Source organism: Motilibacter rhizosphaerae (assembly GCF_004216915.1).
Classification (GTDB): Bacteria; Actinomycetota; Actinomycetes; order Motilibacterales; family Motilibacteraceae; genus Motilibacter; species Motilibacter rhizosphaerae.
Genome location: NZ_SGXD01000001.1, coordinates 339,699 through 396,148, shown reverse-complemented (window position 1 = coordinate 396,148; position 56,450 = coordinate 339,699). Strand labels below are relative to the sequence as shown.

At 74.2% G+C, this 56,450-nt stretch carries 54 protein-coding genes (1 of these 54 only partly in view); 41 read left to right on the top strand and 13 right to left on the bottom strand.

The annotated features are described in order from the left end of the window. Nucleotides 1–93 precede the first annotated feature (93 nt). A complete protein-coding gene (locus EV189_RS01825) occupies nt 94–495 on the top strand; it encodes a hypothetical protein (protein ID WP_130491239.1) in 402 nt (133 codons plus the stop codon). Between the two features lie 20 nt (nt 496–515). After that, nucleotides 516–665, top strand: a complete 150-nt coding sequence (locus tag EV189_RS19955; protein ID WP_165400075.1) for a hypothetical protein — start codon at nt 516–518, stop codon at nt 663–665. A gap of 52 nt (nt 666–717) precedes the next feature. On the opposite strand, the gene EV189_RS01815 is transcribed toward EV189_RS19955, so the two are convergent. After that, nucleotides 718–1,428 (bottom strand): hypothetical protein, encoded by a 711-nt coding sequence (locus EV189_RS01815; protein WP_130491237.1) that lies wholly within the window; start codon nt 1,426–1,428, stop codon nt 718–720. An 850-nt stretch (nt 1,429–2,278) separates the two neighbouring features. On the opposite strand from EV189_RS01815, the gene EV189_RS01810 reads away from it, so the two are divergent. The 5 genes from EV189_RS01810 to EV189_RS01790 are packed head-to-tail and all read left to right on the top strand — an operon-like array spanning nt 2,279 to nt 8,271. Next, nucleotides 2,279–2,560 carry a hypothetical protein gene (locus EV189_RS01810; protein WP_130491236.1) on the top strand — a complete coding sequence of 94 codons (282 nt, stop codon included), beginning with the start codon at nt 2,279–2,281 and terminating at the stop codon, nt 2,558–2,560. Beyond that, nucleotides 2,557–3,273, top strand: a complete 717-nt coding sequence (locus tag EV189_RS01805) for a TnsA-like heteromeric transposase endonuclease subunit (protein WP_130491235.1) — start codon at nt 2,557–2,559, stop codon at nt 3,271–3,273. The genes EV189_RS01810 and EV189_RS01805 overlap by 4 nt, the downstream gene beginning before the upstream one ends. Next, nucleotides 3,270–5,486: a helix-turn-helix domain-containing protein gene (locus tag EV189_RS01800; RefSeq protein ID WP_130491234.1), complete on the top strand. Its 2,217-nt coding sequence runs from the start codon at nt 3,270–3,272 to the stop codon at nt 5,484–5,486. Before EV189_RS01805 ends, EV189_RS01800 begins: the two co-directional genes overlap by 4 nt. Next, complete coding sequence (locus EV189_RS01795) at nt 5,483–6,565, top strand: ATP-binding protein (protein WP_130491233.1); 1,083 nt, start codon at nt 5,483–5,485, stop codon at nt 6,563–6,565. The genes EV189_RS01800 and EV189_RS01795 overlap by 4 nt, the downstream gene beginning before the upstream one ends. Next, nucleotides 6,562–8,271 carry a TniQ family protein gene (locus EV189_RS01790; protein ID WP_165400074.1) on the top strand — a complete coding sequence of 570 codons (1,710 nt, stop codon included), beginning with the start codon at nt 6,562–6,564 and terminating at the stop codon, nt 8,269–8,271. The genes EV189_RS01795 and EV189_RS01790 overlap by 4 nt, the downstream gene beginning before the upstream one ends. A 748-nt stretch (nt 8,272–9,019) precedes the next feature. Here EV189_RS01790 and EV189_RS01785 read toward each other — a convergent pair. Next, nucleotides 9,020–10,021 carry a glycoside hydrolase family 5 protein gene (locus EV189_RS01785; protein ID WP_231115976.1) on the bottom strand — a complete coding sequence of 334 codons (1,002 nt, stop codon included), beginning with the start codon at nt 10,019–10,021 and terminating at the stop codon, nt 9,020–9,022. Between the two features lie 281 nt (nt 10,022–10,302). Here EV189_RS01785 and EV189_RS01780 point away from each other — a divergent pair, with 281 nt between their 5' ends. Further along, nucleotides 10,303–11,691, top strand: a complete 1,389-nt coding sequence (locus EV189_RS01780; protein WP_130491901.1) for a ricin-type beta-trefoil lectin domain protein — start codon at nt 10,303–10,305, stop codon at nt 11,689–11,691. Nucleotides 11,692–11,771: 80 nt separating this feature from the next. Here EV189_RS01780 and EV189_RS01775 read toward each other — a convergent pair whose 3' ends face one another. After that, nucleotides 11,772–13,541 carry a glycoside hydrolase family 35 protein gene (locus EV189_RS01775; RefSeq protein ID WP_231115974.1) on the bottom strand — a complete coding sequence of 590 codons (1,770 nt, stop codon included), beginning with the start codon at nt 13,539–13,541 and terminating at the stop codon, nt 11,772–11,774. 70 nt (nt 13,542–13,611) lie between these two features. On the opposite strand from EV189_RS01775, the gene EV189_RS01770 reads away from it, so the two are divergent. The 5 genes from EV189_RS01770 (at nt 13,612) to EV189_RS20900 (ending at nt 18,251) form a co-directional block, all read left to right on the top strand. Next, nucleotides 13,612–14,538, top strand: a complete 927-nt coding sequence (locus EV189_RS01770; protein ID WP_130491230.1) for a carbohydrate ABC transporter permease — start codon at nt 13,612–13,614, stop codon at nt 14,536–14,538. Beyond that, nucleotides 14,535–15,416 carry a carbohydrate ABC transporter permease gene (locus EV189_RS01765; RefSeq protein WP_130491229.1) on the top strand — a complete coding sequence of 294 codons (882 nt, stop codon included), beginning with the start codon at nt 14,535–14,537 and terminating at the stop codon, nt 15,414–15,416. Before EV189_RS01770 ends, EV189_RS01765 begins: the two co-directional genes overlap by 4 nt. 45 nt (nt 15,417–15,461) lie before the next feature. After that, nucleotides 15,462–16,838 carry an ABC transporter substrate-binding protein gene (locus EV189_RS01760; protein WP_130491228.1) on the top strand — a complete coding sequence of 459 codons (1,377 nt, stop codon included), beginning with the start codon at nt 15,462–15,464 and terminating at the stop codon, nt 16,836–16,838. Nucleotides 16,839–16,995: 157 nt separating this feature from the next. Next, entirely contained in the window at nt 16,996–17,988 is a 993-nt protein-coding gene (locus EV189_RS01755) for a LacI family DNA-binding transcriptional regulator (RefSeq protein WP_130491900.1), read from the top strand. A gap of 50 nt (nt 17,989–18,038) precedes the next feature. After that, nucleotides 18,039–18,251, top strand: coding sequence for a DeoR family transcriptional regulator (locus EV189_RS20900; protein WP_165400073.1), 213 nt, complete (start codon nt 18,039–18,041; stop codon nt 18,249–18,251). 7 nt (nt 18,252–18,258) lie between these two features. Here the strand turns inward: EV189_RS20900 and EV189_RS01745 are convergent, their stop codons facing one another. Then, entirely contained in the window at nt 18,259–19,434 is a 1,176-nt protein-coding gene (locus tag EV189_RS01745) for an epoxide hydrolase family protein (protein WP_130491226.1), read from the bottom strand. A 111-nt stretch (nt 19,435–19,545) separates the two neighbouring features. Here EV189_RS01745 and EV189_RS01740 point away from each other — a divergent pair, with 111 nt between their 5' ends. Both EV189_RS01740 and EV189_RS01735 read left to right on the top strand, forming a co-directional pair. Further along, nucleotides 19,546–20,145, top strand: coding sequence for a TetR/AcrR family transcriptional regulator (locus EV189_RS01740; protein ID WP_231115971.1), 600 nt, complete (start codon nt 19,546–19,548; stop codon nt 20,143–20,145). Between the two features lie 58 nt (nt 20,146–20,203). Next, a complete protein-coding gene (locus tag EV189_RS01735) occupies nt 20,204–20,575 on the top strand; it encodes a VOC family protein (protein ID WP_130491224.1) in 372 nt (123 codons plus the stop codon). A gap of 1 nt (nt 20,576) precedes the next feature. Here EV189_RS01735 and EV189_RS01730 read toward each other — a convergent pair whose 3' ends face one another. After that, a complete protein-coding gene (locus EV189_RS01730) occupies nt 20,577–20,969 on the bottom strand; it encodes a hypothetical protein (protein WP_130491223.1) in 393 nt (130 codons plus the stop codon). Between the two features lie 168 nt (nt 20,970–21,137). Here EV189_RS01730 and EV189_RS01725 point away from each other — a divergent pair, with 168 nt between their 5' ends. After that, nucleotides 21,138–21,776, top strand: coding sequence for a response regulator transcription factor (locus EV189_RS01725; RefSeq protein ID WP_231115970.1), 639 nt, complete (start codon nt 21,138–21,140; stop codon nt 21,774–21,776). 1 nt (nt 21,777) lies between these two features. After that, entirely contained in the window at nt 21,778–23,523 is a 1,746-nt protein-coding gene (locus EV189_RS01720) for a sensor histidine kinase (RefSeq protein WP_130491221.1), read from the top strand. Here the strand turns inward: EV189_RS01720 and EV189_RS01715 are convergent. After that, nucleotides 23,520–24,356 carry a DUF2127 domain-containing protein gene (locus EV189_RS01715; RefSeq protein ID WP_130491220.1) on the bottom strand — a complete coding sequence of 279 codons (837 nt, stop codon included), beginning with the start codon at nt 24,354–24,356 and terminating at the stop codon, nt 23,520–23,522. The two genes, EV189_RS01720 and EV189_RS01715, sit on opposite strands and share 4 nt — an antisense overlap. Before the next feature lie 77 nt (nt 24,357–24,433). On the opposite strand from EV189_RS01715, the gene EV189_RS01710 reads away from it, so the two are divergent. From EV189_RS01710 to EV189_RS01680, 7 genes are all read left to right on the top strand, one after another. After that, on the top strand, nt 24,434–26,545 hold the full coding sequence (locus EV189_RS01710; protein ID WP_130491219.1) for a SpoIIE family protein phosphatase: 2,112 nt from the start codon (nt 24,434–24,436) through the stop codon (nt 26,543–26,545). Nucleotides 26,546–26,638: 93 nt separating this feature from the next. Then, nucleotides 26,639–27,076 (top strand): iron chaperone, encoded by a 438-nt coding sequence (locus EV189_RS01705; RefSeq protein ID WP_130491218.1) that lies wholly within the window; start codon nt 26,639–26,641, stop codon nt 27,074–27,076. Between the two features lie 46 nt (nt 27,077–27,122). Then, a complete protein-coding gene (locus tag EV189_RS01700) occupies nt 27,123–27,746 on the top strand; it encodes a TMEM165/GDT1 family protein (RefSeq protein WP_130491217.1) in 624 nt (207 codons plus the stop codon). 159 nt (nt 27,747–27,905) lie between these two features. After that, nucleotides 27,906–28,436: a GAF domain-containing protein gene (locus EV189_RS01695; RefSeq protein WP_130491216.1), complete on the top strand. Its 531-nt coding sequence runs from the start codon at nt 27,906–27,908 to the stop codon at nt 28,434–28,436. Between the two features lie 14 nt (nt 28,437–28,450). Continuing rightward, nucleotides 28,451–29,227, top strand: coding sequence for an SDR family NAD(P)-dependent oxidoreductase (locus EV189_RS01690; RefSeq protein WP_130491215.1), 777 nt, complete (start codon nt 28,451–28,453; stop codon nt 29,225–29,227). A 67-nt stretch (nt 29,228–29,294) separates the two neighbouring features. Then, nucleotides 29,295–31,418, top strand: coding sequence for a SpoIIE family protein phosphatase (locus EV189_RS01685; RefSeq protein ID WP_130491214.1), 2,124 nt, complete (start codon nt 29,295–29,297; stop codon nt 31,416–31,418). A gap of 38 nt (nt 31,419–31,456) precedes the next feature. Continuing rightward, nucleotides 31,457–32,875: a GGDEF domain-containing protein gene (locus tag EV189_RS01680; RefSeq protein WP_130491213.1), complete on the top strand. Its 1,419-nt coding sequence runs from the start codon at nt 31,457–31,459 to the stop codon at nt 32,873–32,875. Nucleotides 32,876–32,882: 7 nt separating this feature from the next. On the opposite strand, the gene EV189_RS01675 is transcribed toward EV189_RS01680, so the two are convergent. Continuing rightward, nucleotides 32,883–33,920 carry a carboxypeptidase-like regulatory domain-containing protein gene (locus EV189_RS01675; RefSeq protein ID WP_130491212.1) on the bottom strand — a complete coding sequence of 346 codons (1,038 nt, stop codon included), beginning with the start codon at nt 33,918–33,920 and terminating at the stop codon, nt 32,883–32,885. A gap of 86 nt (nt 33,921–34,006) precedes the next feature. Beyond that, complete coding sequence (locus EV189_RS01670) at nt 34,007–34,879, bottom strand: sensor domain-containing diguanylate cyclase (RefSeq protein WP_130491211.1); 873 nt, start codon at nt 34,877–34,879, stop codon at nt 34,007–34,009. Between the two features lie 113 nt (nt 34,880–34,992). Between EV189_RS01670 and bluB the strand changes: the two genes are divergently transcribed. Further along, a complete protein-coding gene (gene bluB / locus EV189_RS01665) occupies nt 34,993–36,699 on the top strand; it encodes a 5,6-dimethylbenzimidazole synthase (RefSeq protein WP_130491210.1) in 1,707 nt (568 codons plus the stop codon). A gap of 5 nt (nt 36,700–36,704) precedes the next feature. Next, a complete protein-coding gene (locus EV189_RS01660) occupies nt 36,705–37,769 on the top strand; it encodes a hypothetical protein (RefSeq protein WP_130491209.1) in 1,065 nt (354 codons plus the stop codon). 9 nt (nt 37,770–37,778) lie between these two features. On the opposite strand, the gene EV189_RS01655 is transcribed toward EV189_RS01660, so the two are convergent. Together EV189_RS01655 and EV189_RS01650 are read right to left on the bottom strand one after the other, a co-directional pair. After that, entirely contained in the window at nt 37,779–38,528 is a 750-nt protein-coding gene (locus EV189_RS01655) for an SDR family oxidoreductase (protein ID WP_196788507.1), read from the bottom strand. 97 nt (nt 38,529–38,625) lie between these two features. Further along, nucleotides 38,626–39,591 (bottom strand): S1C family serine protease, encoded by a 966-nt coding sequence (locus EV189_RS01650; protein ID WP_165400072.1) that lies wholly within the window; start codon nt 39,589–39,591, stop codon nt 38,626–38,628. 259 nt (nt 39,592–39,850) lie between these two features. Here EV189_RS01650 and EV189_RS01645 point away from each other — a divergent pair, with 259 nt between their 5' ends. Beyond that, on the top strand, nt 39,851–40,612 hold the full coding sequence (locus EV189_RS01645) for an SDR family oxidoreductase (protein ID WP_231115969.1): 762 nt from the start codon (nt 39,851–39,853) through the stop codon (nt 40,610–40,612). A 116-nt stretch (nt 40,613–40,728) separates the two neighbouring features. Further along, complete coding sequence (locus EV189_RS01640) at nt 40,729–41,613, top strand: collagen-like triple helix repeat-containing protein (RefSeq protein ID WP_130491206.1); 885 nt, start codon at nt 40,729–40,731, stop codon at nt 41,611–41,613. 53 nt (nt 41,614–41,666) lie between these two features. Here the strand turns inward: EV189_RS01640 and EV189_RS01635 are convergent, their stop codons facing one another. Beyond that, nucleotides 41,667–42,563 carry an SDR family oxidoreductase gene (locus EV189_RS01635; protein ID WP_130491205.1) on the bottom strand — a complete coding sequence of 299 codons (897 nt, stop codon included), beginning with the start codon at nt 42,561–42,563 and terminating at the stop codon, nt 41,667–41,669. 83 nt (nt 42,564–42,646) lie between these two features. Here EV189_RS01635 and EV189_RS01630 point away from each other — a divergent pair, with 83 nt between their 5' ends. Next, nucleotides 42,647–43,207: a TetR family transcriptional regulator gene (locus EV189_RS01630; RefSeq protein ID WP_130491204.1), complete on the top strand. Its 561-nt coding sequence runs from the start codon at nt 42,647–42,649 to the stop codon at nt 43,205–43,207. Between the two features lie 59 nt (nt 43,208–43,266). After that, the gene (locus EV189_RS20530) at nt 43,267–43,926 is read left to right on the top strand and encodes a hypothetical protein (protein ID WP_130491203.1); all 660 of its coding nucleotides are present in this window, start codon (nt 43,267–43,269) and stop codon (nt 43,924–43,926) included. On the opposite strand, the gene EV189_RS01620 is transcribed toward EV189_RS20530, so the two are convergent. Beyond that, complete coding sequence (locus EV189_RS01620; protein WP_130491202.1) at nt 43,923–44,948, bottom strand: LLM class flavin-dependent oxidoreductase; 1,026 nt, start codon at nt 44,946–44,948, stop codon at nt 43,923–43,925. The two genes, EV189_RS20530 and EV189_RS01620, sit on opposite strands and share 4 nt — an antisense overlap. 18 nt (nt 44,949–44,966) lie before the next feature. Then, on the bottom strand, nt 44,967–45,125 hold the full coding sequence (locus tag EV189_RS20525; RefSeq protein WP_231115968.1) for a hypothetical protein: 159 nt from the start codon (nt 45,123–45,125) through the stop codon (nt 44,967–44,969). A gap of 151 nt (nt 45,126–45,276) precedes the next feature. Between EV189_RS20525 and EV189_RS01615 the strand changes: the two genes are divergently transcribed. The 11 genes from EV189_RS01615 to EV189_RS01565 all read left to right on the top strand — a co-directional run. Further along, nucleotides 45,277–46,275 (top strand): LacI family DNA-binding transcriptional regulator, encoded by a 999-nt coding sequence (locus EV189_RS01615; RefSeq protein ID WP_231115967.1) that lies wholly within the window; start codon nt 45,277–45,279, stop codon nt 46,273–46,275. Between the two features lie 382 nt (nt 46,276–46,657). Further along, on the top strand, nt 46,658–47,587 hold the full coding sequence (locus tag EV189_RS01610; RefSeq protein ID WP_130491200.1) for an ABC transporter permease: 930 nt from the start codon (nt 46,658–46,660) through the stop codon (nt 47,585–47,587). Further along, complete coding sequence (locus tag EV189_RS01605) at nt 47,584–48,423, top strand: ABC transporter ATP-binding protein (RefSeq protein WP_130491199.1); 840 nt, start codon at nt 47,584–47,586, stop codon at nt 48,421–48,423. The genes EV189_RS01610 and EV189_RS01605 overlap by 4 nt, the downstream gene beginning before the upstream one ends. Further along, the gene (locus EV189_RS01600) at nt 48,420–49,175 is read left to right on the top strand and encodes an ABC transporter permease (RefSeq protein WP_130491198.1); all 756 of its coding nucleotides are present in this window, start codon (nt 48,420–48,422) and stop codon (nt 49,173–49,175) included. Before EV189_RS01605 ends, EV189_RS01600 begins: the two co-directional genes overlap by 4 nt. Nucleotides 49,176–49,210: 35 nt before the next feature. Further along, complete coding sequence (locus EV189_RS01595) at nt 49,211–50,431, top strand: ABC transporter substrate-binding protein (RefSeq protein ID WP_130491197.1); 1,221 nt, start codon at nt 49,211–49,213, stop codon at nt 50,429–50,431. A gap of 40 nt (nt 50,432–50,471) precedes the next feature. After that, the gene (locus tag EV189_RS01590; protein WP_130491196.1) at nt 50,472–51,476 is read left to right on the top strand and encodes a LysR family transcriptional regulator; all 1,005 of its coding nucleotides are present in this window, start codon (nt 50,472–50,474) and stop codon (nt 51,474–51,476) included. Beyond that, a complete protein-coding gene (locus EV189_RS01585) occupies nt 51,473–52,462 on the top strand; it encodes a TIGR03557 family F420-dependent LLM class oxidoreductase (protein WP_130491195.1) in 990 nt (329 codons plus the stop codon). The genes EV189_RS01590 and EV189_RS01585 overlap by 4 nt, the downstream gene beginning before the upstream one ends. 22 nt (nt 52,463–52,484) lie before the next feature. Beyond that, complete coding sequence (locus EV189_RS01580; RefSeq protein ID WP_130491194.1) at nt 52,485–53,333, top strand: nitrilase-related carbon-nitrogen hydrolase; 849 nt, start codon at nt 52,485–52,487, stop codon at nt 53,331–53,333. Continuing rightward, a complete protein-coding gene (gene hydA, locus EV189_RS01575) occupies nt 53,330–54,748 on the top strand; it encodes a dihydropyrimidinase (RefSeq protein ID WP_130491193.1) in 1,419 nt (472 codons plus the stop codon). The genes EV189_RS01580 and hydA overlap by 4 nt, the downstream gene beginning before the upstream one ends. A gap of 13 nt (nt 54,749–54,761) precedes the next feature. Continuing rightward, on the top strand, nt 54,762–55,790 hold the full coding sequence (locus tag EV189_RS01570) for a TIGR03842 family LLM class F420-dependent oxidoreductase (protein WP_130491192.1): 1,029 nt from the start codon (nt 54,762–54,764) through the stop codon (nt 55,788–55,790). Between the two features lie 13 nt (nt 55,791–55,803). After that, nucleotides 55,804–56,450, top strand: partial view of an SDR family NAD(P)-dependent oxidoreductase gene (locus tag EV189_RS01565; RefSeq protein ID WP_130491191.1) — the 5' portion only. It continues 112 nt past the right edge of the window; 647 of the gene's 759 nt are visible here — the first part of the coding sequence; its start codon is at nt 55,804–55,806; the stop codon falls past the right edge of the window.

Below are 56,450 nucleotides of genomic sequence, written 5' to 3'. Positions count from 1 at the left end.
CCACGTCGACGAAGCCCCAGAGCTGGTTTGCCCGGGCGTCGTCTGCAGGAGTTCGGCACGGAGGGGTTCCGAGACGAGCTGGGCTGGATCAGGGTGGCCGTGCACGCGTGCAGGGTCCTCGACCGGCACGAGCGGGTCCTGTTCGTCACCGTCGCCGAACTCGACGAGGCCCGTGCCTCGATCGGCCGGGCCAGGGACGACGGGTACCGGCTCGTGATCGTCCCTCCCGGCGTGGCACGCATGCTTGGCAGGCCGACGACTGGTGATCAGCCGGTGACCACGTTGAGCCGCTTCGAGGCGCGGTACAACGACAGCTTCGCCTACGACTTCGTCGCCGCTGCGGACCTCACGGAGCAGGAGCAGGCCGTCCTCGCCCTTGCCCGGTCCCTGCTCCGCCTCGCGGGGACACGGCTCGGCGGGCGGGTCAAGGCCGTCCGCGTCTTGAGAACGATGCGCCTGGGGCCCGCGGGGACAACGTCCGCGGGCAGTGGCTAGGCGAGGAACAGGCGATCGTCGTGCGCCGCGACCAGCTCGCCGACCCGGTGGCGTTCGCCCGCACGCTCCTGCACGAGGCCGCCCACGCCCGAAGCGGCGCGCAAGACGAGTCCTTCGAGTTCGAGGACGCCCTCACCGACATCGCCGGCGACGCGGCCACCGGCAGGTAGCGCGGCCAGCGCTCCGGACGCGGCCAGGGCGCCTTCGGCGGCGAGGAGGACGCTAGAACGTGGGCGCCTGTCCGGTCGGCTCCCGGTGCTCGCCGGTGGAGCGTTCTGCGGCGTCGGCGTCGGTCGGGTCGCCTCGGATGACGGCGAGGTCGAGCGAACGGAAGTGGGACTGTGCGCCGGCGACGTTGTCGTACACGCTTCCCAGGGTCGCCTGGACCGTGGCGAGTGACTTGCCTCCGGTGAGCGTCCGCAGGTTCGTGATGGCGGCTTGAAGGTGTTTGCCGAGGCGGCGCTGGTGTTCGTCGAACTCTCTCTGGGTGCAGCCGTCCAGCCAGATCGCGGGGTTGGACACGAAGGTCGTGATCGGCTCCGGCCGCGGTGCAGGCGCGTCGGCGACCGCTCGCCCGACGCCGCCGGTCACTGATCCCTCGTCGGGGCGTCGCCGGCCGGGGCGGGGATCACGTGCGTCGGGCTCGAGTCCGTAGGCGGTCATGAGCCGTTCCACGTGGTTGACCATCGCGCGGTGCTGGGACAGCTCGGACGAGTCGGGATGCTCGGCGAGGAGGAGGGCGTGCACCTTCCGCAGCCTCTGTCGCTGCCGGTGGACCTCGCCCTTGCAGCGTCCGTCGGAGCAGTAGGGGGAGCGGCGGCCTCTCGTGCCCGGCTCGACCGGACGCAGCGGAGTGCGGCACGTGGGGTTGGCGCACGGAATGGGTCCCAGGTCGTCGACCACCGCGCGCAGGTCTAGGGCGTCGGCGGTCACAATTCGAACGATATTCGCGGCACGGGGCGGTGGCAAGGCTGCCTCGGCGGATGACTTTGACTGCAGGAGCCTGACAAGGGGGCCTCGACTGCACGGCGGGGCGGGCCACGATTAGCGCTCACGAATTCCATGGTTGACGGCATGGAACGGCGCATGATAGGGGCTGGTGATCTAGCGTGGCACCTGGCAACCCGTCCCGAGGCGAGCAGCCAGCGGCTTCCGACGGGGAACAGGTCCGGACGGCGTCATGGCGTCGACCGCGACGGGTTCGACGCCATGCGCTTGGCGAAGTCGGGTGGAGCCGACTAGCCGGGCCTCACTGCCGAGATCAGCGACCAGGAGACCAGGAACCATCGTGACACCTCTCGCGGTGGCGCGCAAGCGCGCGCCCATCCCGCCGTCCGGGACAGCCGAGCGCACGTCGCTCGCCCTTCCCGCCCCGTCGCCCGCCGCGGCGCCCGCCGTCATGCCGCCCCGCCCCGTCGTCACCCCGACGCTCCCGCTCCCGGGTGACCGTCCGCGGCGTGAGACCCCGGCCCGGGCTGTGGCCGCGGCGTCCCCCGGGGACCGGGCGCCCGTGCGGGGCCGGGGCCACGCAGCCGCCGTGGACCCCCTCCTGACTCACCCGGCGCTCTGACCGCCGCCGTCCCGCGGGCCCGTTCCCGCGGGACGGCGCCCGCCGACGTCCCTCCGGCCGTAACCGCTGGCCCCTGCCGGCAGCGGCCAGCAGGGGCGCGTCTGCCTGCCCCGCTCACGCCCGTCCACGACCCGGCGTCCACGACCCGGCAGCCACGACCTCGCGGCCGCAACCGCGGCGACCCAACCCCGCCGACCCCTCAGGGAGATCACGATGCCCAGGCACAACAGCACCGAGAAGCGAGCCGCCCGGCTCGTCCAGGAGATCACCGGCGAGCCGTACACGGTGTGCCTCAACGCCGTGCGCGCCCGGTCCCTCGCCCCGCTCGCCGCCCGCGGCGTCCCCCGGAACGTCCTCGACGAGGTCGAGGACGAGCTCGAGGACGCCTACGGGCTGATCCTCGACCTTCCCGCGGGCGCCGCCCCCGGTCCGGTGGCGTTCCGTGAGCCGCCGGTCGCCGGCGGCCGCGCGGTCGTCCGGGGGGAGGAGCCGTGACCGGGCCGGCGTACCTGCCGTTGGTGCTCCTCCGCGGACGCGACGGGGCGTCGCGGCACGTGCGACTCGAGGACGTGACCGCGGCCGAGATCGCCGCCGGGAATCCGGTGCGGCGGATCGTCGGTCGGAAGGGGGCGCCCAACATCCCGGGCGACTACTGGAGCGAGAAGGACGGCCGGCACCTGCCGTTCGAGTCGCAGCTCGAGCTCAGCCGGCTGCTGCTCGGGGAGCACGACCCCGACGTGACCGCGATGCTCACCCAGCCTTTCGTCTTCCTCCGCCCCGACGGGGGGCGCGCCGCAACCCCGGACATCCTCCTCGTCCGCCGCGGCGGGGGCGCGACGGTCGTGGACGTCGTCCGCCGCGACGCCCTGACCCGGCCGCGGCTGCGGGAGCGCGCACGGCAGGTCGGCGCCGCGCTCCGCGCCCGCGGCTGGGACCACGAGGTGTGGACCGGCGCCGACCCGTTGGTCGTGTCGAACGTCCGGTTCCTCTCCGGGTACCGCTGGGCCGACCGGATCGACCCGGCGTCCCTCGCCGTCGCCCGGGGCGCGACCGGGGCGCCGACGACGTTCCGCCTCGCCCTCGCCGCCGCCGCCCCCGGGGACGTGCCGCTCCTGCGGCCCGCGCTGCTGCACCTGCTCTGGAATGGGGAGCGCGCCTGCGACCTGACGAAGGTCCTGTGCGGCGACACCGAGATGTGGCCGCGGTGAGCGCCGGGGCAGGGCTCGTCCTCCGCATGGGCGGGCGTGTCGACTGGGACGGCGCGCGCTGGGCCGTGCAAGGGATCGACGGGGCGTCGGTGATCCTCGACGACGGACACGGCACTGTCCGGCAGGTCGCCGTCACCCGGCTCACCGGCGACCTCCTCGTCGACGCGCCCAGCGCAGCCGCGGACGACCAGGGCCACCGGCCCGGCTCCGGGTCAGACGACACCGGCGGCGAGGCTCTCGGGACCGTTTTGGCCGCGCTGCCTCCCGAGGCGCTGGAGCAGGTCCGCGAACGCTCCCGGCACGTCCGCGAGGTCCTGACCGGGTACGGGTCCGGGAGCGCGGAGGTCCCCGCGCCCGGGGAACCGCGGGACGCGTACTTACCAGCACGCCCGCGCCGGGACCGCATGGCGGAGAAGGCCCGCGAGCTCGGCGTCAGCACCAAGACGATCAAGCGGTGGGTCGGCGCCTACCTGGAAGGCGGGCCCGCGGGCCTCGCCGACCGCCGGTTCGGGGCCCGCAGCGGACCCCTCGCCCGCCTGGACCACCGGTGGCTGGACGCCGCGCGCGCCGAGCTGGACGACCTCGAGGAGGAGTCGACCCGGTGGAAGGACACAGTGATCCGCCGGATCGAAGTCGTGCTCTGCCGGAAGTACGGCGTCGACGGCGACGGCCGGTGCGTCGTGCCGCTCCCGTCGCGCGCCACCGCGCACCGGGCGCTGACCGCGCTGTCCCAGGGCCGCGCCTCCTTCACCACGGCGAAGCGTCGGCGCTCGGTAGCGAACTCCCCGCAGGGCGCCTACGGGAAGCTGCGCGCGACCCGCCCCGGCGAGTACGTGCTCCTCGACAGCACGGTCCTCGACGTGTTCGCCGTGGACCCGGTGACGCACAAGTGGGTCCGCTGCGAGTGCACCGTCGCGATCGACCTGTTCTCCGCGTGCATCCTCGGGCTGAAGCTGTCCCCCTGGTCCACCCGCGCGGTCGACGCGTCCCTCGTCCTCTACGAGGTGGTCGTCCCCAACGAGGGGGAGTACGCGGGCGTCCCGAGCTTCGTCGTCGTCGACGCCGACCAGATGGAGACCGGCCGCCCGCTCACTCACAACGAGGAGCGCCGCGGCGTGAACCAGCGGCTCCGCGAGATGGGCGGAGAACTCCCCTCCGTCGCCCCGGAGAACGTGGTCATCGACCACGGCAAGGTCTACCTGTCCGACCTGTTCCTGTCCGCGTGCGCCGCCATCGGCGCCACCGTGCAGCCCGCCCGCCCCCGCACCCCGACGGACAAGGCCAGGGTCGAGCGGTTCTTCCGCACCGTGCACGAGGTCCTGCAGAACCTGCCCGGGTTCAAGGGCTCTGACCCCCTCGCCCGAGGCGTGGACATCGAGAGCAAGGCGTTCTACTACCTCGACGAGCTCGAGGCGATCCTGCGCGAGTGGATCCGCGACTGCTACCACGCCAGGCCCCACGACGGGCTCGCGCTGCCGGAGCGGCCCGGCGTGCCCGTCAGCCCCCGCGACATGCTCAACGTCGGCATCGCCAGGGCCGGGCTCCTCCGGCTGCCCGCCAGTCGCACCCACATCTTCAACTTCCTGCCGACCCGATGGGTCCACATCAAGCACTACGGCATCGAGTTCGACGGCCTGCGCTACAACGGCCCCGCCCTCACCCCCTACCGCGACCAGGCCAGCCCCTACCCCGCGCGGGAGGGCCGGTGGCCGGTGCGCCGCGACCCCGACGACGTCCGGCACGCCTACTTCCAGGACCCGGCCGACAACACGTGGCACCGCCTCCGCTGGGTCCACGCCCCCGAGGTCCCCGCCCCGTTCGGGGAGGAGGTCGTCGCCATCGCGAAGGCGCTCGCCCGTGAGGAACGGCGCGACGTCGAGCCCGTCCTGCTCCGTCTCATCGACGACTGGACGTCCGGCATCGTCGCGACCCGCCCGCAGCGCATTGCCGCCATCCGCTCCGCAGCGGCCCGCGGCGACCTCAAGGCGGCCGCCGTCGTAGCGGCTCCCGTCTCCGGGGACCAGACCCCGGAGGAGTACGTCTACAGCGCCATCGCGCTCGACCCGACCCCCGCTGCCGCGGTTCCCCGGGGCGCGGCAGACGCGCCCCCCGCGACGGGCGCGCCCCTGGCCGACCTCGACCTCCCCGACGAGGAGCGCCGCGGCCCCGCCCCCGACCAGGACGACGACATCGAGCCCATGGAGATGCTGTGACCGCACGCAGGAGCACCGCCCGACGCGCCGCCCCGCCGGCGCCGGAGACGATGGAGGAGCCGCTCAACAGTCGCACCGGATGGCTCGCCGCCGTCAACGAGCAGAAGCCCCCGAAGCCCACCACCATCCCCACCGCCGACCTCGCCGCCGTGTCCCAGCTCGACCTGGCCCGCTACAACCGGGAGCGGCGCGCCTGGCACCAGAACCTCGGCCCGTTCAAGACCCCGTCCCTGCGGCGGGTCCTCGAGGACCTCGACCTCGTCGTCGAGTCCAACAGCGAGGTCAGGCAGAGGATCAGGCCGGCCGTCGCGGTCAGCGGGCAGGCCAACCTCGGAAAGACCACCGCCGTCGTCAGCTACGGCCAGGACCTCCACCGCCGCCGCGTCGCCGAACTCGGCGACCGGACCGCCACCGGCGACGAGCGCGTCCCCGTCTGCTACATCCGGCTCACCGGACAGACGCACCCCCGCACCCTCAACGAGATGCTCTGCATGTTCTACGGGCTTCCCGGCACCAACAGGCAGACCGCCCCCGTCCTCGCCCGCCGCGCCCAGGACGCCATCGCCCGCTGCGAGACCGAGGTCGTCATCCTCGACGACGTCCACTTCGTCCAGCCGACCCACGCCGCCGGCCAGGCCGTCAACAACCACCTCAAGCACCTCGCCGAGACCCTGCCGTGCACGTTCGTGTACGCCGGCATCGACCTCGACCGCTCCAGCGCCCTCCTCGGCGGCGACACCCCCGCCGGCGCCCAGACCCGCCGCCGCTGGACCCTCGTGCCGATGGAGCCGTGGCACCAGTCCGACTCGGACTGGTCACGTGAGTGGCGGCGCCTGCTCTCCGGCATCGAGCAGAACCTCGTCCTCGGCTCCGCGTGGCCCGGGATGCTCCACCGCGACCTCCCCGAGTACCTGTGGGCACGCAGCGCCGGAGTCATCGGAAGCCTCATGACCCTCATCCACCGCGGCTGCCACCTCGCCGTCACGACCCGCGAGGAAGCCCTCAACCGCGACATCCTCGAGCGGGTCCGCCTGGACTACGCCGCCGAGCACACCCGGAAGGACCGCACCAGCTCGTGACGCACGCAGCCATCGCCGTCCGCCTCGCGCCCCTGCCCGGCGAGGCCCTCGACTCCTGGGTCGACGCCTACGCCCACGACCTCCACACCCCCACCGGCGACCTCCTCCGCGCCCTCGGCCTGTCCCGCCTCACCGCCTACCGCGCCCACCGCACCGTCCTCGACGATGCCGAGACCGACGCCCTCGCCGCCACCGCCGGGCTCGACCGCGACGCCGTCACCGCCCTCGCCCTCAACCGGTGGGACGGCGTCGCGCTCCGCATCGACCCGACCACCCTGCTCCCCGACCGCAAGAACCTGTGGACCCGCGGGCGCGGCTCCCGGTTCTGCCCCGCCTGCCTCGACGAGACCGGGGGCCGCTGGAAGCTCTCCTGGCAGCTCGCCTGGGCCGTCGCCTGCCCCGAGCACCGCCTCCTCCTCGCCGACGCCTGCCCCCACTGCGGAAAGGTCCCGCGCTACCGCGACTCCCGCAACTGGCTCGTCCCCGAGCCGGGGGAGTGCGGCTCCCCGTCGACGGACGGACGGAACCGGGGCCGCGCCGCCGACGCCTGCGGCTTCCCGCTCGCCGGCACCCCCGCGCCCGAGCTCCCGGACGCCTCCCCGGTCCTGCATGCCCAGCGCGTCATCGACACGTGGCTGGCCGGCGGCGCCCACCCAGTCGCCGGGGAGACGGTCCCCACCGCCGACGCGTTCACCGACCTCAAGACCCTCGCCGGGTTCGTCCTCGGCAGCATCGAACCCGCCGACGTCCCGCCCGACCACCCCGAACTCCTCGAAGCGGTCACCGCCCTCGCCGCAGCCCGCCTCCCGCGAACCCGCACCTTCACCGCCCCACCGACCGCAGCGCTGACCGCCGCGGCCCTCGCCGTCGCAGCGCCCGCCCTCGACGCGCCCAGCCGCGGCGACGCCGCGACCGGGCTCGAGCTCTACGTCCGCCGCCGCCGCGACCAGGGCAAGCCGATCACCCCCAGCGTCCTGCGCAACCAGATCGGCGCGTCGACCCCGCTGCTCGGCGACATCCTCGTCCTCGCGGCCCGCCCGCTACGCGGGTCCCTCGAACGCGTCCGCGCCCGCGACGACGCCGCCACCGTCACCACCGCGAACGTGCCGCAGCTCTTCTGGCACGACGCGACACCCCACCTCCTCCGCTCCGTCTGCCAGCCCCAGCTCCTCGCCCTCGCCCTCAGCGCCGCCGTCCTCACCAGCGACGGCCGCAACTGGCAACGCGCCCAGCTCGACCTCGGCGTCGACGAGCCCCGCTCCGTCAGTTATGCCTGGGCCTGCATCCGCGACCGCGGACTCCTCGACTTCGCCGAACGGTTCGTCACGTCCGTCAGGCAGACCCTGAGCGACGCGCCGCCCCCCATCGACTACGACCGGCGCCGCCGCCGCTTCCCGGACGTCGACCCCCTCACCGACGACGAGTGGGACAACGTCGTCACAACCACCGGATGGGACCTCCCGCCCGCCGGTTCCCCCCGAGACGCCTACACCGCGATGGCGCTCCACGAGATCCTCACCGGCAGCGACCCGATCGGCCGGACCGGAAACCCCGACTACAGCAAGGGCTTTGTCAACGGTTACCGCACCTTCACCCGCGCCCGGCTCCCCGACGCGGCCCCCGCCCTCCACGAGACCGCCGCCGCCCGACTCGCCCGCGAAGGCATCCACGAACCCGTCACGTGGACCCCGACCGTCGCCCCCTGACACCCCGGCCCCGCGGACGCGCACCCCGGCACCGAGACGCCCCCGTTCCCGGACGGGTCGCCCGGTAGCCCGCTCCGACCCCGGACACCGATAGGGAAGGCGCGACCGCCGCTGCCCATCCGGGAGCCGCGGGCGGTCGGCGACCGGGCCCGAGCCCAAGGAGCGGCCCGGCCAGAACGAGAAGGACGATGCTCACCGTCAGGATCGAGGAACTGCAGCGGAACCCCCACGCCGTCCGCGACCGGCCGTCAGCGAGCCCCTCGCGATCACCCTCGACGAAGTCACCGTCGCCTACATAGGCGGCGCCGGCGGAACGGCCTGACCCAAGGCTACGAGCCGCACAAGGAGGACTTCACCGACAACGGCGCGAGCAGCGACCCCCGGCGCCCCGCCGACGTCGCCGCCGCCCGGGCCGGCTACTGGGCTGGGACAACGACCCCGGCGCGCAACGAACGGCGAGGGAACGGCCTCGGCGTCCCCCGGACGGCTCCCGCTTCGAGCGGCAACAGGCGAATCCCGCGCACAGACCAATCGCTCCGGACTCTCACCGCACCGTGCCCCTCGGCACCTTCTCGAGTACCGCCGCCGGCCCCTCGCGGACGCCCCGACGCCACCTGCCCAACAAGAACAACTCTGGTGAGACAACCGTCGGACAAGAGCTCGAGACGAGCCGCCAACTCACGCTCACACGCGGACAAGTGGCTGGGGACCCTATAGGGTGGTGGGCCCGTCCGCGGAGGACGTCCGCTCAGAGCCCCCAGCCCCACCGCAGCTGTGTGACGCCGGAGGCATTGTTCACCGCGAGCCCGGACCCGCTCTGCCTGGTGATGGAGTACGTGTCACCCGACCGCAGCCCCGGCCAGTAGACCAGCCCGATCCCGTTCGCGCGCGCGTAGTCCGTCGTGGCAGCGAAGTACGCGGTGGAGGTGTTGCCGTCCTGCGGGCCGCCGCTGTACTGCAGCCCGGTGGTCATGGGAGCGCCCGCCTCGTCGATGACCGTGCGAGAGCCGCAGCTCCCGATGCGCCCGCTGAGGTTGGTGGTCCAGGCGGAGCGGGTCGTGTCGTTCGCCCAGTAGCCGTAGAAGTGCAGGGCCAGCAGGGTTCCTGACAGCGCGCTCGCGGCGCAGACCCCGGTGACGTCGTCGTCGTAGCCAGTGCCGCTGACGAGCACCCGGCCGCGCGGGACGCTCGCGTGGCGGGAGAGCCATCCGGAAGCGACCGAGGTCCACGCGCTGAGGCTGTAGCCGAACGGCTCGTTCATCGGTTCGAAGGACACGCCGCTGTCGCTGCCGTAGTCCGTGACCACGGTGTCCCACATGGCGTTCCAGGCGGCCGTGTCGTCGATCGTGCCGTCCTTGCTGGTGTCAGCCTCCCAGTAGCCCAGGACCACGCTCATGCCCCGGGCGCGCGCCTCGTCGATCGCCCCCTTGTAGCTCGCCCACCAGGACGAACTGACGGACTGGGGGTTCACGGGCAGCCGCACGGTGTTCGCCCCGAGCTGGGACTGGAAGCCGCCGAGGATGCCGGCGGCCTTGCTGCGCACCGTCGCGTACGTGTCGGACGCGGTCAGTCCGGTCGGGATCACCCACCCGGCGACGTAGTTGTCGCGGGCGTCAGCCCAGTTGACGCCGCGGATGCCGCTGGTCGCCGCGGCCGCGTCGGGGGCGCCGACCGCGGTGACCAGGGGCGCCGCGAGCAGGGCCGCTGCGGCGGAGGTGAGCAGCCGGACGCGGGTACGCGGAGGTAGCACGGAGTCTCCCTCGACTCGAGCGCGTGGCGACGAGGACGTCGCTGCTGCTTGGCATGTTTGCGCAAACAGCCTCACGAGTGTGTGCTGCGCCGACACGGGCTGTCAAGGCCGGCCCCGGAGGCCCCTTGCTCCGAGAAGCACACGAACCGGACGCGGCGCCGTCTTGACGCGCCGCCACAGAGGAGCGACCATGACCGCTGTTTACGCAACCATGACTCAAGGAGGAGCTCGTGATCCGTACCCCCCGCCTCGCTCCGCGCTTGCGGCGAGCGGCTGTCGCGATGACGGCCGCGGCCGTCGTCCTCGGCCCTGCCGCCGTCGCCTCGGCCAGCCATCTCGAGGTCCCGAAGGCCGGCACCAACGACTTCCGCGGCGTCAACTGGGCCGACCCGCGGGACAACTACGCCAGCGATGCCGTCGTCCCCAGTGGCCTCTCGACGGCCGACAGCTACCGGACGGTCTACGCGAAGGCTCGCGACATCACCAAGGGGTTCGAGCGCAACCTCGGCGCGAACACCCTGCGCCTGCCCGTCAACCCGGCGAGCGTGGGTACCGCATGGTGGGACTCGTACCGCGGCGCGATCGACGCTGCGACCGACCGCGGGGACAAGGTCATCCTCAGCTACTGGGAGGCCGACACCAGCAAGGACGGCAAGGTCGACGACACCGCGGCGTGGAACACCATGTGGGACACCGTGGTGGAGGCGTACGAGGGCAACCCGCGCGTCTACTTCGAGCCGATGAACGAACCCCACGGCTACACGCTCGCGCAGTGGGTCTCCGTCACGTCGGGCTGGCTCGCCCGCCACGCTGACGTCCCCCGCGGCCGCGTCGTCATCTCCGGCACGGGCTACAACGACGACGTCACCGGCGTAGGCGGCACAGCGGCCCTCGACGGGACTCTGCTGTCGCTGCACTTCTACGGTTTCTGGGGCAGCGCGACGACCGAGGCCGAGTGGGTCGCCAACCTCGAGCCGCGCATCGGCGCGTACTCAGGGCGCACGATCATCGACGAGGCAGGCTCTCCGATGACCACCGGGCTGAACTACGGCGCGCACGACGGCAACACGTCCACCGCCTACTTCGCCGCGACGACGGACATCGCCCGTGCGCGCCACATGGGCATCGTCTACTGGCCCGGCCTGCGCACCGGCGACTCGTACTCCATCGAGTCGCTGACGACGAGCGGGAAGCTCATCGACAACAACGCCAGCGGCGTCGCGCAGCTGCGCTGGGGCTGGGGCTACGGCACGCACGAGCCGGTCAACGACCTGCCGGCCGCTCCTCCCGGTGGTCCCGTCACCAACGTCGCCGCGGGACGCTGCCTCGACGTGCCCGGCTTCGCCACCACGCCGGGTACGGCGCTCGACCTGTGGGAGTGCAACGGCGGGGGCAACCAGGCCTTCGACGTGACGGCAGCGGGCGAGCTGCGCATCTACGGCGGCAGCTGCGTCCAGCCGGTCGCGGGGACTGCGGGCAGCGCGGCGGAGATCCGGCCCTGCGACGGTTCCGCGGCCCAGCACTGGCAGGTGCAGGAGAGCGGCGCGATCGCGAGCGTCGGCTACCCGGGCCTGTGCCTCGAGACCGTGGGCGGCGGCACCGGCAACGGCACCGCGGTCGAGGTCGGCACCTGCGACGGGCGGTCGGGGCAGAGCTGGTCCACCAGCTGAGCCAGGCGCACGAGCGCGGCGGCCGGGCCGGGGAGCGTCCCCGACCCGGCCGCCGTCGTGCGCGAGACCGGCCGGGCGGCTCAGGCCTCGGTGTGGCCGAGGCGCAGTCCCTCCACGAACGACACGGAGTCGCGCGCGGCGTGGAGCTCGAGCAGTACCAGCTCGTTGCCGCGCTCGCGGACGACGGGGCCGGGCACGTACAGCGTCGTCTGCGGTCCGCGCGACCAGTAGCGGCCGAGCGGCCAGCCGTTGACCCATGCCACGCCCTTGCCCCAGCCGGAGGTGTCGAGGAACAGGTCCGCCGGAGCGCTCGCGACGTCGAAGGTGGTGCCCACGAGGACCGGCCCAGCGCTCAGTGCTGACCGCGGTCCTGGCGCCCCGGACAGCGCCTCGGCCGCACGGTCCAGCTCCAGCGGCATGACCTCCCAGTCCCGCAGGGGCGCGCCGTCGACGCGGGCCGGCCCGACCAGGCCCTTCGCCTCGCCGATGCGTGCGCCGTAGTTGACCCGGCCCTGGTCCTCCACCAGCAGCTCGAGGACCTCCCCAGGCGGGAGGGACAGCCTCCGCTCGTGCGAGTCGCGGGCCAGGACCCCCACTGGGCGGCCGTCCACGCTGACCAGGGCGCGGTCGCGCACCTCACCCAGCTCGAGCACACCACCTGCACCGTGCGGCAGTCGCGTGCGGTAGACCGCGAAGCCGGACCAGTGGCCGAGGTCGTCGAAGGACGGCAGCCTGGTCCCCCGCCGCCAGGTGCCCAGCTCGCCCAGGGCGTCGGACAGGGCGCGTACGCGCTGCACCGGCACCCGGAGGGCGGGAGCGGGAGCGGCGGGAGCGATCTCCTCGTCCGGGACGACGGTGTGGCGTGCGAGCACCTCGCGGAACGCCCAGAACTTCGCGGTGGGGTGCCCGGCCTCGTCGAGCGGCGCGTCGTAGTCGTAGCTCGTCACCGTCGGCCGGTAGACGCCCTTGTCGTTGGCGCCGTTGGTGAAGCCGAAGTTCGTGCCGCCGTGCAGCATGTAGAGGTTGACCGACGCACCGAGGGAGAGCAGCTCGTCGAGGTCGGCGGCGGACTGCTGGGCATCGGTCGTGTGGTGGTGCTCGCCCCACGCGTCGAACCACCCGTTCCAGAACTCCGCGCACATCAACGGGCCTGTCGGCTGGTGCCGCCGCAACGTCGCCAACCGCTCGGCAGGGCGCGAGCCGAACGACGCGGTCTTGTGCAGCTCGGGGAGGCTGCCCGCCGCCAGCATCTCGTCCGTGGGCTGGTCGACCGTGGTGTACGGCACCGTGAGCCCGACCCGCTGGTACAGCTCCACCAGGTGGCGCAGGTAGTCCTGGTCCGCGCCGTACGCGCCGTACTCGTTCTCCACCTGCACGAGCGCGATGGGCCCGCCGGCCTCGACCTGGCGGGGCACGAGCACGGGTGCGAGCCGCTCGAGGTACGCGTCGACCGCGGCGAGGTAGCGCTCCTCGTGGCCGCGCACACCGGTGGCGGGGTCGCGGAAGAGCCACGCGGGCAGGCCTCCTCCGTCCCACTCGGCGCAGATGAAGGGGCCGGGCCGCACGATCGCGAGCAGTCCCGCAGCGTGCACGAGGTCGAGGAAGCGACCGAGGTCGAGGCCTCCGGAGAGGTCGAACACGTCGGGGTCCGGCGCGTGCGCGTTCCACGCCACGTAGGTCTCGACGGTGTTGAGACCCAGCAGGCGCGCCTTGCGGATCCGGTCCTCCCACTGGTCGGGGTGCACGCGGAAGTAGTGCAGGGCGCCCGACAGGATCCGGAAGGGCTTGCCGTCGAGGAGGAAGTCCTGCTCGCCGATCTCGAACGTGCGGGCCATCGCGGTCCTTCGCATGGAGGGCTTGTATGTTGACGTAAACACGCTACTCTGCCGAAGACGGTTGCGTAAACATGGTGGAGGGTCGATGGCGCCCACAGTCCTCGCGGAACGCTCGGCACCACCCGTGGCAGTGCGGACCCGACGGAGCAAGCGGTCCTGGACCGGGTGGCTGTTCGTCGGGCCGTTCGTGCTGGTCCTCGTGGCGATGCTGCTCGTCCCCATCGGCTACGCGTTCTTCCTCAGCCTGCACCGCAAGCAGCTCATCGGCGGCAACCACCTCGTGTGGTTCTCGAACTACGAGGAGGTGCTGCACGACAGCGACTTCTGGCACGCCTTCCTGCGCGCCCTGCTCTTCCTCGCCGTGCAGGTGCCGGTGATGCTCGGGCTGGCGCTCGTCGCCGCGCTCGCGATCGACAGTGCGAAGCTCTTCCTGCCGTCGTTCTTCCGGATCGCGCTCTTCCTGCCCTACGCCGTGCCGGGGGTGGTCGCCGCGCTGATCTGGGGCTTCATCTACGGACCCCGCTTCGGGCTCACCGGCTCGCTCAACGACGCGCTCGGCTCAGCGGTGCTCCACCCCTTCAGCCCGAAGGTCGTGCTGGCCTCCATCGGCAACGTCGTGACGTGGGAGTACCTCGGCTACAACATGCTGATCTTCTACTCTGCACTGCGCATCGTCCCTGGCGAGCTGTACGAAGCAGCGGAGATCGACGGCGCCGGCGCCCTCCGGACGATCGTCTCGGTCAAGCTCCCAGCCCTGCGCGGAGCGATCGTCATCGCCACGATCTTCTCGATCATCGGCAGCTTCCAGCTCTTCAACGAGCCCAACCTGCTCAAGGTGTTCGCCCCCAACGTCATCGGGACGGCGTTCACCCCGAACATGTACGCCTACAACCTCTCCTTCGCCGGCCAGCAGTACAACTACTCAGCCACCGTCGCGATCGTCATGGGCGTCATCACCGCCGTCATCGCCTACACCGTGCAGGCACGCGGCACCCGCGAGGAGGACCGATGAGCATCGCCGCGCACCGCGCGTCCGCCCGCCGCTCCCCGAGGCAGCGCAAGTCCCTCGCGCTGACGGCTGTCATGGCGCTGTTCGTCACCTACTCCTTCGTCCCCCTCGCCTACCTCGTCATCAACGCGACGAAGTCCCAGGACTCCTTGCTGTCCAGCTTCGGGTTGTGGTTCGGCGACTTCCGGCTCTTCGGCAACATCCGCGAGACGCTGACCTACGACCACGGCATCTTCCTGCACTGGCTCGGCAACACCTTGCTCTACGTCGTGCTCGGCGCGGGTGGGGCGACCGTGCTCGCCACCGTCGCGGGCTACGGCATGGCGAAGTACGCCTTCCCCGGCCGCCGTGCGGTGTTCGCCGTGGTGCTGGGCGCCATCGCGATCCCCGGGACAGCGCTGGCGGTGCCGACCTTCCTGCTGTTCAGCAAGATCGGGCTGACCAACACGCCGTTCGCCATCATCCTGCCCTCGCTCGTGAGCCCGTTCGGCCTCTACCTCATCTGGACCTACGCCGTGGACGCGGTCCCCGGTGAGCTGCTCGAGGCGGCCCGCCTCGACGGCGCCGGGGAGATCCGCATCTTCTTCACCATCGCGGTGCGCCTGCTCTCCCCGGGCATCGTGACCGTGCTGCTCTTCGCCGTGGTCGCCACGTGGAACAACTACTTCCTGCCGCTCATCATGTTGAGCAACCCGAAGTGGTATCCGCTGACGGTCGGGCTCAACCAGTGGAGCGCCCAGGCCACCGGAGTGGCGGCGCACCCCATCTACAACCTCGTGGTGACCGGCTCCCTGCTCACCATCCTGCCGATCGTCGCGGCGTTCCTGCTGCTGCAGCGCTACTGGCAGTCCGGCCTGTCGGCCGGCAGCGTCAAGCAGTAGACCCCTTCCCCATCCCACCCCGCACAACGAAGTGGAGGGACACCCATGTCCCGCAAGACCCGCACGTCCGTCGGCCTCGTCGGGCTGGCGACCGCCGCCAGTCTGGCGCTCGCGGCCTGTGGCAGCAGCAGTGGCTCGGACACCGCAAGCTCCACGAGCAGCGGCGGTTCTGCCGCTGCTGCAGGGGCTGGCGGCTCCGACAAGCTCGCCGCCGCGCTGCAGAAGGGCGGCGAGCTCACCTACTGGACCTGGACACCTTCGGCCCAGGCACAGGTGAAGGCCTTCGAGGCGGCGTACCCCAAGGTCAAGGTGAACCTCGTCAACGCCGGCACCGGCAACGACGAGTACACGAAGCTGCAGAACGCCGTGAAGGCCGGCTCGGGCGCTCCCGACGTCGCGCAGATCGAGTACTTCGCGCTCCCTCAGTTCGCCCTCTCGGACTCGCTGCTGGACCTCTCGGGCTACGGCTTCTCCAGCCTCGCCGACCGGTACGGCGCGGGCACCTTCGGCTCCGTCAGCATCGGCGGGAAGGTCTACGGCCTCCCGCAGGACTCGGGGCCCATGGCCCTGTTCTACAACAAGAAGGTCTTCGCCAAGGACGGCGTCGCCGTCCCGAAGACCTGGGACGAGTACGTCGCCGCCGCCAAGAAGATCCACGCGGCCGACCCGAAGGCGTACATCACGTCCGACACCGGCGACGCCGGTATGACGACGAGCCTCATCTGGCAGGCCGGCGGGCGCCCGTTCCGGACCGACGGCACGAAGGTGAGCGTCGACCTGCAGGACCCGGGCACGAAGAAGTGGACCGCGGTCTGGAGCCAGCTCATCCAGGGCAAGCTGCTCTCGCCGACCCCGGGTTGGACGGACGACTGGTACAAGCAGCTCGGCAACGGGCAGATCGCCTCGCTCGTCACCGGGGCATGGATGCCCGGGGTGCTGGAGGGTTCGGTCAAGGCGGCGAGCGGTGACTGGGCGGTCGCGCCCATCCCGACCTACGACGGCAAGCCCGTCACGGCCAACAACGGCGGCAGCGCCGAGTCCGTCATGAAGCAGAGCAAGACCCCTGACCTCGCCGCCGCGTTCCTCAAGTGGCTGAACGCCAGCCCGGACAGCATCAAGGTGTTCCTCGCGAACGGCGGCTTCCCCGCCACCAAGGCCGACCTGTCGTCTCCGGAGTTCGTCGCCACCAAGCCGGCCTACTTCTCCGGCCAGGCCATCAACGAGGTGCTGCAGGGCGCGGCGAACACCGTGTCCGCGGGCTGGAACTACCTGCCCTACCAGGTCTACGCCAACAGCGTCTTCGGGGACACCGTGGGCAAGGCGTACCAGGGCGGCGGCAGTCTCGACGACGGGCTGAAGGCCTGGCAGGACGCGATCGTGAAGTACGGCAAGCAGCAGGGCTTCGACGTGACGGCGACGTGACGGGGCGGGGCGGCCCGACTTCGTTCGGGTCGCCCCCTTACTGGCGCCGCCCGGGCATACTGACGGCCGGAGTCCAGGGAAGGGGGGCGGTGCCACCGTGACGGTGCCCGAGCAGGCGCAGCAGCGGACCCGCCCCGAGCGGGTGCGCCGCGTCTCGATGGCGGACGTCGCGAAGCTCGCGGGCGTCTCGTCGCAGACGGTCTCCCGGGTCTCCAACGGGCACGCCGGAGTCGTCGAGTCGACGCGCCAGCAGGTCCTCGCCGCGATGTCCGAGCTGGGCTACCGCCCCAACGGGGCCGCCCGGGCGCTGAAGTGGGGATCGTTCCGGACGATCGGCGTGATCCTCTCGAACCTCGTGACCACCGGCAACGTCCGCACGGTGGACGCGATCGCCCACTCGGCGGCCGAGGCGGGCTACGCCATCACCCTGCTGCCGGTGACCGCGCCGACGCAGGAGCGCGTCCGCGGCGCCTTCACCCGGCTGGGCGAGCTCGCGGTCGATGCCGTGGTCGTCATCATCGAGAACCACCTGCTCGATGCCGCCACGGTCACCCTGCCCCCGGGCGCGAAGGTGGTGGTCGTCGACAGCGACGCCGGCGAGCACTACACCGTGGTCGACACCGACCAGGCCGACGGCACCCGGCAAGCGGTCGAGCACCTGCTGGACCTCGGCCACCGGACCGTCTGGCACGTCGCCGGCCCGGAGGGCTCGTACGCGAGCGGCCGGCGCACGGACGCGTGGAGGGAGGCCCTGCGGCGCCGCCGCAAGCGGGTGCCCCGCGTGCTGCGCGGCGACTGGACGGCCGAGTCCGGCTACGCCGCAGGGCTCGAGCTGGCCCGGGAGCCCTCGTGCACTGCGGTGTTCGTGGCCAACGACCAGATGGCGCTAGGCGTCCTGCGCGCGCTGCACGAGGCCGGCCGCCACGTGCCCGAGGACGTCAGCGTCGTCGGCTTCGACGACGTGCCCGACGCCGCCGGGTACTTCCCGCCGCTGACGACCGTGCACCAGGACTTCACCGAGGTAGGGCGCCTCTGCGTGGAGCGGGTGCTGCAGCAGCTGCACGACGAGGACGTGCCGAGCGGCGCCACCCTCGTCGCCACGCGGCTCGTCGTGCGCAGCAGCACCGCGCCCCCGCCCGCCACGACCTGAGCGTCGTGGCCGGGTCAGCTCGCCCGCCCGTCCACGATCCGAGGAGTGCCGTGCTGCCCGAGCTGCGACGACGCGAGATCCGTGAGCGGGTCGACGCGTCCGGCACCGCGAGCGCCGCGGAGCTGGCCCGGCTGCTGGGGGTGTCCGCGTACACGGTGCGCCGCGACCTCGAGGCGTTGGAGCAGCAGGGCGCGCTCGTCCGCGTGCACGGCGGGGCGGTGTCCCCGCGTCAGGCGGACGAGCTGCGGCTGCGGGACGACTGAGCGTCCCTCAGCCCTGCTTCCCGCCACCCCTGCGCAGGCTGCGCAGGCCCGTCCGCAGCTCCTCCACGAGGAGCTCCGGCTGCTCGAGGGCGGCGAAGTGCCCGCCCCGCGGCGCCTCGCCGTAGTGCACGAGGTCGGGGTACGCGGCCTCGATCCAGCTGCGCGGCAGGCGCGGGACGTCGCGCGGGAACACCGTGACGGCGACCGGCAGCGTCAGCGTCGGCCCGGCGAAGCCGCTCCCCGTGTTCTCCCAGTAGATCCGGGCGGACGACGCCGCGGTGTTGGTGAACCAGTAGAGCGAGATCGCGTCGAGGATGGTGCTGGTGCTGATCGCGTCCTCGGCGAGGCCGGCGTTGTCGGACTTGGACTGGAGCTTGTCGTAGATCCACGCTGCTTGACCCGCGGGGGAGTCGGCGAGCGCGACGCCCACGGTCTGCGGCTTCGTCCCCTGCAGGTGGTTCGCGCCGCCCAGCTCGCCGGTGTAGTGCGCGAGGCTGTCGACGGCGGCCTGCTCCTCGGGCGACAGCGTGCTGGGCAGCTGCGCCGGGACGGCGAACGGCGTGGTGAGGTGGACGCCGAGCAGCCCCTCGGGCCGCAGTGCTCCCAGGGCGGTCGTGACGGCCGCGCCCCAGTCGCCGCCGTGCGCGGCCCAGCGCTCGTACCCGAGCCGGTGCATGAGCTCGGCCCAGGCGCGCGCGATCCGCGGGACGCTCCACCCCGTACCGGTCGGCTTCCCCGAGAACCCGAAGCCCGGCAGCGAGGGGATGACGACGTCGAAGGAGTCGGCGGGGTCGCCGCCGTGCGCCGCGGGGTCGGTGAGGGGCCCGACGAGCTCGAGGTAGTCGGCGACGGAGCCGGGCCACCCGTGCGTGAGCAGGAGCGGCAGCGCGCCGGGGTTCGCCGACCGGACGTGCAGGACGTGGATGTCCAGCCCGTCGATGCTGGTGAGGAACTGCGGCACGCCGTTCAGCCGCTCCTCGAACCGCCGCCAGTCGTAGTCGGTCGCCCAGGTGTCGACGAGCGAGCGCAGGTGCTGGGTGCGCACGCCCTGGGACCAGTCGGGGACGGTCTCCTCGGCGGGCCACCGGGTGCCCAGGAGGCGCTGCCGGAGGTCGGCGAGGTCGGCAGCGGGGATGGAGACGCGGAAGGGGCGGACGAGGGCCGCGGACGCAGGTGAGGTCATGGGAGGACTCCTTGACGGGGGCAGGTCGCTGACGGCGGAGGAGCACGGGCCCGTACTGCACACCGCTGTGCAATCTAGTCCCGTTGCACACCGATGTGCAACCATGGCCGCGTGGACACCGCCCCCGCTCGCCGCCCGCCGGTGAGCGCCACCCGCGACCGCGTCCTCGAGGCCGCGCGCGTCGTCCTCGGCGAGGACCCCGACGCCGGCATGGGCGAGATCGCGTCCGCTGCCGGCGTCGTGCGCCGCACGGTCTACGGGCACTTCCCGTCGCGTACCGAACTGGTGCGCGACCTCGGGCAGCGGGCGGTCGGGGAGATCGCCGCAGTGCTCGACGAGGTCGAGGACGCCGGGCGGCCGGCCGACGAGGTGTGGGCGCGGTTCATCGCCCGGCTGTGGCCCGTCGTGGACCGCTACCGGGTGCTGGTGGTGCTCCGGCGCGGCGAGCACGGACCGGACATCCACGCCCTGCTCGGACCGGTGGAGGAGGTCCTCGCGGGCCTCGTGGCGCGGGGGCAGGCGAGCGGCGTGTTCGGCCGCCACCTGCCGGCGGACGTCCTCAGCCGCATCGCCTGGTCCGCCCTCTTCGCGATCGCCGACCACGAGCTCCCGGAGGGCACTGCGGCCGTCCGGGCGGTGACGGTCACGACCCTGCTCCTGCTCGGGGTGCCCGAGCCCCGCGCCGCCGGGCTCGCGGCCGACGCTGGCTGACGGCGCGGCCACGGCGACGTCCGTGCCTCGAGCGCCCCTCGTGCGCCAGGATCGCGCCATGACCGCCCTCGTCGCGCACCTCGTCGTCGACTGCACCGACGCGTACGCCCTGTCCTCGTGGTGGGGCTCGGTCCTCGACTACCGGGCTGACCCCGACGACCCGAACGAGCCCGGCCACGAGGAGTGCCTGATCGCGTCCGCCGACGGCCGGCGCCGGCTGCTGTTCAAGCAGGTGCCGGACGTCAAGCAGGTGAAGAACAGGCTCCACCTCGACCTCCGCCCGGCGCAGGGCTCACGCGACGAGGAGCTGGAGCGGCTGCTCGGGCTCGGGGCGACCGTGGTCGCCGACCTGAGCCGGCCCGACGGCGGTGGGTGGTTCCTGCTCGCCGACCCCGAGGGCAACGAGTTCTGCCTGCTGCGCAGCGCCTAGCTCACGCGGGTACGCGGTCCCCCCGGCCGTCCGGCGAGAAGAGCAGGACGAGCGCCGCGACCGAGGCGAGGACGAACAGCCCGGCCACCAGCCGCACCCACGCCTGGACGCCGCTGACGAAGAACGCCGGCAGCGAGGTGATGACGTTGATGACGAGCAGCACGGCGCTGGCCCGCAGCGCGCCCCGGCTGCGGGTGCGCCAGGCCAGGGCCAGCAGGGCGACGGTCAGCACCCCGAGCACGAGGGACACGACGAGCACGGCGACCGGGGGACCGGCGCCGTCGTCGCCGGCCGGGATGAAGGCGCCGGGGATGTTGGCGAGCCCGACGAGGATGCCGAGCACGTAGCCCGCCCCCTGCCGGCTCGTGACGGGAACGGTGCTGCTGGTCGTCATGCTGTGCCTCCTCCTCAACCGCGGCGCCACCTGCGCCGCACTCCGAGAGTGCGGCGACCGGCACCGGGGAGGGCAGGGGCGCGCTCCCCGACTCCTCCCGGCGGCTTCCCGGGCAGCAGGGAAGGGATTCCCGGTCCCGTCGAGGCGATGGTGCCCGACGATGGCAGCGTGGCGCTGCGACTCCTGCTGGCCGACGACCACCCGGTCGTCCGCGCCGGCCTGCGCGCCCTCGTCGAGACCCTCGACGGCCTGGAGGTCGTGGGCGAGGCGGCCGACGGGCAGGCGGCTGTGCGCGAAGCCCAGCTGCTGCGTCCTGACGTCGTGCTCATGGACGTGCGGATGCCGGGGCTCGACGGCGTGGAGGCGACGCGGCTGATCCGCGCCCGCGTCCCCGACACCGCCGTGCTCGTGCTGACGATGTACGAGGACGACGCCACCGTCCTCACCGCCCTGCAGGCCGGCGCCCGCGGCTACCTGCTCAAGGACGTCGGCCAGGAGGAGCTCCTCGCCGGCATCCGCGCCGTCGCCGCCGGCCAGGCGGTGTTCGGCCAGGGCGTCGCGTCCCGCGTGCTCGCCCAGCTCGCCGAGCGCCCCGCGGCCCCGGCCGCGTTCCCCGAGCTCACCGAGCGCGAGCGGGCGGTGCTCGAGCTGCTCGCCACCGGGCTGCGGACGGCGGCCATCGCCGAGCGGCTCGCGCTGTCACCGAAGACGGTGAGCAACCACATGACGAGCATCTTCGGCAAGCTGCAGGTCACCGACCGGGCGGGCGCGATCATCCGCGCGCGGCAGGAGGGGCTGGGCGGCTGAGGTGACGGCGTGGGTGCTCGTGGCGATGGCCGTCACCGGCGCGTCGGCGGTCGGCGGCGGAGCGGCGCTCGCCCGGCTGGGCGGCCCCCTCCCCGCGGGAGTGCTGCTCGCGCTGAGCGGCGCGGCGCTCCTCGGCGCGGTCGCCACCGGCGGCGCTGCGCTCCTGCTCGAGCTCACCGGTGTCGTCGCGGCGGCAGCGCTCGTCGCGTACCCCGAGCTCCCCGCCCGCCGACCCGAGGACCGGCTGGCGGCCCTGCTCACGACCGCGGCGCCGCTCGTCCTGCTGCTGAGCGGCAGGTGGGCGACGGGCGAAGTGCTCGGCTGGTGGCGGGGCGCGGTGTGCGGTGCGAGCGCCCTCGTCCTCGCGCTGCACACCTGGTGGCGGCTCGAGCGCAGCAGCGGCCCGGCCCGCTCGACGCTGCTCTGGATGGCCCTGCCGGTCAGCGTCGCCACGCTGGTCCTCGGCGTCGTCACCTTCGTCGCCCCGGTGACCGCGGGGTGGGTCGTGCTCTGCCTCGTCCTGGCGCTGCTGCCCTGGTGCCTGTGGGCCGGAGCCGGGCGCCCGCAGGTGCTCGACGTGCGCGGGCTGGTGGTGGCGACGACGGTGGCCGTGACGACCGTGGCGGTGTACGTCGCGCTGCTCGAGTCCGCCACCTCCCTGGTCGAGCTGGGCAGCGGGAGGCCCGCGACGCCCGGCGCGACCGCCCTGCTCGCGGCGCTCTGCGCGTTCGGCGTCGCTCCCGCGCGGCGCGTCCTGCGCGAGGTCCTCGACGCCGTGCTCTTCGGGCAGCGGCCGGACCCGCTCCGGGCGGCGACGCGCATGGTCGACAGCCTCGGGGACGACCCCGCCTCCGCCCTGGCCGCCGTGCGCGAGTCCCTCGTGCTGCCGTACGCCGCGGTGGCCGTCGACGGGCAGGTCGTCGCCGCGTCGGGGGAGCCCCCGACGACGCAGCGCGCCCTGCCCCTGCCGCTGCGCGACGGGCGGCGCGGGGAGCTGCTCGTCGGCCTGCGCCCGGGCGACCTGCGGATGCACCCCGCGGAGGAGGACGTCCTCCACCTCGTCGCCCCGCTGCTCGCCCAGACCCTGCGCGCGCAGCAGGAGGCCGCGGCCGTCCGCTCCTCGCGCGAGGCCACGGTGCAGGCGGTCGAGGAGGAGCGCCGCCGGCTGCGCCGCGACCTCCACGACGAGCTGGGCCCCCGGCTCTCGGGCATCGCGTTCACCGCCGACGCCGCCCGCAACACGCTGCACCACGACCCCGCGGGCGCGGACGCCCTGCTCGGCACGGTGCGCGCCGAAGCGGTCGCGGCGATCGGCGAGGTGCGCCGGCTGGTCTACGGCATGCGGCCGCCGGCGCTCGACGAGCTCGGTCTGCTCCGCGCGCTGCGCCAGCACGCCGCGACGCTGCGGACGGCGGACGACCGCCCGCTCCGCGTGGAGTTCGAGGTGCCGGGGCTGCCCGAGCTGCCGGCGGCGTGGGAGGTCGCGGCGTACCGCATCGTGGCGGGAGCCCTCGACAACACCGCGCGGCACAGCGGCACGGATGCGGCGACCGTGCGGATGTCGTGCGACGGCGGGCGCCTGCTCGTCGAGGTCGCGGACACCGGCGCCGCCCCGACGGGCTGGAGCCCGGGCGTCGGGGTCTCGTCCATGCGCGAGCGCTCGGCCGAGCTCGGCGGGACGCTCCGCGCCGGCCCCACGCCCGAGGGGTGGCTCGTGCGGTCGGAGATCCCGCTGCCCGTCGGCTAGGCGTGCGGCGCCTCCGCCGACGTGGGCTGCCGGTCGGACATGCCGACGTCCCGGCCGGATCCGAGCCCGCCGCCCTCGCCGGCCGACGCCTCGACCTCGAGCAGGCTCTGGCCGCGCAGCTCCTGCTCGTACGCGCCGGTGCCGCCGCGCACGCCGAACAGGCGCTTGGCCCAGACGAGGTAGACCACGGCGGCGACGTTGATGAGGAACGTCACGACCTTCGTCGCCGTCACGGACTTCGTCAGCTCGTGCACCTCCAGCGGCAGGAACGCCGCCGTGCCGACGACCGTGAGGTACTCGCCCCAGCGCTTCGCGAGCCACAGCCCGACGCCCTCGGTGCCCTCGAGCAGGCCGTAGAGCAGGACGCCGAGCGCGACGAGGTTGAGCGTGCCCTGGCCGGCGTGCAGCGCCTTGGTCGCCTCCTTGACCAGCGTGTTCTGGTCCAGGTCGACGCCGAGCCGGTCGGCAAGCGGGCGGGCCGCCGGCAGCAGGTGGCCGAACGAGTCGCGCAGGGCGCGCTGGGCGCTCGCGAAGCGGTGGATGCCGTACGCCGCGGCGACGAGCACCAGCCCGCGCACGATGCGCTCGACCGCCAGCACGCGCAGGATGACGAGCTGGCGCAGGGCCTTGCCGCGGGCGGGGACGGGGGCCTCGGACGCCGGGCCCGACCCGGCGGGCGCGCCCAGGGCGAAGTCGCCGCAGCGCAGGCACCGCCACGCCTCGCCCAGCGGGGTGTCGGCGTGGAGGCGGGCGGCGAGGGCGGGCTCGGCCGGCGCGTACGTCACATGGCCGTGCCGGCCGCAGTACCGGAGCTCGCGGTTGCGTGGGGACACGCCCACGTCCTACCCGATCGCGTCGTAGCAGCACCAGCGGCACACCGGTGCGGTACGGCGCCGTACGCTGGCGGTCCGTGCAGCTCGGCGCGGGGCGGAGGTGGCCCGTGCTCGACCTGTCCGTCGCTGCCCCGGACCTGCCCGCCGTCCTCGTCGTCGACCCCGCCACCGACGCGGTCGTCGCGGCGAACGCGCCGGCCGGCCGGCTCGCCCCCGAGACCGCCCTGCCCGCGCCGCTGCGGCTCTGGGCGGCGGCGGCGGAGCTGCGCGAACCCGTGCCGCTCTCCCCGACGCCGCTGCTCGACCGGGTCGTCTCCGCGTCCGTGGTGCCCGTGCAGGAGGTCCTCGTCGGCGCGGCCCGGCGGCCGCACTGGATGATCGCGATGCCCGTGCCCGTCGGCGTCCTGCTCGTCCTGCTCCCGCTGCCCGCGCGCTCGGCCCACCAGCCCGGGCGCGCGGACAGCGTCGAGGTGCAGCACGCACCGGTCCTCGCCACCGGCACCGCCTTCTGCCTGGCGGACGCGCGCAAGCCCGACGCGCCGCTGGTCTGGGTGAGCCCGGGGTTCACCGTCGTCACCGGCTACGCCGCCGAGGAGGTCGTCGGGCGCAACTGCCGCTTCCTGCAGGGCCCGCACACCGACCCGCGGAGCCGGCGCCAGGTGCGCGAGGCGATCACCGCCGGGCGCGACACCACGGTGACCCTGCTCAACTACCGCAAGGACGGCACCGGGTTCTGGAACCGCCTCGGCGTCACGCCCGTCTACGGCACGCACGGCGAGCTGGCCTGGTACGCCGCGGTGCAGACCGACGTCACCGCGCTCGTGCAGGCCGAGCAGGCGGGACGCGAGCGCGACCAGGCCGTCTCCGCCGAGCGCGTCGCCCGCGAGGACGCGGCGTCGGCGGAGGCGCAGGTCGAGCTGCTCTCCACCGCGGGCGAGCGGCTCACCGCCTCGCTCGAGGTGGGGGAGACGGTCGACCGGCTCGCCGACCTCGTGGTGCCGGCGCTCGCGGACTGGGCGCTGCTCGTCACCAGCGAGCGGCCCGGGACGATGGACCGGGTCCTCGCCCGCCACCCCGACGCGGACCCGGCGTTCCTCCGGCGCTACGAGGCCGAGGTGCTCGGCACGACGAGCTACAGCACGCTGTTCGCCGGGCTGCTCACCGGTGGGGGGCCGCGCCGTTACGCCGACTACGACGGTCGCTCGCGCCGGGCCCAGCGCACGGCCTGGGCCCCGTCCTACGTCCTCGACATGACCGAGCGGCTCGGCGCCCGCTCCGCGATGTACGTCCCCCTGCCCGGTCGCCACCACATCGTCGGCGCCCTCGGGCTGTTCCGCGGCGCCGATCGCCCCGCCTTCAGCGAGCGCGACCTGCAGATCGCCGTCGACCTCGGGGCGCGCGCCGGGCTCGCCCTCGACAACGCGCTGCTCTACACCGCCCAGCACCGGATCGCCGAGGTGCTCCAGCGCAGCCTGCTGCCCGAGCTGCCGGCCGTGCCGGGGATCACGGCGGCCGCGGCGTACCAGCCGAGTGACAGCGCCGCCGACGTCGGTGGCGACTTCTACGAGCTCGTCCCGCTCCCGGACGGCAGCACGGGTCTGGCGATCGGCGACGTCGTCGGGCACGACACCCTCGCGGCCGGGGCGATGGGCCACCTGCGCGGCCTGCTCCGCGCCTGCGCCTGGGACACGAGCTACCGCGCCCGCGCCGAGGGGGAGCGCCGGCGCGCCGGCGCAGCTCCCGGTGTCGTGCTCGAGCGGGTCGACCGGCTGCTCGCCGGGCTCGGCATCGGCACGCTCGCCACCGCTGCGTACGCGACGCTGGCGAGGCCGGACGAGCCCGGTGCGCCGTGGGCGGTCTGCTGGAGCAGCGCCGGCCACCCGCCGCTCGTCGTCCGGCTCCCCGACGGCAGCGTCGAGCAGCTCGACGGCGGCGGCGGGGTGATGCTCGGCGTCCGCGACGCCCCGCGGACCACGGCGTGCCGCACGCTGCCGGCCGGCTCGACGCTCGTCGCCTACACCGACGGGCTGGTCGAGCGGCGGGGCGAGCACCTCGACGACGGCCTGGCCCGGCTGCGCGCGCTCGTCGCGGCCGGGCCTGCGGAGCCCTCCGCGCTGGCGGCGCACCTGCTCGACCAGCTGCCGGGGCGCGAGGACGACGTCGCGCTGCTGGTCGTGCGCGTCGAGTGAGCTGGTCAGGATCGGAGAAGCCGCGGCGCCGCAGTCGGTCCTAGCCTGCTCGGAGACCGACCACCGCGGTCGGCCGACGACGGAGGAGCGAGCATGACGACGACCCGGGCCGACGGCTTCAGCGCGGCGGAGCGCGCGGCGATGAAGGAGCGCGCCGAGGAGCTGCGCGCCGAGGGCAAGAAGGGCGCGAAGAAGGCCGACGGGCTGCAGGCGGTGCTCGACGCGATCGCGAAGATGGCGGACGGCGACCGCGAGCTCGCCGAGCGGGTGCACGTGACGGTGACGACGACGGCGCCGCAGCTCACGCCCAAGACGTGGTACGGCATGCCCGCCTACGCCGGCGAGGACGGCAAGGCCGTCGTGTTCTTCCAGGACTCCGGCAAGTTCGGCTACCGCTACTCGACGCTCGGCTTCCAGGACAGCGCGCACCTCGACGACGGTGACATCTGGCCGGTGGCGTACGCGCTGCAGGCCTGGAGCCCCGCGGTCGAGGCGCGGGTCGTGGAGCTGCTCACCACCGCGCTCTCCTGAGCGGCAGCGTCAGGAGGAGCGGCCGGAGCCCGGCACACTAGGGCCGGTGCACCTGCTCGGACTCGACCTCGCCGTCGTCGCGACGGCCTTCCTCCCGCTGCTCCTGCTCGAGCTGCCCGACAAGACGTTCATCGCGACGCTGGTGCTCTCGACGCGCTACCGGCCGCTGACGGCGTGGCTCGGCGTCGGACTCGCCTTCGGGGTGCAGTGCCTCATCGCGGTGACGGCCGGCGGCCTGCTGGCCCGGCTGCCGGAGCTCCCCGTGGCGCTGGCCGCCGCCCTGCTGTTCGCGGTCGGCGGGGTGCTGCTCTGGCGGGGCGCGGCCGCGGCCGACGAGGAGGAGGCCGAGACCGAGGAGGAGATCGCGGCCAAGGTCACCGGCGGGGGCCGTGGCCTGCGCGCCGTCGTCGCCTGCTTCCTCGTCATCTTCGTCGCTGAGTGGGGCGACCTGTCCCAGCTGTTCACCGCCGGGCTCGCGGCGCGCTACGACGACCCGGTCTCGGTGTTCGTCGGTGCCTGGGCCGCCCTGCTCGTCGTGGCCGGGCTGGGCGCGCTGCTCGGCAAGGCGCTGCTCGCCCGGCTGAGGCTCTCCACCGTCCGGCGCGCGGGCGCGGTCGTCTGCGCGGTGCTCGTCGTGGTGACGCTGGTCGAGGCCGTACGCCTCGCGTGAGGCGCTGGGCCGAAGGGGTCGTCCTGGCCGCACACCGGCCCGTACCCCTCATGCAGGCAACGGTCGTTGCCGATCGTGCCGTCGTACGGGCGCGGGGGCGCCGGACCGCTGCGGCGGCCGGAGCCGTCCGGGCCGCTGCTCCACCGGAGGGCGTAGGACATGGGTGCTGCTGACGGGACCGTGGTGAAGGGCCTCCCGGCCTCGGTCGAGGAGGTCCTCGGCGACCCGGCGCGGCTGCGCGCCGTCGGCGTCGCGCTGGCCCAGGTGGGGCCGCTGCGCGAGCAGCTCGACGCGGTCGCCGAGCGCACGGCGTTCGCCCTCGACGCCCCGGTCTCCCTCGTCACGCTCGTGCTCGACGCGGCCGTCATGGTCGTCGGCACGATGGGCGTCGACGAGGACGACGAGCCGGTGCCGGCCGAGCTCGCCATGTGCCCGTGGACCGTCCAGGAGGCCGGCCCGTACGTCGTGGAGGACGCCGCCGCGCACCCCGTCCACGGCGACAACCCGCTGCTCCACGAGATCGGCCTCGCGGCGTACGCCGGCGTCCCGCTCGTCTTCGAGGGCCGCGTCGTGGGCGCTCACTGCGTGCAGCACGACGAGCCCCACGCGTACACGCCCACCGAGCTCGCCGTGCTCGAGCGCGGCGCGGCCGAGATCGCCGCGATCCTGCAGGCGTACGCGCCGGTCTGACTACGCTCGGGCCCGTGACGGGCAGCGCGGCACCTCCGATCCCCTCCGGCGCGCCCGCGCGGCGCGCTCTCGTCACCGGCGGCGCCTCCGGGATCGGGCTGGCGGTCGCGCGCACGCTGCAGGCGGCGGGCACGCAGGTCACGGTGCTCGACCGCGCCGGGACGGGACCCGCCGGCCTGGGCTGGGTCCGCGCCGACCTCGCCGACGACGCGCAGGTCCGCGCGGCGGTCGCGGCTGCGGTCGAGGGGCTCGGCGGCCTGGACGTCCTCGTCTGCAACGCCGGGGTCGGCGCGCAGGGCGGCGTCGAGGACAACCCCGACGACGAGTGGCACGCCGTCCTCGACACCAACGTGCTGGGCGTCGTGCGCGTCGTCCGTGCCGCCCTCCCGGCGCTGCGCCGCTCACCAGCGGCGGCGATCGTCACCACGTGCTCGATCGCGGCGACCGTCGGGCTGCCGCAGCGCGCCCTCTACTCCGCGAGCAAGGGGGCGGTGCGCTCGCTCACCCTCGCCATGGCCGCCGACCTGCTGGCCGAGGGCATCCGCGTCAACGCGGTCAGCCCCGGCACCGCCGACACCCCCTGGGTGGGGCGGCTGCTCGCCGGTGCCGAGGACCCCGTCGCGGCCCGGGCCGCGCTCGTGGCGCGCCAGCCGCACGGCCGGCTGGTCTCCGCCGACGAGGTGGCGGCGGCGGTCGCGTACCTCGCCTCGCCGGCGGCCGGCTCGACGACGGGCACCGAGCTCGTCGTCGACGGCGGGCTGACCGGGCTGCGCCTGCCGCCCCGCGGCTGAGCACCCGACGCAGGCAGGAGCCGTCGTGCGGGACACTGGCGGCGACGGTCCGGCAGCAGGAGGTTCGATGGCGCACGGCGCACCAGGGACGGCTGTCCCCGAGCAGGCCGCCGACCGGGTCGCCTTCGAGCTCGCCGTCGACGCCGCGGGGGTCGGGACCTTCGACTGGGACCTGCGGACCGGCGCGCTGACCTGGGACGACCGGTTGCTCGAGCTGTTCGGGCTCGACCGCGCGACCTTCGGCGGCACCATCGAGGCCTTCAACGCCACGCTCCACCCCGACGACCTCGCGCGGGTGACCGCGGCGCTGCAGGGCGCGATCGCCACCTGCGGCGACTACGCGGCCGAGTACCGCGTGGTCCTCCCCGGCGGCAGGACCCGCTGGGTGGCGGCGCGCGGCCGGGCGCTCTGCGACGCCAGCGGCACGGCGGTGCGGGTCGTCGGCGCGGCGTACGACACCACGGCCGCCCGCGACGCCGACGCCCGCGTCGCCCGCGTGCTCGAGTCGATGAACGCCGCCTTCTTCCTGCTCGACCGCGAGTGGCGCTTCGCCTACGTCAACGGCCATGCCGAGCGGCTGCTCGGCATGACGCGCGAGGCCATGCTCGGCGGCGTGGTGTGGGAGCTGTTCCCGTACGCCGTGGGCTCGGAGTTCGAGGAGCGCTACCGCGGGGCGGTGGAGAGCGGGCGCCCGGCGACGTTCGAGGCGTACTACCCGCCGCCGCTGGACTCCTGGTACGAGGTGCAGGCCTGGCCGGACCCCGACGGGCTCTCGGTCTACTTCCTCGACATCACCGCCCGGCGCGCCGCGCAGGACCAGGCGCGGCGGGCAGCGGAGCGGGCGCACCTGCTGGCCGAGACGACGTCGGCGCTCACCAGCACGCACGACGCCGACGAGGCCGTGGCCCGGCTGGCCGAGCTCGTGGTGCCGGTGCTCGGCGACTGGTGCATCGTCTCGCTCGTCGACGACGACGAGCGCGCCCCGAGCCCGCGCGGGCTGCGCGACGTGGGGCTGGCGCACGTCGACCCCGAGCGGCTGCCGGTGCTCCGCCGGTACGCCGGTGCCAGGCTCACCGCCTTCACCGACGACGCCTACGTCCGCCGCGTGCTGCGGACCGGTGGACCCGCGCTCGTGCGCCGCGACGGCACGGCGGCGCTGCAGCGGGTGCTCCTGCCGGGCCCGGCCCAGGAGCTCGCGGCCGAGCTCGCCCCCGAGTCGTTCGTGGTCCTGCCGCTGCGCGGGCGCGGGCGCACCGTGGGGCTGCTCAGCCTGTTCAACGGCCCGGACCGCGGTCCCCTGGACGAGGAGGACCTCGACACGCTGCGCGAGCTCGCCGGGAGGGCGGGGCTCGCGCTCGACAGCGGCCGGCTCTACCGCCAGCAGCGCGACCTGGCCGAGGCCCTGCAGCGCTCCCTGCTGACCGAGCCCCCGGAGCCCGACCACGTCCAGGTCATCGTCCGCTACCTGCCGGCGGCGGAGGCCGCGCAGGTGGGCGGCGACTGGTACGACGCCTTCTTCCAGCGCCACGGCAGCACGGTGCTCGTCATCGGCGACGTCATCGGGCACGACACCGCGGCCGCGGCGGCGATGGGCCAGGTCCGTACGGTCCTGCGGGCGATCGCCGTCACCACCGGCGCCGGCCCGGCCGGGGTGCTCGCCGACGTCGACGCCGCCATGCGCACGCTGGCGCTCGAGGTCACCGCCACCGCCGTGGTCGCGCGCGTCGAGCAGACGCCGGAGGAGCGCGAGGAGGGCGTCTCGCGGCTGCGCTGGTCCAACGCCGGCCACCCGCCGCCCATGGTCGTCCTCCCCGACCGGAGCGTGCTCGTGCTCGAGGACGGGGACCCCGACCTCCTCCTCGGCATCGACAGCGGGAGCCCGCGCGGCGAGCACGTCGTGACCGTGGAGCGTGGAGCCACCGTGCTGCTCTACACCGACGGGCTCGTGGAGCGGCGCGGCCAGTCCCTCGACGACGGGCTCTCGCGGCTGCAGGAGGTGCTCGCCGAGCTCGCGGCACAGGACCTGGACCTCGACGGGCTCTGCGACCAGGTGCTGGCGAGGCTGGTGCCCGGGCGCGCGGAGGACGACGTCGCGCTGGTGGCCGTCCGGCTGCACCCGCAGGACCGCCCGCGGCCCCCGGAGGCCGGCCCCAACCGCTACCCCGAGGACATCGAGCCCGAGCGGGCCTGACTCGCTCAGCCGCGCCGCGTCCGCGCCGACAGGGAGGCGTGCTCAGCGGCTCCCGCGTCCTCGCGCTGCTGCGCCGGGCTGCCGCGTCCCCCGACGACGAGGACGAGCGCCGGCGTGCGGGGCGCCTCGCCCGCGTGCTGTTCGTCTCCTCCGGCCTGCTCGGCGGGATCCTGCTGCCGTGGATGCCGCCTGACCTGAGCCGACCCGTCGGCGTCACGTGCGTGCTGCTCTCCGTCGGGACCGGCCTGCTCTGCGGCGCGCTGCCCTGGGAGCGGTGGCCGCGCACGGCGCTGCTGGCGGTCCCGGCCGCGGCGCTGGGGATGATCCTGCTCCTCGGCGGCTACGTCGACGGGGCGCTCGACTTCTACGCGCTGTTCCTCCCGATGCTGACGATCTTCATGGGGTCGGTCTTCCGGCCCGGCACCTCGCTGCTCCAGTGGCCGGTCGTGGTGTCGCTGTCGAGCCTCACGCTGCTGGGGGCGCAGCCGGTGCGCTTCGCGCCGTACCTCGTCACGATCACCACCCTCGGGACGGCCGCCGGCGAGATGCTCGCCCTCTCCCGGCGCAACGAGGTGCGCACGCTGGAGGCGACCCGCGAGCTGCTCGGCGTCGTCAGCCGGCTCGGGCAGGCGGACTCCGTGGAGGAGGTGCTCGCCGTCACCCGCAGCGCGGCCGCCCGGCTGGCCCGCGCCGAGTCGGGGGCGCTGCTCCTCGTGCCCCTCCCTCAGGCCCCGTCGCTCCCGAGGGGGTGGTCGCCGCTCGCCGCGGAGGCCGTGGCCGCTGGCAAGCGGACCTCGCGCGAGCTCGCCGACTCCACGTACGCGCTCGCCGTCCCGGTGCCCGGGGAGGACGGGGCCGTCCTCGGGGCGCTCGTCGTCGTCGGGCCCGCGGGCTGGGTGGCCGGCCGCAGCGCCCTCCGCGCGCTCGACCTGCTGGCCATCGAGGTCGGCCGGGCGCTCGTCCGCGTCCGGGCGCTCGAGGAGCTCGCCCAGCAGGCGCGTACGGACCCGCTGACCGGGCTCGGCAACCGCGCCGTGCTCGACGAGCGGCTCGCGGCCCTGGCGGAGGGTGACCTCGTCGTGCTCTGCGACCTCGACCACTTCAAGCGCGTCAACGACGTCCACGGCCACGCCGCGGGGGACGTCGTGCTGCAGGCGTTCGCCGACGTCCTGCGGCGGCTCGTGCGCCCGGGCGACGAGGTCGTGCGGTACGGCGGGGAGGAGTTCGCCCTCGTCCTCCCCGGGCGTGGCACGGCAGCGGCGGCCGAGGACCTGCTCGCGGCGCTCCGCGCGGCGTGGCGCGCGACGGACCCGCTGGCGACGTTCTCCGCCGGCGTCGCGGTGCACGCCGGGGGCGCGGAGCCGCGGCGCACGGTCGCGGCCGCGGACCGGGCGCTCTACGACGCCAAGGAGGCCGGCCGCGACCGCTACCGCGTGGCCGTCGGCGCGGCGCGGTGAGCGCGGCTCAGAGCAGCAGCAGGCAGGCCCGCCCGTCGCCGGCGAGCGCGGTCGAGGTCGCCCGCGTGACGATGCGGAAGCACTCGGCCTTCTTCAGCGGCCCGTGCGGGACCACGGAGAAGCGCAGGACCCCCGACCGGTCGACGTGCGCGGTCTCCAGCCGCTTCCACCCACGGCCCGCCGGGGCGTAGATCGTGGCGGTGTCGCGCGGCAGCAGCGGAGCCGTGGTGACCGCGAGGTGCGCCCGCCTCCCCGGGTGCCCGACGAGGTCGCTGCCGTCGACCTCCGAGAACGTCGGGGCGACCCGCGGCGTCCACACGGGGTAGGCAGGAGGGATGTGCGTGAGGTCGGCGGGAGTGCCGAGGACGGCGTCCTGGTCGCGGAAGTCCCCGGTCTCGATCCGCGGCACCTGCGCCGTCCAGCTCTCGCCGGTGCTCGTCGTCCGTACCGTCGAGAAGCCGCCGGTGCCGTCCGTGAGCAGCACGGTGCCGGGCTGGCCGCCGTAGGTCGGCGTGACCTCGACGTGGTAGCCCGCGACCGGCGCCCCGCTCGCGTCCACCACGGTGCCGCTGATCCGGATCTGCTGGTGGCGCCCCTTGCTCCTGACGGGGACCACGTGGAGCCCGCTGGCGAGGTGGGTCGCTCCGAGCACGAGCGTCGACGGGCCGCCGACGGGCTGCCCGCTGGAGTCCGTGGCCCAGACGCTGAACGCCCACGCCCGACCCGGCTGGAGCGACTTCCAGGAGATGAACGCGTAGCCCCCGCCGTCGGCCTTCGTGCCCTGGCCCCAGGCAGGTGGGGTGGTCCCCTGCTGCACGAAGCCGGTGATGTCGGAGCCGGGGTCGACGGTGTCCGCGGCCAGCGTGAGCTTGATGTCACCCGGCTCCAGGTCGTCGCTCCTCGACATCTCCAGGACCCGGACGCTCCGGATCGTGGCCGTGTCGGCGGAGGCGCTGCGCACCGGGAGGGCGAGGCCCGTGAGGGCCAGCGCGGCCGCCAGGGGGGCGGCCCAGGCGCGGGCGCGGTGGGAGCGGGTGGTGGCCACGGGACGTCCTCCACGAGGGGTGCGGCGGGAGCGGGGATGCATCGTGCCACGCAGCGGGCCAGCCGGGGACGCGCTGCGGCGGGCGGTCAGGCGGCGGGCTCGGCGCCGTGCTTCGCGGCGTACATCCGGCGGTCGGCCTCGACCAGGGCCTGCTCGGCGTCGACCGGCGCCTCGAGCAGGTGCTCGCCGATGCTCGCGCCGACGCGGACCGCGATCCCGTCGACGTCGTACGCGCGGGTGAGCTCCTCGTCCAGCCTCGCGCGCAGCGGCGCCGCGAGCTCGACGCTCTCGAGCTCGGCGACGACGACGAACTCGTCCCCGGACAGCCGGGCCACGGTGTCCATGCCGCGCACGCTGGCGCGCAGCCGCGCCGCCACCGCCCGCAGCAGCGCGTCGCCGACCGCGTGCCCGTGCACGTCGTTGACCTGCTTGAAGCCGTCGAGGTCGACGAAGAGCACGAGGACCGCGGACCCGCCGCGGCCGGTGCGTCCGAGGGCCTGCTCCAGCCGGTCGAGCAGCAGGAGGCGGTTGGGCAGCCCGGTGAGGCCGTCGTGCGTGGCGAGGTGCGCGAGGTGGGCCTCGCGGCGGGCGCGCTCGGTGACGTCGCACGCCATGACCGCGATGCCGAGGACGCCGTCGACCTCGACGGTCGAGGAGACCGCCTCGATCTGGATCACCTGGCCGTCGGGCCGGACGAGGGCGATCTCGACCGAGCCGGGCAGCGGCTGGCCGGCGAGCAGGGTGGCGGTGCGGTGCAGCACGACCGCCCGGTGGTCGGGGTGCACGAGGTCGAGGACCGCCAGGCCCACAGCGCCGCCCTGCGGCACGCCCAGGGAGTCCTCCGCCGCGCGGTTCGCGTAGACGACGCGGCCGTCGACGTGCACGGCGACCGCCATCGGGGCCGTCTCGACCAGCTCGCGGAACACGCCCTCGCCCACCCCGACCGCCCCCACCGGCATGACGCTCCCCCTCGCTCGCCGCCGGTGCTCCGTCGCACCCCGGCACGTCAGGGCCCATCGTGCCCGAACCGGCACCCCGTCCGCGGGTGGGCGGCGGCGCCTACTGTGGCGCGGTGACCTGGTCCCGGCCCGTACCCCTCGTGGGGGATGCGACCAGCGCGCGGGAGCGGGCGGCCGACCCGGCGGGCTGGCGGTTCCCCGACGAGCAGCGGGCGGCGTTCTACGCGGTGCTCGGCGCCCGGCGCGACGTGCGGCGCTTCCGGCCGGACCCGGTGCCGGACGAGGTGCTGGAGCGGGTCCTCGCCGCCGGGCACGCCGCCCCCTCGGTGGGCCACTCGCAGCCCTGGCGCTTCGTCGTCGTCGACGACCCGGCCGTGCGCGAGCGGGCCGCGGTGCTGGCCGACCGCGAGCGGCTGGCGCAGGCCGCGCAGCTCGACGAGGAGTCCGGGCGGCGGCTGCTGGACCTGCAGCTCGAGGGGGTGCGCGAGGCGCCGCTCGGCGTGGTCGTGGCCTGCGACCGCCGCGCGCCGGCGGCCGGCGTGCTCGGCCGCGCGACCTTCCCCGACGCCGACCTCTGGTCGTGCGCCTGCGCGATCGAGAACCTCTGGCTCGCGGCCCGGGCCGAGGGGCTGGGCCTCGGCTGGGTGACGCTGTTCGGGCCGCACGACCTGGCCGGGCTCGTGGGGCTGCCCGAGGGCGTGGTGACGCTCGGGTGGCTCTGCCTCGGCTGGCCGGACGAGCGGCCGCCCGCCCCCGGGCTCGAGCGCGCCGCCTGGTCGGCGCGACTGCCGCTGTCCGACGTCGTCGTCCGCGGACGCTGGCCCGGCGGGGACGCTCCCGCCGCACCCCGGTCGCGCCTCCGCGCGCCGGACCAGGAGGCGGTCGTGGCGGCGCGGGACTCCGCGGACGACCTGCTGGCGGCGCCCGGCGCGCTCGGGGTCCTCGAGCGGGCGGCCGACCGGGCGACGGCGCTCGGCTGGGCACCGCCGCAGGACGGGCCGAGCGGCACGCTGCTCCTCGCCGTGGGACGGCACCCGGTGGCGGCGCTGGGCGTCACCGCGTACGAGCCGCAGGTGGGGGACGACGTGCTCGCCGCAGCCCGCGAGGGCGTGGCGCTCGGACCGGCCACTGCGCGCGCGGCGGGCCTGTCCGTGGAGGTCGTCGACGCGGGTACGGCCACCGGCGACCTGCTCAGCAGCGACCCGCTGGAGCCGGACGAGGTCGACCGGCTGCTCGCGCACGGGCGCGAGCTCGGAGCGCGCCTCGCCGGGCTGGGACTCGTCGCGCTCGGCGAGGTCGGCATCGGCAACACGACCCCCGCGGCGGCGCTGGCGGCGGCGCTGCTCGGCCTCCCCCCGGAGCAGGCGGTGGGCCAGGGCTCGGGGTCGGACACGGGGATCGTCGAGCGCAAGCGCGAGGTCGTCGCCACGGCCCTCGACCGGTACGCGTCCCGTCCGGCGGCCGGGACCCGCGGCCTGCTCGCCGCGCTCGGCGGCCCCGAGATCGCCCTGCTCTGCGGCGTGGTGACGGGCGCCGCGGGGGCCGGGGGCCTCGTCGTGCTCGACGGCCTCGCGACCGGGGTGGCCGCCCTGCTGGCCGTCGAGGACGAGCCAGCCGTCGCCGCGGCGCTCGTCGCCGGCCAGCGCAGCCGCGAGCAGGCCCACGCCGCGGTGCTCGCCCGGCTCGGGCTCGAGCCGCTGCTCGACCTGCGCCTGCGCGCGGGCGAGGGCGTCGGGGCCTGCCTCGGGGCGCAGCTGCTCGTCACCACCCTCCGGGCCCGGCGCAGCACTGCCCGGACGGGGTCCGCGCGCCTACAGTGAACGGCGTGGAACTCCTCGACGGCACGCCCGCGGGGAGCCCGGCTGGGCCGGTGGTCGAGTCGCTCGACCCTGAGCCGGCGGAGGTCCGCGAGCGCCCTGCGCGCGAGGGCGCGCCGCGGGGGAGGCGGGTGCGGACGGCCGCGGCGGTCGTCCTCGCCTTCGCCGCGGGTCTCGGCACCGCCGCCTACGGCGCGTCGTCCGCGCACAGCAGCGCCGAGCGCCGGGACCGGCTGGGCGTGCTCGACCTCGGCGTGCTCGAGGTGCGCGCCGACCTCGGCAACAGCCCGCGCGACGCGACGCTGACCGCGACCCTGCACAACCGCGGCCCGCTGCCGGTCCAGCTCGAGTCAGTGGCGGTCGTGCCGGCCGGAGCCGCGGCGATCCCGCTCACCTCCTCGGCAGAGGAGCGCGTCGACCCGGACGCGGGCTGGACGGGCAACGGCCGGGTCACCCGCGGCTGCACCGGGCAGGGCACCCCGCTCTACGGCCGGCCGACGAGCGTCGACCCGACCGCCGACAGCTGGGCGACGGCAACCCTGCACGTGCAGGCGCGCACGCCCGACGGGGCGCTGCACGAGCTGGTCCTCAAGCCGTGGCACGACTTCGCCGTGACCGGGCTCGAGCCCCTCCTGCAGCCGCTGACCTGTGACGTGGACGAGTTCTCGCAGGCCTACATCAACGAGTTCGGCAGCGGGGTCAGCACTCCGGAGGGTCCCCGGTCGCAGAAGATGGTGCTGCGCCTGCAAGGCGGGACCGACGGGGGGTCACGGGTGACCGTGACGAAGCTCGAGCCTGCGCAGCCCTGGCTCGAGGTACGCGTCCTGCGCGGGCTCCCCGCGACGCTCGGCAGCAACCCCGACGGCGAGCCCGTCACCGTCGTGCTGAGCATCCCGAGCTGCAAGGGCGCTCAGCTCTCCGGCACCTCGCTGCAGACCGAGCCGCTGCAGCTGTTCGGCCGCCTCGGTGACGGTCCGGTCTCCGGTCCGGCGCCGCTGGGTGGCGACGGCGGCGTGACGATGGCCTACCTCCAGCTGCTCGCGCGCGCCTGCCCGGGGGCACTCGCGCGCTGAGCGCTCCCCCTAGGACTCGCGCGCTGCCAGCCACTCCTGGAAGGTCGCGCGTCCGAGCTCCGCCTCCGGCCCTGGCAGCAGGCCGCCGCCGGCGAAGCCGCGGCCGACCGCGCCCGGCAGTCGGACCGGGACGACGCGGCGGCGGCTGCCACGAGTCGCGAGCAGTCGGCGCGCCAGGTGGGGGAGCTCGTGCACCTCCGGCCCGGCGAGGTCCGGCACCTCGGCCGAAGGGCGCGCCTCGAGGAGATCCACCACGCGTGCAGCGACTTCCGCGGCGGCGACGGGCTGCACCCGCATCCGCGGCACGAGGGCGAGCGGGCCGGGCGTGCGGTCCAGCAGCTGCTGGGCGAACTCGTGCCACTGCGTCGTGCGCAGCACGGTGGCCGGTACGGGCCCCCTGAGCGCGCGCCTCTCCTGCTGCTGCTTGCCCTGGTAGTAGCCGAAGGGGACGCGGTCGGCGCCCACGATCGTGACGAGGACGTGGTGCGCGACGCCGGCGCGCTGCTCCGCTGCGAGCAGGTGGTCGGCGGCGGTGTCGAAGAACCGCACGGCGCTCGACCTCCGCGTCGCTCCGGTGCTGCTGGCGTCGACCACGGCGTCGCACCCCTCGAGCGCGGCATCGAGACCGCGGCCCGTCAGGAGGTCCGCGCCGGTCGCGCGGGAGACCGGGACGGCCGGCGTACCCCGTCGGTCGAGCTCGGCCACGACGAGGCGGCCGAGCAGGCCGGTGCCCCCGATGACGGCGACGCGCTGCACCACGTGGAACCCCTTCCCCGCAGCGACTCCGGCGTCGCTGCCGTGGTCACCGTGGCAGCAGAGCAGCCAGCGGGGAAGGCTTTGTGACCGAGGTCTCGACCTACTGCGGAGCCCCCACCGCGAGCGTCGCACGGGCGGAGTGACTGCTGCCGTGGGCATCCACCCAGCGCACCGACACGGACGTCCCGGGCGACAACGTGGACATGATGCGCCCCAGTGCGCCGACGCCGGAGACCGCGTGGCCGGCGACCCACGTGACGGTGTCACCGACGGAGATGCCCGCAGCAGCAGCAGGTCCGCCCTTGGTGACCTGCTGGACGAGCGCGCCCGACCGGCGGCCGTCGACCACACCGATGCCGAGCATCGCGCTCGGGCCGACGTGCACGGTGGCGGACGAGCGGCCCGCGACGATCTGCGCCTCGATCAGCATGGCCCGCGCGATCGGGACCGCGAAACCCGCGGAGCCCGAGGGGCCCTTGCCGCCGGCGGTGTCCATGCCCAGCACCTGCCCGGCGAGGTTGACGAGGGGGCCGCCCGAGTCGCCGGGGACGATCGCGGCGTCGGTCTGCACGACCCCGCGCAGCACCTCCTCGACCCCCTCGTCGCTCGCGGTGATGGTGCGGCCCAGCGCGGTGACCCGGCCGGAGACCGCGACGGGGGTCCCGCCCCGGCCGTACGCGTTGCCCACGGCGACGACGGTCTGACCGAGGCGCGCGGGTGTGCGGGAGAACCGCATGGTGCGCAGCCCGCTCGCGCCGGTGAGCCGCAGCACCGCCACGTCGTCGGTGCGGTCGTAGCCGACGACGGTCGCGGTGTAGGTCCGCCCGTTGCCGACGTCGCGCGCCTTGATCGTCGCCGCGCCCTCGATGACATGGTTGTTGGTCAGCACCAGCCCGGACGAGCTCAGCACCATGCCGGTGCCCGCGGCGCTGCCCTGGCCGCCGGCGAGCGTGGTCGTGATGTCGACGACGGCGGGCCGGACCGCGGCCGCCGCCGTGCGCACGGTCTGCGTCGCCGCCCCCGCGCTGCCCGCCGGCACCAGCACGGCGAGCACCGCCGTCGCCACGGCCGCGGACCCTGCTCGTCGTGCGCGGATCATCCCTGCCACTGCCCGTCCTCCCGATATGCCCGGGTCCAGCATGCGCGGCGTACCTGAGCGCAGCCTGTGGGCGGCGCCCGCGGATGTGAACGGGGGCACCCAGTGGCACCCCGAGCGCCACTGGGTGCCCCTGTTCACGGAGGGGGAGGGCGCAGCGGGCACCCCCGAGCGGCGGCGGGTGCCCCCGTCCGGGGAGCGGGAGCGCTCTCCGTACGCTGTGCCGACCGTGCAGCTCGTCGAGGAGGACCACATGCCCGCGGAGAAGCGCAGCCTGGCCGGGACCGTCGTCGCCGTCACCGGCGCCAGTGCCGGGATCGGCGCCGCCGCCGCCCGCCTGCTCGGGGAGGCCGGCGCGAACGTCGTGCTCGGCGCCCGGCGCACCGAGCGGCTGGACGCGCTCGTCGAGGAGATCGGCGCCGACCGCGCGCTGGCCGTCAGCCTCGAGGTGCGCGACCCCGAGCAGAACCGCGCCTTCGTCCAGGCCGCCGTCGACCGCTTCGGCCGGATCGACTCGATCGTCGCCAACGCCGGCATCGGGATGTACGGCGGCATCGAGGACTCGAGCGACGACGACCTCACCCGGATGATCGAGGTCAACTTCTCCGGCACGGTGTGGTCGGTCCGCGCCGCGGTCCCGCACTTCCGCCGCCAGGGCGACGGCGGCGACGTCGTCATCGTGAGCAGCGTCGCGGGCCTGCGCGGCGGTGCGGACGAGGCGGTCTACGCCGGCACCAAGTTCGCCCAGGTCGGGCTGGCCGGCTCGCTCGACCGCGAGCTGCGCGAGGACGGCATCCGCGTCTCCGCGATCTGCCCGGCGGGCGTCGAGACGGAGTTCGCGATCGGGGCCGGGCGCACCGAGGGCGACCCGGCGCTCGCGGCGTACCTCCGTCCCGAGGACGTCGCCTTCCAGATCGTCACCGCGCTCGAGCAGCCGCGCCGGCTGCGCACGACGCTGTGGGCGCAGTGGAGCATGGGCCAGGGCAGCTAGCCCTCCCCGTCGGGGGGAGATCGGGCAGTTCGCCCACGTCAGGATGCGTGCGGGGCTAGCGTGCCGCTCGGCGCGGGCCACGGCGGCTCGCAGCGCCAGCGGCCGTGGAGGTCCTGATGCCCCTTCTCCCCTCGTCCCGCCCCGTACGCCGGGGCGCCGTCGCCCTCGTGAGCGTCGGCGTCCTCGCGGTCAGCGGCGCGCTCGTCGCGCACGCCGACACCGGCTCCTCGTCCTCGGTGATCTACGCCTGCGTCAAGACGAGCAAGGGCGATGTCCGCATCGTCGACGCGGCGACGGCCTGCCAGAGCAACGAGACGCGGACGCAGTGGAACGTCACCGGACCCAAGGGCGACCCCGGCCCCTCGGGCTCTCCCGGCGCCTCCGGCGCTCCCGGTGCGGACGGCGCTCCCGGCCCCTCCGGCCCTGCGGGCCCGTCCGGTCCGGCAGGCCCCTCGGGCCCGGCGGGTCCCTCGGGCGCACCCGGCGCGGTGGTGACGGTCCCCGCGACGGGGCCCACGACCCCCGCGCAGACCGTCGTCGGCACCCTGACGCTCCACTCGAGCGCCAACGCCGGCGGCGGGAACCTCGACGGCGTCAAGATCCCTGTCCACGCGGTGGACCTCGACAGCCTCCAGACCCTCAACCTCGGGTCGCAGAGCACGGGTGCAGGCGCCGGCAAGGTCAAGCTCGGCCCGATCGTGCTGACGCTGCCGGCCGAGAGCACCGTGCCGGGCACCTTCGCCGCCGAGGCCGCGGGCACGCCCTGGCAGTCGGGCACGCTCGAGGTCTACGCGCCGGGCACGACCGACGTGCAGCTGGTCGTGACCATGGGCCTGGTCGCTGTCGCGGAGCAGCGGATCACGGCCGGCAGCGGTGGGCTCGACGAGACGGTCACGTTCCAGATGGGCGGGCTGTACTTCAAGTACACCGGCGGCGGGAACGGCTACGGCTGGGACGCCATCAGGAACGTCAAGTGGGACGGGGCTAGCCCCATCAAGTAGCTGCTCGCACCCGTCGGGCCCGGCTCCTCCACGGAGCCGGGCCCGTCGGCGTCTCAGGCCGAGGTGTAAGCGCCGGCCGCGAGGTCGTCGAGCAGCCCGGGCCCGGTGGGCGTCCAGCCGAGCCGCTCCTGGGTGAGCCGGCTGGACGCGGCGAGGTCCATGCCGAAGAAGGCGCCGATCCAGCCGAAGTGGTCGGTGACCTCCGGCAGGGTCACGGGACCCGAGGGCACGCCCACCGCCTTGCCGATCGCCTCGGCGATCTCGCGGGTGGGGATCGCCTCCTCGGCCACGGCGTGCACGACGGGGCCGGCGTCCTCGCGCTCGAGCGCGAGCCGGACGAGCCGCGCGGCGTCGGTGCGGTGCACCGCCGCCCAGCGGTTGGCGCCGTCGCCGACCCAGGCCGAGCGGCCCTGCCGCCGGGCGACGTCCACGAGCGTCGCGATGAAGCCGTGGTCCCGCGTGCCGTGGACCGAGGGCGCGAAGCGCAGCGCCACGGGGCGCAGGCCGCGCTCGGCGTACGACAGCGCGAGCGCCTCGCCGCCACCGCGCATGGCGTCGGGGCCGACCATCGGCGTGGGGTCCTCCTCCGTGGCGATCCGGCCGGGGGCGAGCATGGCGACGCCCGCGGCGAAGAGGAACGGCCGCCCGGAGCCCTCCAGCTCGCCGGCCATGGTCTCCACGGCGGCGCGCTCGGTGCGCCCGGCACCGGCCATGTCGGAGAAGTCGTGCTTGAAGCCGAGGTGGACGACCCCGTCGCTCGCGGCCGCGCCGGAGCGCAGCGACTCGAGGTCGTCGAGGCTGCCGCGGTGGGGGGTGGCCCCCGCCCGCGCAACGGCCTCCGCGGAGGCGTCGGACCGGGCGAGGCCGAGGACCTCGTGCCCCGCGGCGAGCAGCTCGGGGACGACGGCCGACCCGATCCAGCCCGAGGCACCGGTGACGAAGACGCGCATGGGTCTCTCCTAGGTGATGGCAGCATCTGACATCACTGACGCTAGCACCCGATGTCAGCGGCTGCCATCACTAGGATGGCGGCGTGGGACGATGGGCACCCGGCGCACGCGGCCGCCTCGCCGAGGCGGCGCTCGAGCTGTACGTCGAGCGCGGCTTCGAGCAGACGACGGTGGGCGACATCGCCGAGCGCGCCGGGGTGACCGAGCGGACCTTCTTCCGGCACTTCGCCGACAAGCGCGAGGTGCTCTTCGACGGGTCGCAGCACCTCCAGGACGTCCTGGTCAGCGCCATCTCGGGAGCGGAGCCCGGCACGCCGCCGGTCGACGTCGTCGCCACCGCGTACGAGCGGGCGGCGGAGCTGCTCGAGGGCGGGCGGGAGCACAGCGCGCAGCGCTCGCGCGTCATCGCCGCCACTCCCGGCCTGCAGGAGCGCGAGCTGCTCAAGCTCGCCGGCCTCACCTCGGCGGCCGCGGCCGCGCTCCAGGAGCGCGGGGTCGCCGCGCCAGCCGCCCTGCTCGCTGCGGAGACGGGCGGCACGGTCTTCCGGGTGGCCTTCGACCGCTGGGTGGCCGGCCAGGGCGAGGACCTGCGCGGCTGCCTGCGCACCACGCTGGCCGAGCTCCGTGGGCTGACCGGCTCCTGACGCCTGGTCTGCCCGTTCAGCACCTTCCCGGTCGAGACGCGGGGCGCCACGGTGAGGGCATGCGCCTGACCGCGGCAGTGGCCGCCACCACGTCCCTCGTCCTCCTCTCCGCGGGTGCCGGCGCGGCCGCCGCTGCGACCAGGGCCACTCCGCGCGTGTCCGCGGTGTGTGCCGTCGCGACGACTAGGGCCCTCGTCCTGCCCGTGCGCGGGAAGTGCGCCAAGGGGGCGACGTACATGGCCGTCGGTGCACCCCCGCAGGTGGTGGCCGGCGAGCCGGGCCTGCCCGGCGCGCAGGGACCAGCGGGTCCGCAGGGGCCGGCGGGCGCGACGGGGGCGACGGGGCCGGCCGGCCCGACGGGAGCGACAGGCGCGACCGGCGCGACCGGCGCGACCGGTCCGCGAGGGCCGGCCGGGCCCCTCGACGTCTACTCCGTGATCGTCGACGGGACGGGTGTCGTGGCCCGCTCCACCGTGCCGGTCACGGTCGTGGCCGAGGGCAAGGGCCAGTACGACGTCGTGTTCCCGTTCGACGTCACGACCTGCATCCCCGTGGTCGGCCTGGCGAGCCCGGCGCTCCTGGGATCCCCGGCGGAGGCCGTCCTCGGCGTGGCGGGCCTCTACCAGAAGCCGAAGGGGTTCTTCGTGGACGCCCAGAGCATCACTGGCGCCTACGTGAACGCGCCGTTCTCCCTGATGGTGCAGTGCCCTGGCAGCTAGTCCTTCGGGCTCCACCCCAGCGCCGGGCCCAGCCGCGTGGCGATGTCAGTGAGGATCTGGACGTAGTCCTCCTCCTCGAAGCTGAACGGCAGGGCGAAGGCGACCTCGCGCACCTCGCGGAAGCCCGCGTGCGCGCGGAGCTCGTCGGCGATCTGCTCGGCCGGCCCGACGAGGTCGCGGGCGAAGAGCAGGCGCCCCGGGCCCTGCGGCTCCCGCGTACGCGGTGTCCGCGCCGCGGCGTAGGCGGCGTACTTCTCCTGCTGGGCAGGGGAAGCAGAGTCGGTGGGGATCACGACGAGCCCCTGCGAGACCCTGGCGGCGTCGCCCAGGGGGTGCGCGGCGCGGAAGGCCCTGATCTGCGCGGCCTGCAGCTCGGCGAAGTCCCACGGCCCGGTCTCCGGCTCGGCGCGCAGCACGCTGGACGTCACCAGTGACAAGCTGTTCTCGCCGGCCCACACGGCCGAGGGGGTGCCGGCGGCGCCGTACCAGATCCGGTCGCGGAGGCCCGGTGAGTGCGGCTGGACGCGGCGGGAGAACACCTCGAAGCCCTGCGTGCCCTCGAAGCCGCTCGCGGGCTCGCCGCCGACGAGCCGGAGGAACCGGGCGACCCGCTCGTGGCTGAAGTCCTCGACCTCCGCGGTGTCGGGGTAGAGCGCGTCCTTGACGTCGTCCCAGCGCATCGGGGTGCCGACGCTGAGGCCGGGGTTGAGCCGGCCGCCGGAGAGGACGTCGACGGTCGCAAGGTCCTCGGCCAGCCGCAGCGGGTTCTCCCAGCCGAGCGGCGTCACCGCGGTGCCGAGCCCGATGCGGGTGGTGCGCTGCGACGCGGCGGCGAGCACGGCGACGGGCGAGGAGATCCCGTGCTGGAGGTGGCGGTGGCGCAGCCAGGCGCTGTCGAAGCCGAGCTGCTCGCCGAGCTCGATGACCCGCAGCGTCGTCTCGTGACCGCGCGCCGGGTCGTCGGGGTCGAACACCCCGATGGTGAGGAACCCCAGCTGCTCCAGCGGTCCGGTCGTCGGCATGACGACAGGACTACCAGGTCAGGGCGCGGGCCGCAGTGTCGCGGTCATCAGCCAGTGGTGCGTGCCCAGGGGGTGGACACGGGCGAAGCCGCGCTGCTCGAACATCGCCGTCGTGCCGCCGTGCAGGAAGGAGCCGGAGACGCGCCGTCCCTCCACGTCCTCGGGGAAGGCCTCCACGGTCCCAGCGGCCAGTCCGGCGATCTGCGCGAGCGCGCCGTGGGCGGACCCACGACGTGCCGTCGTGACGGTAGGTTCGCCGCAGAGGCACATCGTGGTGACGGGGAGCGGAGGGGTGGCGGTGGCCGGGCGAGCACGCGCACGTCCCGCGGTGCCGACCCTCGCCACCGTCGCGGCCGCCGCGGGTGTGTCGCCCGCCACCGTCTCCCGAGTCGTCAACTCCTCCGCCCCGGTGTCGCCGGAGCACCGCGCCGCCGTCGAGGCGGCCATCGCCCGGCTCGGGTACGTCCCCAACCGCACCGCCCGCAGCCTGGCCACGCGCTCGACGGGAGCCCTCGCCCTGGTCGTGCGCGAGGCCGTGGAGTTCGGGGTGAGCGACCCGTACCTCAGCACGTTCCTCATCTCGGCGAGCTCCGCGCTCGCCGGCAGCGGCCTGCACCTCGTCGTGATGGCGGCCAGCGACGACGCCGAGCACGAGACCGTCGGCGCGTACGTGCGTTCGGGGCACGTCGACGGCGCGCTGCTCGTGTCCGTCCACGCGGGCGACCCGCTCCCGGGGCAGCTGCTGGCGGCGGGCATCCCCTTCGTCTTCGGCGGGCGCCCCCCGATGGAGCTGCCCGACGAGGTCTGCGTCGTCGACACCGACAACCTCGGCGGTGGACGGCTCGCGGCGCAGCGCCTGCTCTCCACCGGGCGCTCGCGGGTCACGGCCATCAGCGGGCCGGTGGACATGACCGCCGCCGCGGACCGCGTCGAGGGCCTGCGCCGCGGGCTGGACGAGGCGGGGGTCCCGCTGCTCGGCCTCGCCCACGGCGCCTGGACCCGCAGCTCGGGCGAGCAGGCGATGACCACGCTGCTCGCGGACCACCCCGACCTCGACGCCGTCTTCGTGGCCAGCGACACGATGGCCGTGGGTGCGCTCAAGGCGCTGTCGGCGGCCGGCCGCCGCGTACCCGACGACGTGGCGGTCATCGGGTTCGACGACGTGGAGGTCGCGGCCTACGCGACGCCCCCGCTCACCACCGTGCGCCAGCCCACGGCGGAGCAGGCGCGGTGCGCCATCGAGGCGCTCGTCGCGCACGTGCGGGACGGCCAGGCCCCGCCCTCGGTCGTGCTCCCGACCGAGCTCGTCGTGCGGCAGTCCGGCTGACCCAGCGTGCTGTGATCCGCATCACAGTACGCTCCCGGCAACACGCTCGCGGCCGGTGCCGCGCGCTCGCTGTCAACCTTCCTCGATGGCTCCGGGGCGTCCCATCGAGGAGATCGATGGTTGACCCGGCGAAGGTGCAGGAGTCGCTGGCAGCACTGCCTTTCTCCGCGTAGCGCGGTACCCGTCCCCCGCGCGCCCGTGACGTCGCCGTGACACGGGCCAGACCCCTCCTCTGCGCCGTTTTGCGCTGGCTCATAGGCACTTCTGGCGCCGTCGAGCAGTCACCCCGCCGCAACATGCCGTAACGCAGTCGACGCAATCCCGCTCCAAGGTCGAGCCCTGCGGACGAGCCGTCCGCCCGACCGGGAGGGGGATGCGCGCCATGACCGACGCCGCCCTCGAGACTGTTGCCGTCGCCTCGATCTCGCTGCCCCGCAGCAGGTCCGAGCGCGCGACGCGGGTGGCCTCCGGGGTCGCCGGCGTCGCGGCGCTGGCGCTCGGTTGGGAGGCGTACAAGGCCGTGGGGCCGGCCGACGGTGGCTCGGTGCTGGGCCTGCCGGTGCTGCCCCGCTCCGACGACTCCTCGATGCCCCACGTGTGGCACGTGCTCGCGGTGATGGGCGACCCCGAGGTCTCGGCGCCGGGCGCGTCCTCCGTCGGCTCCTCGATCGCCGGCGCACTGCTCCGCACCGGCGCGTACGCGGTGGCGGGCTGCCTGCTCGGCGCGCTCGTCGGCCTGCTGCTCGCCGTCGTCATGCAGCGGCTGCGGTGGGTCGAGGAGGGCCTGCTGCCGTACGTCGTGCTGAGCCAGACCGTCCCGCTCGTCGCGCTGGCCCCGCTCGTCGTCGGGATCGGTCGCAGCCTGCCCGTCCCGGGCGGCTGGCAGCCGTGGATGTCGGTGACGGTGGTGGCGGCGTACCTCGCGTTCTTCCCCGTCGCGGTCGGCGCGCTGCGCGGCCTGCAGTCCGCCCCGGCCGCCTCGGTGGAGCTCTTCCGCAGCATCGCCGCGACGCCCGCCCAGACGCTGCTGCGGCTCCGGCTGCCGGCGGCCGTGCCGTACCTCGTGCCGGCAGCCCGGCTCGCGGCAGCGGCGTCCGTCGTCGGCGCCGTCGTCGCCGAGATCAGCACGGGGACCAAGGGCGGCATCGGGCGCCTGATCATCGCCTACGCCCAGCAGGCGAGCACCGACCCCGCCCGGGTGTACGCCGCGGTGCTCGCGGCCGGGCTGCTCGGGCTCGTCCTCACCACCGGGGCGGGGCTGCTGGAGCTCGCCCTCCCTGGCGACCGCGACTCCCGAGGAGGACGCCGATGACCTCGACGACCACGAGCGGCCTGGCGGGCGCGCACGCGGCAGCACCTGCTGGGGCCGTGAGCATCCGCGGCGTCGACCAGGTCTTCGCGACCCGCGGCGGGGAGGTCCGCGCCCTCGACGGCATCGACCTCGAGATCGGCCGCGGCGAGCTCGTCTCGCTGATCGGGCCCTCCGGCTGCGGGAAGTCCACGCTCCTGCGCGTCATCGCCGACCTGGTCACACCGACGCGCGGCGAGGTCGTCGTCAACGGCAAGCCGGCGCACCAGGCGCGGCTGGACCAGGACTACGGCATGGCCTTCCAGGCGGCTGGGCTGCTGCCCTGGCGGACGGTCGCCGGGAACGTCGAGCTCCCGCTGGAGGTCCACGGCACCAAGCGCTCCGAGCGGCGCGAGCGCGTCGCCGAGCTGCTCGACCTGGTCGGGCTCGCCGACTTCGCGAAGGCCCGTCCCGGCGAGCTCTCCGGCGGCATGCAGCAGCGCGTCGCGATCGCCCGCGCTCTCGCGCCCCGGCCGCCGCTGCTCCTCATGGACGAGCCGTTCGGCGCGCTCGACGAGATGACCCGCGAGCGGATGCAGGCGGAGCTGCTGCGCATCGGCACCGAGACCGGGACCACGGTCGTCTTCGTGACCCACTCGATCCCCGAGGCGGTCTTCCTGTCCCAGCGCGTGGTCGTCCTCTCGGCCCGCCCGGGCCGCATCGCCGGCATCGTGCCCGTGGACCTGGCCGAGCGCGACGAGTCGGTGCGTGAGGACCCGCGCTTCTTCGCCGGCATCACCGCCGTCCGCGAGACCCTGCGCGGCGGGGGCGCTCCGGTCGGCGGGGTGGAGGACCGGTGAGGCGGGTCCTCCTGCCGATCGCCACCGGCATCGGCGCCCTCGTGGCGTGGCAGGTCGTCGTCGACGCGTTCGACATCGCGCCGTACGTCCTGCCCGGGCCGCAGGCGATCGCGAGCTCGCTGCACGACTTCGCCGGCGAGATCCTCGACGCGGCAGAGGCTTCCGGCACCAACGCGCTCATCGGGCTCGTCGCCGGCACCCTGCTGGGCGTCCTCGTCGCGCTCGTCGCCTCGCGGCTCAGCGTGGTGGACGGCATGCTCGCCCCGCTGGCGGCCGCGGCGAACGCGATGCCGATCGTGGCGCTCGCGCCGATGTTCAACACGATGTTCGGCACCACGAGCTCGGTCCCGCGCCGGCTCGTCGTCACCGTCGTGGTGTTCTTCCCGGTCTTCGTCAACACCCTGCGGGGCCTGCGCGACGTCGACCCGGTGCAGGCGGAGGTGCTGCGCTCGTGCGCAGCGTCCCCGTGGCAGGTGACCCGGACGCTGCGCCTCCCCGGCGCGCTGCCCCACGCGTTCACCGGGGTCCGGCTGGCCTCGGCGCTCTCGGTCATCACTGCCGTCGTCGCGGAGTACTTCGGCGGCCTGCAGGACGGGCTCGGCGCGCGCATCACCTCGGCCGCCGCGAACACCGCCTACCCGCGGGCGTGGGCGTACGTCACCGCGGCGTGCGCGCTCGGCCTGGCGTTCTACGTCGTCGCCCTCGTGCTCGAGCGCGTCGCCGTGCCCTGGCGCGCATCGACCCCCTCCTGACCCCACCCGTCCCTCGCCAGCATCGGAGAAGCACTGTGAGACACCGCATCCTGCCCTCTGCCGCGGCACTGTCCGCGCTCGCCCTGACGCTCGCCGCCTGCGGGTCGAGCGACAAGGCCCCGACCTCCAGCTCCGCACCCGCCGGCTCGAGCCCGGCCTCGGCCCCGGCCGACGCCTCGGGCTCCGCCGCGCCAGCGGCCTCCACGGGCACCTCGGGCGGCAAGCTCACCCCGGTGAAGCTGCAGCTGCAGTGGTTCACCCAGGGCCAGTTCGCGGGCTACTTCGCCGCGCAGGAGCAGGGGTACTACAAGGACGCCGGCCTCGACGTGAAGATCCTCGAGGGCGGCACCGACATCGTGCCGCAGACCGTCCTCGCGCAGGGCCAGGCGGACTACGCGATCGCCTGGGTGCCGAAGGCGCTCGCCTCCCGCGAGCAGGGGGCCGGCATCACCGACGTCGCGCAGATCTACCAGCGTTCGGGCACCCTGCAGATCAGCATGAAGGACAAGGGCATCACCTCGCCCGCCGACTTCAAGGGCAAGACCGTCGGCAACTGGGGCTTCGGCAACGAGTTCGAGCTCTTCGCCGGCATCACCAAGGCCGGGCTCGACCCCAGCAAGGACGTCAAGCTCGTCCAGCAGCAGTTCGACATGAACGCCTTCCTCAAGGGCGACATCGACGCGGCCCAGGCGATGGTCTACAACGAGTACGCCCAGGTCCTCGAGGCGAAGAACCCCAAGACCGGCAAGCTCTACAGCCCCGACGACCTCAACGTCGTCAACTGGAACTCGGTCGGCACCGCGATGCTGCAGGACGCGATCTGGGCCAACACGGCCAAGCTGAAGAGCGACTCGGCCTACCAGGACACCACGGTGAAGTTCATCGCCGCCAGTATCAAGGGCTGGGCCTTCTGCCGCGACAACCCGCAGAAGTGCCGCGACATCGTCGTGGCCAAGGGCTCGAAGCTCGGCGCCAGCCACCAGCTGTGGCAGGTCAACGAGGTCAACAAGCTCGTCTGGCCGGCCCCGGCCGGCGCCGGTGTCATCGACAAGGCGGCCTGGGACCAGACCGTGCAGGTCGCCAAGGGCACGAAGAACGCCGACGGCGCGACCGTGATCAAGAAGGACCCGGACGCCGACGCGTACACCAACACCTACGTCGAGAAGGCCCTGACGATGCTCAAGGGCGAGGGCGTCGACGTCACGGGAGCCGGCTTCAAGCCGATCTCCGTGACGCTCAACCCCGGCGGCAGCTGAGCGACGCCGAGTGCCACCGTCGAGCGGGAGAGGAGGGGAGATGACGAGGGGCTTCACCCTGGTGCAGCTGCGGTACTTCTGCCGGGTGGCCCGGCTGGGCAGCATGACGGCCGCGGCCGAGGAGCTCGCCGTCACCCAGTCCGCCCTCTCCTCGGCGGTGGCGCAGCTCGAGGCCTCGCTCGGTGTGCAGCTCTTCCGGCGTGTCCCGCGCCGCGGGCTCGCGCTGACCGAGGCCGGCAGGCGGCTGCTGCGCGAGGCGCCCGCCCTGCTGGAGGACGCCGACGTCCTGGTCGGAGCCCTGCGCGACGACCAGGACGCGGTGGCCGGCGAGCTCGTCGTCGGGATCTACGAGCCGCTCGCGTCGCTGCGCGTGCCCGACATCCTGCGGGAGTTCGAGCGGCGCCACCCGGAGGTCCACGTCTCCCTCGTCGAGGGCGACCAGGCCGTGATCCGGGAGGCGCTGCTCGGCGGGCGCTGCGAGCTGGCGCTGATGTACGACATGGGGGAGGGCGGCGGCTTCGTCCAGGAGGTGCTCGAGACCGTCCCCGCGCACGTCCTCGTCGCCGCCGGGTCCCGGCTCGCCGAGCTCGGCGGCCCGGTGAGCCTCGAGGACGTCGTGGCCGAGCCGCTCATCCTGCTCGACCTCCCCGAGACGCGCGACTACGTGCTGCGCGTCTTCCACAGCGCCGGGCTCGTGCCCTCGGTGCGCCACCGGCTGACGGGCTACGAGACCGTCCGCTCGTTCGTCGCCCGGCACCACGGCTACGCCGTGCTCAACCGCAAGCTGCCCCACGGGCAGACGCACAGCGGGGGCGAGGTCGTCGCCCTCGACATCGCCGAGGAGGTGCCCGCCATCGACGTCGTGCTCGCCACGCTCGACGGCGTACGCCCCACCCGGCGCGCGCAGGCCTTCATGGAGATCTGCCGGCGGCACCACGGTGCGCAGGACCATACTGGGCGGGACCAGGGCGAGCGACCCCTGGCCGGGTCTGTTGGACTGGCGGGGCACGTCCCGTCCAGTCCGAGGATCAAGGAGCTCCGATGACCCAGGCGCACGTCGGCCTCGCTGTCGCCCTCGAGCAGTTCGCCCCTGCCGAGGCGCTCCGCCACGCCGCGCTCGCCGAGCAGCACGGCTTCCGCGGGTCGATGGCGGCCGACCACTACCAGCCGTGGGTGCCGCAGCAGGGGGAGGCGTCCTTCGTCTGGAGCATGCTCGCCGCCCTGGGCGAGCGCACCACGGGGGACCTCGGTACGGGGGTGGCCTGCCCGTCGTTCCGCATGCACCCGGCGATGGTGGCGCAGGCGGCGGCCACGGTCGAAGCGCTCTACCCCGGGCGGATGTGGCTCGGGCTGGGCTCGGGCGAGGCGCTCAACGAGCACATGTTCGGGGCCTACTGGCCGGAGGCCCCCGAGCGGATCACGATGATGTTCGAGGCCATCGAGCTCATCCAAAAGCTGTTCACCGGCAAGGACGTCAAGCACGACGGCCGCTACTTCAAGTTCCACAAGACCCGGCTGTGGACGATGCCGGAGGTGGCGCCGCCCATCTACGTCGCCACCGCCGGCCCGATCACGGCCAAGCGCACCGGCGCCACCGTCGACGGGATCATCACGGTCGCCGCGCCGGAGGCGAAGGTGGCCGGGGTGCTGGAGAAGTTCGCCGAGGGTGCGCGCTCCGTCGGCAAGGACCCCGACACCATGCCCAAGCTGCTCCAGATCCACCTGTCCTGGGCGCCGACGGACGAGGAGGCGATGGCCAACGCCATGGCCGAGTGGCCCAACGGCGGCATGAAGTTCCCCAAGCAGGACATCCGCTCGCCCTACGACTTCGAGCAGATGGCGCAGCTCGTCCGGCCCGAGGACTTCACAGGCCGGATGGTGATCTCCTCCGACCCCGACCAGCACCGGGCCGAGATCCAGAAGTTCCTCGACCTCGGCATCGACCGGGTCTACCTGCACAACGTCGGGCGCAACCAGGAGCAGTGGATGGAGGTCTTCGGCTCCGAGGTGCTGCCCAAGCTCACCAGATGACCAACCGAGTCCAGGAGGACCCATGACTGTCGTGCGTGTCGCCCTGAGCCAGACCACCTGGCCGGGGAGCAAGGAGGAGATGCTCGACAAGCACGAGCAGTTCGCGCGCGATGCCGCCGCGCAGGGTGCCCAGGTGATCTGCTTCCAGGAGCTGTTCTACGGCCCGTACTTCGGCATCACGCAGGACGCGAAGTACTACGACTTCGCCGAGCCGGCGGACGGTCCGATCGTGCAGCGCTTCGCCGCGCTCGCCGCGGAGCTGCACCTCGTCATGGTCCTCCCGATCTACGAGGAGGAGCAGCCCGGCGTCTACTACAACACCGCCGTGGTGGTCGACGCCGACGGCACCGTGCTCGGCAAGTACCGCAAGCACCACATCCCCAACCTGGACCGCTTCTGGGAGAAGTTCTACTTCCGCCCGGGCAACACGGGCTGGCCGGTCTTCCAGACCGCGGTGGGCAAGGTCGGCGTGACGATCTGCTACGACCGCCACTTCCCGGAGGGCTGGCGCGTCCTCGGCCTCAACGGCGCCGAGATCGTGTTCAACCCCAACGCCTCCAAGCCCGGTCTCTCCAACCGCCTGTGGGAGCTCGAGCAGCCCACGGCGGCCGCCGCCAACGGCTACTTCGTGGCCGTGCCCAACCGCGTGGGCCGCGAGGACAACGAGTACGGCGACGACGCGGTCGACTTCTACGGCACGTCGTACGTCGTCGACCCGCAGGGCAACTTCGTGGGGGAGAAGGGCAGCTCGGAGAAGGAGGAGCTGCTCATCCGCGACATCGACCTCTCGATGATCCGCAAGGTCCGCAACGACTGGCAGTTCTACCGCGACCGCCGGCCCGACGCGTACGGAGAGCTGGTGGAGCCGTGAGCCGCACGCTCATCACCGGCGGCACGCTCGTCTCGACCACGGGCGCGGTCCCGACCGACGTCCTCGTCGACGGGGAGACGGTCGCCGCCCTGCTCGCTCCGGGGACGGGTGCCGAGCTCGCGGTCGACAGGACGATCGACGCGACGGGGAAGTACGTCCTGCCGGGCGGTGTCGACGTGCACACGCACATGGAGATGCCCTTCGGCGGGACCGAGGCCTCCGACACCTTCGAGACCGGCACGTACGCCGCGGCGTGGGGCGGCACGACGACGATCGTCGACTTCGTCGTGCAGCGTACGGGCCAGGTCGTCCAGGAGTGCCTGGACACCTGGCACCAGAAGGCCGCCGGCAACTGCTACGTCGACTACGGCTTCCACATGATCCTCGGCGGGGTCGACGAGGACTCGCTCAAGGCGATGGACCAGCTCGTCGACCACGAGGGCATCACGAGCTTCAAGCTCTTCATGGCCTACCCGGGCGTCTTCCTCTCGGATGACGCGCAGATCCTGCGGGCGATGCAGCGCGCCTCCGGCAACGGTGCGATGACCATGATGCACGCCGAGAACGGCACGGCGATCGACGAGCTCGTGCGCCAGGCCCTGGCCCGCGGGGAAACCGACCCGGTGTTCCACGGGCTCACCCGGCCGCCGCTGCTGGAGTCCGAGGCCGTCAACCGCGCGGTCACCCTCGCGGAGGTCGCCGGCGGCACGCCGCTCTACGTCGTGCACGTGTCGGCCAGCCAAGCGCTCGAGCGCATCGCGGCCGCACGGACGACGGGGGCCAACGTCTTCGCGGAGACCTGCCCGCAGTACCTCTACCTCACGCTCGAGGACCACCTCGGTGCCGGGGGCGCCGGGAGCTTCGAGGGCGCGAAGTACGCCTGCTCGACCCCCCTCCGCTCGAAGCACGAGCCGCACGCCGCGGACCTGTGGAAGGGCCTGCGCACCGACGACCTGGCGGTCGTGTCCACCGACCACTGCCCGTTCTGCTTCCAGGACCAGAAGCAGCTGGGGCGGGGCGACTTCAGCAAGATCCCCAACGGCATGGGTGGCGTCGAGCACCGGCTCGACCTCGTCCACCAGGGCGTGGCGGACGGCAAGCTGTCGCTGCAGCGCTGGGTGGAGACCTGCTCGACGACACCGGCCCGGATGTTCGGGATGTACCCGAAGAAGGGCGTGGTCGCGCCCGGGTCCGATGCCGACATCGTCATCTACGACCCTGCGGCCACGACCCGGGTCAGCGCCGAGACGCACCACATGAACATCGACTACTCGGCCTACGAGGGGTTCGAGCTGCGCGGCGGCGTCACCACGGTCATGGCGCGCGGCGAGGTGCTGCGCGACGGCGACACGTTCACGGGACGCAAGCGGCGCGGCGCGTACGTGCCCCGCGGCCTGTCCCAGTACCTCCGCTAGGGAAGGAACTCCCATGGACTTCGGTGTCGTCCTGCAGAACAACCCCCCGGCGGCCCGGGTCGTCGAGCTGGTCCGGCAAGCGGAGCTCTCCGGCTTCACGCACGCCTGGACCTTCGACTCGCACCTGCTGTGGCAGGAGCCGTACGTCGTCTACTCCGCGATGCTCGCCGCGACCCGGCGGATCGTCGTCGGCCCGATGGTGACCAACCCGCTCACGCGCGACTGGACGGTGACCGCCTCGTCGTTCGCCACCCTCAACGAGATGTACGGACCGCGCACCATCTGCGGCATCGGCCGCGGCGACTCGGCGGTCCGTACCCTCGCCGGGAAGCCGAGCACGCTGCAGACGCTGCGCGAGAGCGTGCACGTCATCCGCGAGCTCGCGAACGGGCGCAGCGTCGAGCACAACGGGCGCACCATCCGCTTCCCGTGGGCCGTGCAGACCGGGGAGCGGGACGCGACGCAGGTCTGGGTCGCGGCGTACGGGCCGAAGGCGCTGCAGCTCACCGGGGAGGTGGCCGACGGCTTCATCCTCCAGCTCGCCGACCCGGACATCGCGGCGTGGACCATCAAAGCGGTGCGCGAGGCGGCCGAGGCCGCGGGACGCGATCCCGCGTCGGTGAAGATCTGCGTGGCGGCACCGGCGTACGTCGGTGACGACCTCGACCACATGCGCCAGCAGTGCCGGTGGTTCGGCGGCATGGTGGGCAACCACGTCGCCGACCTCGTGGGCCGCTACGGCAGCGACGGCTCGGTCCCCGCGGCGCTCACCGACTACATCAAGGACCGCCAGGGCTACGACTACAACGAGCACGGGCGCGCCGGGAACACGCACACCGACTTCGTGCCCGACGCGATCGTCGACCGCTTCTGCCTGCTGGGCAGCGTGTCCGACCACCTGGAGCGGTTGCGCGACCTGCGCGACCTGGGAGTCGACCAGTTCGCGCTCTACCTCCAGCACGACGGCAAGGAGCAGACGATGCACGCCTACGCCGACTCCGTCATCCCGGTGATGGCCGACCGCGGCCTCGCCGTCAGCTGAGGAAGGACCACCTGTGGGGAAGCAGGAACGCCCCGTCGCCGTCGTGACGGGGGCGAGCAGCGGCATCGGCGCGGCGACGGTCCGCGCGCTGGCCGCGGCAGGCTACGAGACCGTCGCGGCCGCTCGTCGCGTCGAGCGGTGCGCCGAGCTCGCGGCCGAGGTCGGTGGGCGGGCGGTCGCACTCGACGTCACCGACGAGGCCTCGGTCGCGGCCCTCGCCGAGGCCGTCCAGGAGGTCTCGGTCGTCGTCCACTCCGCGGGCGGCGCGCTCGGGATGGACGCGGTCGAGGACTTCGACCCCGAGGGCTGGCGGTGGATGTACGACGCCAACGTCATCGGCGTCGCCCGCGTGCACCGCGCCCTCCTGCCCGCCCTCCGCAAGACCGCGACCCCCGCGGCGCCGGGGACGGTCGTCGTCGTGGGCTCGCACGCAGGCCTCCAGGCCTACCGCGGGGGCGGCGGCTACACCGCGGTCAAGCACGGCGTCCGCGCCCTGTGCCAGACCCTGCGCCTCGAGCTGCTGGGCGAGCCGCTGCGCGTCACCGAGATCGCGCCCGGCTTCGTCGAGACGGAGTTCTCCCTCGTGCGCCTCGGCGACCAGGAGCGCGCCGACGCGGTCTACGCGGGGATGACTCCGCTGCAGGCGCAGGACGTCGCCGA

What these genes read in the sequence shown, in the direction of transcription:
- EV189_RS01620 (WP_130491202.1), bottom strand. Translation starts at nt 44,948, where the DNA reads ATGCCGACGACCGGACCGCTGGAGCAGCTGGGGTTCCTCACCATCGGG.
- EV189_RS01705 (WP_130491218.1), top strand. Translation starts at nt 26,639, where the DNA reads ATGACGACGACCCGGGCCGACGGCTTCAGCGCGGCGGAGCGCGCGGCG.
- EV189_RS01775 (WP_231115974.1), bottom strand. Translation starts at nt 13,541, where the DNA reads ATGCGAAGGACCGCGATGGCCCGCACGTTCGAGATCGGCGAGCAGGAC.
- EV189_RS01685 (WP_130491214.1), top strand. Translation starts at nt 29,295, where the DNA reads ATGGCGCACGGCGCACCAGGGACGGCTGTCCCCGAGCAGGCCGCCGAC.
- EV189_RS01745 (WP_130491226.1), bottom strand. Translation starts at nt 19,434, where the DNA reads ATGACCTCACCTGCGTCCGCGGCCCTCGTCCGCCCCTTCCGCGTCTCC.
- EV189_RS01760 (WP_130491228.1), top strand. Translation starts at nt 15,462, where the DNA reads ATGTCCCGCAAGACCCGCACGTCCGTCGGCCTCGTCGGGCTGGCGACC.
- EV189_RS01590 (WP_130491196.1), top strand. Translation starts at nt 50,472, where the DNA reads ATGACGAGGGGCTTCACCCTGGTGCAGCTGCGGTACTTCTGCCGGGTG.
- EV189_RS01780 (WP_130491901.1), top strand. Translation starts at nt 10,303, where the DNA reads ATGACGGCCGCGGCCGTCGTCCTCGGCCCTGCCGCCGTCGCCTCGGCC.
- EV189_RS01610 (WP_130491200.1), top strand. Translation starts at nt 46,658, where the DNA reads ATGACCGACGCCGCCCTCGAGACTGTTGCCGTCGCCTCGATCTCGCTG.
- EV189_RS01810 (WP_130491236.1), top strand. Translation starts at nt 2,279, where the DNA reads ATGCCCAGGCACAACAGCACCGAGAAGCGAGCCGCCCGGCTCGTCCAG.
- EV189_RS20530 (WP_130491203.1), top strand. Translation starts at nt 43,267, where the DNA reads ATGCGCCTGACCGCGGCAGTGGCCGCCACCACGTCCCTCGTCCTCCTC.
- EV189_RS01670 (WP_130491211.1), bottom strand. Translation starts at nt 34,879, where the DNA reads ATGCCGGTGGGGGCGGTCGGGGTGGGCGAGGGCGTGTTCCGCGAGCTG.
- EV189_RS01640 (WP_130491206.1), top strand. Translation starts at nt 40,729, where the DNA reads ATGCCCCTTCTCCCCTCGTCCCGCCCCGTACGCCGGGGCGCCGTCGCC.
- EV189_RS01765 (WP_130491229.1), top strand. Translation starts at nt 14,535, where the DNA reads ATGAGCATCGCCGCGCACCGCGCGTCCGCCCGCCGCTCCCCGAGGCAG.
- EV189_RS01635 (WP_130491205.1), bottom strand. Translation starts at nt 42,563, where the DNA reads ATGCGCGTCTTCGTCACCGGTGCCTCGGGCTGGATCGGGTCGGCCGTC.
- EV189_RS01695 (WP_130491216.1), top strand. Translation starts at nt 27,906, where the DNA reads ATGGGTGCTGCTGACGGGACCGTGGTGAAGGGCCTCCCGGCCTCGGTC.
- EV189_RS01585 (WP_130491195.1), top strand. Translation starts at nt 51,473, where the DNA reads ATGACCCAGGCGCACGTCGGCCTCGCTGTCGCCCTCGAGCAGTTCGCC.
- EV189_RS01755 (WP_130491900.1), top strand. Translation starts at nt 16,996, where the DNA reads ATGGCGGACGTCGCGAAGCTCGCGGGCGTCTCGTCGCAGACGGTCTCC.
- EV189_RS01570 (WP_130491192.1), top strand. Translation starts at nt 54,762, where the DNA reads ATGGACTTCGGTGTCGTCCTGCAGAACAACCCCCCGGCGGCCCGGGTC.
- EV189_RS01605 (WP_130491199.1), top strand. Translation starts at nt 47,584, where the DNA reads ATGACCTCGACGACCACGAGCGGCCTGGCGGGCGCGCACGCGGCAGCA.
- EV189_RS01735 (WP_130491224.1), top strand. Translation starts at nt 20,204, where the DNA reads ATGACCGCCCTCGTCGCGCACCTCGTCGTCGACTGCACCGACGCGTAC.
- EV189_RS01770 (WP_130491230.1), top strand. Translation starts at nt 13,612, where the DNA reads ATGGCGCCCACAGTCCTCGCGGAACGCTCGGCACCACCCGTGGCAGTG.
- EV189_RS01580 (WP_130491194.1), top strand. Translation starts at nt 52,485, where the DNA reads ATGACTGTCGTGCGTGTCGCCCTGAGCCAGACCACCTGGCCGGGGAGC.
- EV189_RS01730 (WP_130491223.1), bottom strand. Translation starts at nt 20,969, where the DNA reads ATGACGACCAGCAGCACCGTTCCCGTCACGAGCCGGCAGGGGGCGGGC.